The organism is Metabacillus litoralis (assembly GCF_020524045.1).
In the GTDB taxonomy this organism is placed as follows: domain Bacteria; phylum Bacillota; class Bacilli; order Bacillales; family Bacillaceae; genus Metabacillus; species Metabacillus litoralis_C.
This window is the reverse complement of the sequence record NZ_JAIVKL010000015.1, coordinates 57,672-115,342: the sequence shown is the minus strand read 5'-3', so window position 1 is coordinate 115,342 and position 57,671 is coordinate 57,672. Positions and strand designations below refer to the sequence as shown.

Sequence of the window (57,671 nt, the reverse complement as noted above, 5' to 3'; positions counted from 1 at the left end):
TTGCTATTTTAATTCTAGAAGCTGACAAGCAGTAAAACAATTAAGGGCGTCTCTTTTTATTCCCACAACCACAACCACTTTTTTTGACCTTTTTCGGTCTTGATACAGCAATTGATTGATTAGATTCATTCGATTTTACGGAAGGATTCAAGCGTGCCTTTTTCATTTAATATCCCACCTTCCTATTCTTATATATTTCATTCAAGTTCATAAAAAATAAAGTGACGAACATGTCCTTTAATGAGTATTCTTTAAATGTGCAGGTAACATTTTTTTTCAGCTTCTATATCCCATTTTATGTATCAGGGAATAATTGTTTCTAAGTGAATTGCCTATTCTATTATTTTTCTTGTCATTGATTCAATCACTCCAGCTAATCCTGCAATAGCAAGAATGATAATAAAGATTTCTGCACCAAATGGCCATAACATCCAAAGTCCAAATAAAAAAGCTGAACACCATACACCTGTACACCAATAGCAGCTTAATAGTTCACCAACCCAAGCTCTTAATCCGGAACCTTTTATTTCTAAGTACGTTTCAAGCTCTCCTTCCTCATTCATTTCTTCAATTTCATTATGAAAAGGTTTACGGATAAACGCCGTTATTTGATCCAATACAATAAGTCTGGTTAAACGAAATGCTGCAAAACCAAAAAGGATAAATTGTAACCAAGTTACCATACCATTTTATTCCACCCTTCTGTTACCAACACTCTATATACATTATGAAAAAGAAATTCAGTTAAGAATATCGAACGACCTCCTTTATTTAAACTTTTCCATGTTTGTCCATCAGCATTTATACGAAAAATGGGTGTAATCCTGTATGTTTGACTCATACAAAAGTTAGGGGATTTGCATTAACTACTGTAAAGGCTAAGCACGAACTTAAAACATAACATTATTCACTTACGCTTCAATAAAGTGAGAATGTTGCTGTCACCGTGCTTTCCTTTTATCTCTAATCAATGAAAGGAGTGAATGTTGATGTCAAAAAGATGGTCAGCTTTAGAAGATTGTAAAAAGGATCACAATCCAACACAAGATGATGTTCAAATAAACGAAACAGTTCAAGCTTCTGAGGAGTATATTTTCATTAAAGATTCATGCAATATCGATGTTACTTCAACTGATACTCAAGTTGCTGTTTCATTGCAAGCTGCTGTTCAAGTTGCTATTGCATTAGTTATTAATTTAACAATTGCAGATAGTAACCGCGCTGAGCAAGTTACTCAACAGCTTCTACAGAGTTCAGTAATTAAACAAGTAAACAAACAAAAACTTATTATCGAAAACTCCCGTGACGTTAAAATAACGACGACAGATACTGATGTAGCGATTTCTCTTCAAGTGTTAATTCAGATTTTATTAGCACTACTTGTTCAAATTGACATTTTATAATCGATCACATGACTAGCTGCATAGAATATCTATCGCAACTGGGAAGTTTTTAGGAAACTTTCTAAACGTTTACGGTTCATAAAGAAAAGTGAGGTGAACAAAATGTCTAATGAAAAATTAAATCTTCAAGAAATCTCTTCAACAATGATGCAACTTTTTGTCCAAGATATTTTCAGCAAAAATAATATTACAGATGAAACGAAAAAGAAATTGTCTGATGAGCAAAAAGCTCAACTTCGTAAAGTAGTAGCAGATCTTCAAGCACAAGTAGATGAGTTTGTTAAAGGATCTAAAGAAAAGCAAACAGAAGAGACTGTTGTCAAAGAAGCTCCTAAAAATACAACATTACGTGACATGATTAAAAAGAAAAAAGAAGACAAATAAACCAAAAATGGTCAAAATCACCAAGATAGATGGCTTATACAAAAATGAAATTTGATCATTTAATAAAAGTAAACCGAAAGGAGGAATTAAACAATGGAAGCAAGACCATATGAATGGGTAGCCTTAGATCGTAACTCTTGTCATCCAACTGATTGTTATTCTAAAGATGAGGTGGCAGCTGTTGGAAATAACAACGTAAACTTCTTCAATGATGATGCAACAGTAAGTCAATCAGCTGACCAAATTAGTGAAACTGATCAAATTTCTTCAGAAACAATTATTGTTAGAGACTCTTGTGATATCAATGTTAATTCAACTGACACTCAAGTAGCTGTTTCCCTTCAAGTTGCCCTTCAAGTTGCTATTGCATTAGTTATCAATTTAACAATCGCTGACAGCAACAGAGCTGAGCAAGTCACTCAACAATTATTACAGCAAACTGACACAACTCAATTAAACAAGCAAAAATTAATAATTGAAAACTCTCGTGACGTAAACGTGACAACAACAGACACAGACGTTGCAATTTCTCTACAAGTTTTACTACAAATTTTAATTGCTTTAGTAGTAAACATCGACATCTTTTAATTAACATGAAGAAGCAGGGTGATCCCCTGCTTTTTTTATTTGGCTCTTGTTAATCTTTGCTATCGATTGCCTTTACAGTCATTCGCTTTCCAGAGAAAAAAGCACCTTTTACCTTGTGAGCTTCCTCGTAAGCTGCGCCAGTCGGATCTCTCTTCGATACTCTTCTCTAAGCAGGAGTTTCATCTTATTCAATTCCAAACAACAAAACACAGGTGCACAGCCTTACAAGGTGGCAAATTGGAAGGTAACCAATTTCATCATTAATTAATAATTTATACTTTCCATAGTACTTTCTTTGCCTTTACTTCAAGCTAAGTTCATTAACATTTAATAAAATAGGGTACTCGTGTCCTTCATTCGCTTTATGACGGACTTTTACTCAGCCTTTCCCCTTGCTTATGTCCTTCATCCGCTTTTTGACGGACTTTTACTCGGCCTTTTCCCTCGCTTATGTCCTTCATCAGCTCTATGACGGACTTTTACTCAGCCTTTCCCCTCGCTTATGTCCTTCATCAGCTCTATGACGGACTTTTACTCAGCCTTTCCCCTCGCTTATGTCCTTCATCCGCTCTATGACAGACTTTTACTCAGCCTTTCCCCTCGCTTATGTCCTTCATCAGCTCTATAACGACCTTTTCCGAGAAAGCGACTACCTGGGAAAAAAGAACAACGATTAACAGCGCTTATAAACAAGCTATTATATTACCTTTACCTAATTCTTTCCCAACGATTCTATAAGAATCTAGACGATAACCCACACACACTAGTCATTTTCCACATAGTCTGTTAAGGACTAAAGTCAAATATTTATTAATTAAGGAGATGGCTAATAATGGGTTGCAAAGATAGAAAAGACTTCGATAACAATTGTGTATGTGAAGCTGTAGAACAAATTTTAGCGGAACAAGAAGCGGTAGAAGATATCTCTTGTCCGACTAGCTGCTTCAGTAATTTATTGAATCCTGTAGCAGGAACAAAAGATACAATCCCTTTCATTTTGTTTGACAAAAAAGGTGGATTATTCAAAGCATTCGGTAATGTTGGTGGATTCTTAGATGATATGACTTGCTTCCAATCAATCTTCTTCCGTGTTGAAGCAGTAAAAGATTGCTGTGCAACACTATCAATTCTACGTCCAGTAGATGTTGATGGAAATACAGAAAGCGTATGTAGTCCTTGTGACGAAGGATTCTTCGGTCTTGAAAAAACTGACTTCTGTATCGAAGTTGACCTAGATTGCTTCTGTGCTATTCAATGTTTATCACCAGAATTAGTTGACCGTATTGCTGACAAAAAGCATCACCACCGTTAATAAACCAACCAATATATTAGACTGCTGAGCTTTCAGCAGTCTTTTCTTTTTTGTTTTGTTAGAGAATCAATGACTTTATATTAATTGAGGAGGAGGATTTGAACGCCTACAAGAACATAGAGCCTAAAGGTACTGAGACAATGTATGAAAACACTAGAAACATGATACCTAACAAGACTCAAACGATAGGAAATGATTAGAAGATCGTGATCAAGCTGGAAATACAAAACATAACCAAAACACTTTAACGAAAATACATAATACACAACATCTATGTAAAATAGGCAAAATACCTAACACCTTTTTATTAGACATTTCTTATACTACTAATAAGACATCATTAGGAGGGGAGCATTATGAAAGATAGATATTTAAATTGTGTTTGTAGTGCAGTCGATGATATTCTCGATCAACAAGAAGCTGTTCATGAAAAATGCCCTACTAGCTGCTACAGTAACCTTCTTAATCCAGTAAAATCTTTAGGAGACACAATTCCGTTTATCTTGTTAACTGATAAAGGAGATCCTTTTCACGCTTTTGGAAATGTAGGATCACACGATTGCTTTAAAACAAATTTCTTTAGAGTTGAGAACATTCATGATTGTTGTGCAACATTGCGTTTATTACTACCAATAGATTGTCACGGTCATCTTGCAGAGAAAATATGTGATGTGAAAAAATTAGTAAAAACAAATAATTGTATTGAAGTGGATCTTACATGCTTCTGTGCAATTCAATGTTTATCACCAACGTTAGTAAAAGGTCATTGAGAAAATCACAAGCGCCTTGTCTAGCCTCGACAAGCTTTCGACGATTAGGAAGAGATGGTGCTCTTTCCCTTCGTTCGAATGGAATTATAACCTATGAACAATTGTATTTTGAGATCGTTAGTTCTTACATCTCTCTACATTCTTAAGGCCATGGTGCTACTAAAGCTAAACACAGAAACTAATATAAAGCTTGTACTTTTTTACTTTCTATGTAAAGTTAGGCATAAACAGTGCCTAACTTCTTATACTCGCTATGTTTCAATTTAATTCCTAAGGACGATTACTGATACAAAAAAATTTTATACATTTGTGATTCTTTTTAAAATCAATGATGTATTTTTGTAAGTAATTTTATACAATTGGTCATTCTTAAAAACCTAATAAATTTATTGACTGAATGTTTTCAAGAGGTAAATCTATAGGCTTTGCATGTGTCAACGAGCGAATTGTCACTATTTTATCTTCTTCTGTCATAATAACTCCTCGATATGTTTCTTCGGTTGTTTCAATTTGGCAAAGAGTTCTTGGCATATTCTTAGGGAGATTTTTAAAGAATTCAATTTTTTCAGCGATATTCATTTGGGTAATTGGTTTTCTTTGTTTACGATATTGTTTAACCGTTTGCTCTTGATCTTGTTCTTGATTTGAATCTTGCTCATGATCATCTTTATCTGCTTGTAAAGAATGAGAATCTTGTAAAACATTCTCCTCAAGGCGATTATTTACCTCCATTTGTGTTTCTTTGCTTGTTTCTTCTTCTGTATCCTCTTCTTTGACTAATGTTTTGACTTGTATATTCCCTTTAAGTTGATTATCTTCTACTACTACATCTTTAGGTTTAGCTTTTTTAACAACAAAAGATTGCATATTCACATTAATATCTTGATTATCCGGTTGGACTATATACATAAGTGGCTTCATGTTATAATGCTTATTCTTCTGATTTTTAGTCATTTCTCTACCTCCAATTCAAAGATGTTCGCACACAACATGTTATGCAATGGAACTAGGTAATGTGCCTATTTTTATAACATTCTTTCGTTTATGCTTGATTTATTTAGACGTTTAAAAAGCTTATAACTCATTTGAAATGTTTCAAATGTAAACCATGGTATCGGAAAAAAGCTAGAAACTCGCTTGAATAAGATGTATATCAGGATCCTCATCCTTATTTAAGAAGCTTAAAATAACAATGAAATAACTAATAAAAACCAAAACTTTACATTCAATTTACGCTAACTTAATAAATAATTGTTATTGTCGAATTACGCAGAATTATTAAGGAGACATTTATGAACAATGTATGTAAAGAACACATTCATCGGGAGGCTCATCTAAAGAAAGAATTTTTGAGCATTCTTCATGATCGACACCTCTCCATTTATTTTCAACCTATTGTTCAGTTTCATAGCAAAAACACTATTTTCGGTTTTGAAGCTTTATCTAGAGGACCTGTAGATAGCTTTTTTCATAGTCCTATTAATTTGTTTCCTTATGCTGAAAAAGAAGGTTTATTATACTCTCTTGAAAAGTTAGCTAGGGAACGTGCTTTTGAGGAAAGTAAAGGAATTCTAAAGGACAAGAAATTGTTTATAAATTTAAACTCACAAGTGGTTTATGACAATAAATTCAACCCTGGTCATACTATATCTTTGCTTCATCAATATGGATTGGATCCAAAAAATGTTGTATTTGAAATAACTGAAAGAAATGCAATAAACGACTTTGCTGCCTTTAGAAACGTTCTACACCACTACCGTGAACAAGGATTTCAAATTGCTATCGATGATGCTGGAGCTGGATATTCCTCTTTACAATCAATTTCAGAACTCATGCCAGATTATATTAAAGTTGATCGTTCTCTAATATGTGGAATAGATAAAAGTCCAGTAAAATCAAATATATTAGAAGCTTTTGTATCATTTGCAAAGAAAATGAATAGTGAGATTATTGCTGAAGGTATAGAAACAGAGGCTGAATTAAAAAAAGTTATGGAACTAGGTATTGAGTTTGGACAGGGCTTTTTTATTGCTCGACCAAATAATCCAACACCACCGATTAATGAAATTGCAAAACAATGTATGAAATTAGTGAACTTTAGGCAAAAAAACCAATCAATCGCTGTAGATATTTCTGACGAAATTGTTCTTATGCAAAATGGCATAGTAATAAGTAGACAACCAGCAAGAACGTTATTGAATCAAGACAAATCATCTTTTCAAACAACAATTTCAAAGCGTAATTAACAGAAAATTAATGTATGTATGATGATGTTCATTGTAGCTTAATGTGAAAGACTCACATAGAAGCATTTCTTAGCCTCAAGGAATTGTTGAAATACTATTCAACGAATTAAACAAAAAAAGACGTTCAGCCACCTTTTTTCAAGAACAGGTGGTTTAAACGTCTTTTTTATATTTATTTAAACAAATTGAACAGTCACTACTTAAAGTTGATTGTTATGCAAAACTCCTGAGATAAGCGTGTAACAGTCTTAAAACGAAAATTCACCATTTAAACAGTTTACGCTAAAATGTGGTAACCAGAATCAACGTGTAAATTTTCACCTGTCATTCCTCTTGAAAGATCACTGAATAAGAATAAAGCAGTATCTCCAACTTCCTCTGGTGTTGTTGTACGACGAAGTGGTGAGCGCTCTTCAATTTCCTTTAAGATTGAATTGAAATCACTAATACCCTTTGCTGAAAGCGTACGAATTGGACCAGCAGAAATAGAATTAACTCTGATTCCGTCTTTTCCAAGGTCACTTGCTAAATATCTTACACTTGCATCTAGTGAAGCTTTTGCCACACCCATAACATTGTAGTTAGGTAAAACACGCTCTCCACCAAGGTATGTTAAAGTAACGATGCTTCCACCCTCTGTCATTAATGATCTTGCTTCTTTAGCAACAGCAGTTAAGGAATATGAGCTAATGTTATGTGCTAATAAGAAGCCATCGCGTGTTGTATTTAAATACTCACCTTGAAGCTCCTCTTTATGAGCAAATGCGATACAATGTGCAACACCATGTACTACACCTACTTCTTCTTTGATCTTAGTAAAACAAGTTTTCACTTCTTCATCATTTGTTACATCACATGGTAATACAAGTGAATCATTTCTCTCTAAAGAATCAGCTAAGTCTCTAACAGATTTTTCTAAGCGTTCTCCAGCATATGTAAAAATTAGTTTTGCACCAGCATTATGTAAAGAACGTGCAATTCCCCATGCAATACTACGTTTATTTGCTACTCCCATGACAACGATATTACGTCCAGCAAGTGATAAATTCATGTTTATCCTCCTAAAATTATTACATGTTATTAGTACCTGGTTATAATTATATCACTAAAAGTTAAAAATCTCTATAGAGGAATCAACAACCAAGTTTATATCGGAAAGATTTAAATAGAGGGTATAAATAAATTTAAACATTAGTATTTAAGCTAATAATAAACCCGAATTATTAGGTGATATGTTAATTAAAAATTCACCTAATAGTTCGGGTTTTTATTTGCCGTCTTCAATAGTTTTTTGATTTTGATATTTTTAAGAACTATAGTGGAATGGAGCGGAAGATACTCGGGCACCTACTTAGAATTGAGGAAAGGCTGAGACCCCGCAGGCGCTTGCGTCGAGGAGGCTCAGCTTCCTCCCCGTGGAACGCGAGTGTCTGCAGCGCAATGGAACGAACTTTTTTTCTTCAAGCTTAACTGAATTTAGATTTATTCGTCTTTTTTTATGACTACTTTAATTATGTCCTAGCCTCTTTTTTTGAACATCTCTATACGCGTTCATTGAACTACCCCCACCTAAATTTCTAACGAAATTTTGAGGAAGGGGATTCCTAAAAAGTAAATATTAAAATACTTAATAGACCATTGTCCGTTCAACTAGGTAATGGTTTTTCTACTTTCTTTTTTAGACAACCCTTTTTCAACTAAGTCTGTAAGAGCACCTGGTCGAAAAATATTACTCATAGAGTAATCCTTGCTTGTGAAAGAAAGTTCTATCTGATAGAAACTATGTACAAAGACTTCAGATAGGCAGGTCGATATCCACTTCCACTGCACCCAATGATGTAGACCTACTATCTTCTCCGGTAGTAGTAAATGCAACACTGGTGGAAGTTTTTCTTTAAAGCCCATTGCACGACGTGCAATGACATAAGAAGCAGCTTGATGTATCGAAATACCAAAGCGCTTCATGTATTTGATTTTACCTATTTGTGATGTGTATGCAGGATTTACCTCAAAAACGGACACACCCATTTTATCAGCTCGATTTATTATAGCTGATAATAGCTTGTCATAAGCAAACATGGACATTTTCTTATTCGCCTTTTTATTGCCATATGGATTTGAAACTTTTGATTTAGTGGTATCTAGTTTTTCAAGGGCAATTGGTTTATTTAATCGCACTGCTAAGTCAACCAAACGAATGGCTTCTGCTTCGATGATTTTAGTTATTTGACCTGATTTTTTATCTTCGATATCAAACAAGAAAACACCAGATTTAATAAGTTGACCTTTTTCGTTAATATTGCTCCATGCAATATGGTCAACGTTCAAGTCCACTCCTACTAGACCTTCAGATTTACTGTGGTTTTTCTCATTGTTTTCTGGAATACTCAAAATGCATTTGATTATGTAATATTCACCGTGGTCTTCAATGGACCACGCAACTGCATTACCATGTTCCTTTTTCATTTTTGTTGACATGTTGAATTGTGTTTCTAATGCATGTTCAACCTTCTCTTGACCGTAAGGAAATGATAATGATGGTATTTTAACAGCCACACCATTTGGTGTGGTAAAATGCAAACTTTTAGAATCTGGAGTATAGGTGAAAACAAAATTACCAGACTTAGCGTCCTTTCGACCACTTATGGTCATTTTGTTATAGCGACCTTGTTTCCATTCTTTTTGCCATAAGTTGTGGTCATTTTTATAATCGGCAATGGTGCTTTGTGCTTTGAATAGCTTCTTGCTTCCAAACACGACACTCTTATTGTTCTTTTTTATTGATATGAGTTGTTTATTTAATCTATCTAAACGAAATTCTAATCGTCCAAGTCTATTTTTAAATGATGTAATTTGGACATCAAGATATTCATGTTCAAATTGATAGGCATGAAAGTAGACATCTGTTTTTGTTTTGAATTCCACAACAAAAAAGTTCCCTTTTTGTTGTTCGCGGGAAGTTTTATTGAATGTCGGTGTGCCTTTTACAAAAGAAGATTTTATTTTAGTTAATGTTGTAAATCTATTTTTAATAGATTTAATCTTCTTCTTAACAGATTTTATTTGTTCTTCTTTGTTCGATATATATAGTTTCTGTAATTCTTTTTGAGATTTAATTAAAGAATTTGCTTCTTGAACAGCAGAATTTGCATAATAATCATTTAATTCAAAACGTTTCTTCACTGTTAAGTGAAGAGATTCATTTCGTTTACACTTTCCAGAACGCTTTTCAAGAATTTGCGTTTGAAATGCAAAATGTTTCGAACGATTAAATAGGTGAAGGGCATGAGTTATAGCGTCAACATATTCTTTGTTTATAGATTTTTTATAGACTCTTTTAGAGAAATATGCTTTCTTCACCTTCATGCACCCCCAGAACGTATATTCGATAGGGTAATTATACCAACTACGTGTTTCTGTGGCTACTCAAATCACTTGGTTTTTTTGAAAAAAGAAAAAAATGACGGCGATTCATCTCCCACCTAAATGCTTACGCATTTTGAGGAAGGAGTCTTCTCGCCTAAAACGATAAAGTTATAATCTAAAAGGGCTTCAATTTCCTTCCAGTTTTCTGGAGGAGTAGCTTAATCACTAACCACCTATAGGGTTACCGTTAGAAACGCGTCTTGTTAAAAGCCCAATGATTTGTTGGACCATGTCCACTACCAAAGCCTAATTCGTCTTCAATTGCCGCCTGAATAAATGCCTTTGCTGTAGTGACCGCTTCTGATACTGATTTGCCTTTACTTATTTCAGCTGTAATAGCAGCAGCATAGGTACAACCTGTTCCATGTGTGTGCTTTGTCCCTTTTCTAGGTCCAGTGAATTCTTCAAAATACTGCCCATCAAAAAGTAAATCAACAACAGTTTCTCTAGAAGAATCATGGCCACCTTTAATGATGACATTTTTAGCACCAAGTGTATGCAGCTTTTTGGCAGCAGCTTTCCTTTGATCTAATGTCACGATCTCCATACTTGTTAAAACCTCTGCCTCAGGTATATTCGGAGTAATCACCTTAGCTAATGGCAATAATGAGGTAATTAACGCTTCTACCGCTTCTTCTAGTAGCAGAGACTGACCACCTTTAGCAACCATAACTGGATCAACGATAAGGTTTTCCCAGTTATAATCTCTTACCTTTTGAGAAACTAGTGTAATCATCTCTGCATTAAAAAGCATCCCTGTTTTAATAGCATCTGGATTTAGGTCACTTGCAATTGACTCAATTTGAGTTTTTAATCCTTCCACAGATACAGGATACACCCCTTGAACTCCCAATGTATTTTGTGCTGTTACAGCAGTAATCGCTGTCATACCAAATACACCAAGTTCTTGGAATGTTTTTAAATCGGCTTGGATACCGGCTCCCCCACCTGAATCCGAACCCGCAATTGTTAGCGCACGAGATACAGTCATCTACATTCCCCCCTTTCCTTACCCAACATAGCGATGATAAATTTTCTTTGCTTCCGCTATATCCTTTGTTCCATGAATTAACGCACGACCATCCTTAAATAACACAATTCGATGCTCACCAAACGTAAACGACATCAAAAAGGGATTTTCTAAAAATGCATCTGCCAGTGGTTTAACTCTTTCAGAAATTTTTTCAAAAGATATATTATTGTCCTCACTTGGTCTAATTTGAACTGTATCTCTACCACATAATACAGCTGCTTTTGTGCCTTTTTCAGCTGTTAAATAAGGATAAACAGGATCATCTCCACAAGTTGGACATGCCTCATTTTTCAAACGTGTCATATTAATCGAAGAATATTGATTTTTCCATAAATCAAATGAAACAAGCTTGCTTCTTCTATTTTCTTTATCACCCACAAGGAGCTTTAGTACTTCTGTTGTTTGATGTGAGGCTACCATACTTACTATTGGCGAAATAACGCCAACTGTATCACACGTCATTCCATCAAATGGTATGTGCTTTAGTAAGCAATGTAGACATGGTGTTTCATTTGGAATCACAGTGAAGGAAAGACCATAGCTACCCACACAACCACCATAAATCCAAGGAATTTTGTTTTTTATTGAAATATCATTGATTAATAATCGTGTTTCAAAATTATCTGTTGCATCGACAATAACATCAACATCATGAACAAATTCTTCGATGTTTGCAGAAGTTACATCTTCAACAAATGCCTGGACATCTACCTCAGAATTAATCTTTTGTAAATGAAGTTTAGCGGCAATCGCTTTTGGCATTCGATTTTGCGCATCTTCTTCTATATATAATTGTTGTCTTTGTAGATTGCTCCATTCGACATAATCTCGATCAACAAGTGTTAACTTACCGATACCTGCTCTTGCAATCATCTCAGCATTTGCTGTTCCTAACGCCCCAGCACCAACAACTAATACATGTCTAGCTTTTATATTATTTTGCCCATTTTCCCCAATTGGTGAAAAAAGCATTTGTCTTGAATAGCGTTCCATTAAGTTGTAATCATTCCCTCTGTAGGACTGCTAGCAATTGCATAATCCTTTTTAGCTATTCTACCAGCTTCATAACCCATTCTTCCAGCTTCAATCGCTGTTTTCATCGCAATTGCCATTTTAACTGGATCATTTGCAGCTGAAACTGCTGTATTTAACAACACTCCATCTGCACCAAGCTCCATTGCAAGAGCAGCATCAGATGGTGAGCCAATTCCTGCATCAATAATAACCGGTACCTTTGATTGTTCTATAATAAATGACAAATTTAAGGGATTTAAAATTCCTTGTCCTGAACCAATTGGTGAAGCACCTGGCATAATTGCATGCACCCCTAATTCTTCTAGTTTCCTAGCAAGCACAACATCATCAGATGTATATGGCAAAACAATAAAGCCTTCTTCTAATAACATTTCACTTGCTTTTAGTGTTTCCACTGGATCAGGTAAGAGTGACCGGTCACAGCCAATTACCTCTACCTTAATCATGTCACATAACCCAGATGCTTTTGCCAGCTTAGCAATTCTCACTGCTTCCTCGGCTGTTTTAGCACCAGCCGTATTTGGTAAAAGTGTATATTTTGACAAGTCTAATTGTTCTAGGAAATTTGGTTGTGATTCTTCGAATATATTCATTCTTCTTACAGCAAATGTTAGAATCTCAGATTCCGATTTTGCCACAGCTTCCTTTTGAATTTCAAATGATGGATATTTTCCTGTACCTAATAGTAATCTTGATTGGAATGTTTTGTCTGCGATTTTTAACATGTTTCATCCTCCTCCTACAAAATGAACTAGCTCAATTTCATCACCATTTTTGATGGTTGTTTCTTTATATTTATCTTTTAAAATAATGTCTCGATTATGTTCAACAATAACAAGTCGATCTTCTAGCTTGTAATAAGCTAATAGCTGTTGAATTGTGTTTACATCGTTTAATTCTACTAATTCTACTAATTCTCCATTTAATTTTATGCTCATGTTATCACCTCGCTGCTTTTGCTAGATTACGTGTGATGGAAAAAGCTTTTACATAATCTTCATTTAGTTTTCTTTTTAAGATTAAATCTCTAACCATCGTCCCAGTTTTTGGTGCTAGTAAAATACCATTTCGATAATGTCCAGTTGCAAAATAAATATTTTCTCCACTTGGATGCTGACCAATATAAGGCTTACCATCACCTGTTTGCGGTCGAAGTCCTGCCCATGTTTCAAGAAGCTTTGCAGATTTAATCGCAGGTAAAATCGGTGTTATTTTTCCGATTAACGATTGAATACCACCAAGTGTTGGTGTTGTACTCCAATCATCATCGACCATTGTAGCGCCAACCACTAATCGACCATCACCTTTAGGAACAATATAGCAGTGATCGTAAAAAATTGTTTTTTCTAGACTTATATTTTCGCTAGATACTGCGAGACACTCACCTTTAACAGGTTTTATTTTCATATCTAATTCGAGTTGTTTAAAGAAATAATCACTCCATACACCATTTGCAATGACGATATGACTACAGCTATATTGATTTTGATTAGTTGAGAGAATATAGTCTTCTACACCTAGTTTTTTAATAGAATGAACTGGAGAGTTTTCAACTATAACAGCTCCTAGTAAGCTAGCAGATTTTGAAAAAGCTGCACATACATGCTTTGGGGAAACATGACCATCTTCTGGTATAAAGAGAGCTCCCACAATTTCCTGAGAAAGATTAGGCTCCACAGCTAATACCTGCTGTTTTGAATGCCATTCTAGTGAATTGTGTTCTTTACAAGCTGTTTTCAACTTCTTCGCTTCTATCTCTGTAAAAGCAAGCTTATACATTCCTTTATCAACATGCTGGATATTCATTTGTGATAAGTCAGTAAGCTCATGATTTAAGGTTTTATATTGGTGCTGACTTTCTTTAGCAAATTGAAAAAAAGCATCATTGTTTTCAAGCTCAGAACTCGCCCCTAACATCCCAGCAGCAGCACTTGTTGCACCAGCCCCAACTTTATTACTTTCTAACACAACAACTGAGATATTTTCCTTTGCTAACTGATAGGCAATAGATTGCCCGATAATTCCGCCGCCGATGATTCCAACATCATATTTTTCATTCAACATCATCACCCCTCTCCAACGATTTTTTCAATTCAGTAATTGCTAAAATGGGATCTTTGTTTTTCATTACATAAGACATAATCGCAACTCCCTTTAGCTTTATATGTTTCAGCTCTTTTACAGTTAAAGGTTCAATTCCTCCAATGGCAACTACTGGTATTTGTATATGCTCAGTTATTTCACGTAACTGCTCTATACCTCTTGGGGCTAGGTTTTCTTTTGAATTCGTTTCAAAAATATGACCAAATATCACATAATCTGCTCCAGATTTCTCACTACTTACGGCCTCCTCTAAGGAGTGAACAGAGCTACCTACTTTTAATGTAGAATTGAATTTTTTTACATCGTCTATTGAAAAGCTGTGGCCTGGTAAATGAACATTGGGAATATTATTTAGTAAAGCAACATCAAGTCGATCGTTTATTACTAATTTTTCTTTTGGAACACCTTGTTTTATTAAATTTGAAACAATTATCATTTGTTCTGTAACGGTTTTCGTTTTTTCTCGAATATGAATATAATCCACTTCTTCATGAAGAAGCAGAAGGCGGTTTGTTAATTCAGCTATGGATTGATTACCATCTGTTATTACATGTATTTCCATGATGCTCACCTATTTTCAGATATTAAAAAAGAATAAATGCAAAAAACCACTTTCTTTGTAAGAAAGTGGTTTACATACATAAGGAATATGCCGTAATCCACTTCCCTACGCTGGTATAATCCAGATCAGGTTATGAGGGTCTTAAAGAAACACTTTAATCTCAACCCTTTAATTAGGGCACCCCTAGCGGTTATCTTTATAATAGTTAATTCTATCATACCAAATGATTTATATCTTTCAAGGAAAAAACACCATTGTAGTTAATAAATTGGTTCTTTACTAATAAAATATACACAAATATTATCCTAAAATCATAGTTTACATGTAAATGAGTAAGTATAAAAGCACCTGTGTGTATTTAGGACGTTTGTTTTATGAAGGCTGTTTTCGCAAACTTTGTTGCTTTAAATACCCTAAGCAATCAGCACTGTATTAAGTATAGTAGCATCTTTTCTTCATAAAAAAGTACCCTTATAGCGGGAAAACACTGTTTTTCACTCCGAATTTTGGTTACATAACAACAATCGTTGAGAAAAGAGCCTTTATGAACCAGAAGAAGTACTGCTGGAACCAAAACCTGAACTAGTTTTTGTACTACTAGATGAAGATGATGTAGTTACATTTTTGTTCGCCTTAGGTGCTGTCTTGACTTCTGGAGCAGACGTAGTAGGTTTAGTTAATGATACTTTACCTGTTGGCTTTGTTTTTGATGTAGCTGCTAATAGGAATATCCACCAAGGAAACGAATTTTCATTAGCATAATAGTTTGATGTTAAAGTAGATTCCCCATTTTCATAAATGTCATCTAAAAAAGTAATCAACTCATCTTCTTGGTAATCCAAATCGTTTTCTTCCATATAATCTTCCATAGCTTCTAAGTCCATATCCGGATACTGAGATTGTAAATTGTCTAATTCAATTTCATCAACTGCTGCTACCACTTCTTCTTCTTCTTCCTCATAGGTATACGTTGATGTTTGTATGTTATCATCAGAAAAATTCGATTCTTCTTGAACCGCTAGTTCTTCCTTTGAGCTGCAAGCACTCAATGCAACAGCTGCAGACAAAATGCCGCCCATTAATTTTTTTGTTTTTGACATCATTGTTCCCCTTTTTATATTCATTATACTGATCTATGTTACACTTTGTCGTTAATTTCCATTACTGGCAATCGCTTTTCTATGAAAAAACCTTTCAATCCCGGCGGAGAATAGGGAAAGAATCCAGATACAATTCCTTTTATTAAGTGATAATTTTAATATGAGGACACCTCTTGGAGAGAATTTCTATGAACTCCTCTCTATCCAAGGGAGAGATAAGTATAGAATTGTATTGATGGTATACTATTTCAAGTCTTCTTAGTGATAATGCAGGACTTGATAGTGGATTCATTGTTTTTTTTACTGACTTTATTGTATCTAATTCTATATGTTTTTTAAATGGACCAAACCTGATGATTAATTTGTTTTCGGTTATTACGTAATAGGTTGTTAACCACATCCACAATATAAAAATTGGTAAAATAATAGAAAGAGATAATATAATGATAGATTCCATAACAGTAGTTGTTTTTTCAATTAGTGAATAACTACCAATTCCTAAGGAAAAAACCATAGCTCCCCAAACGATAACAGATAACCACCAATCTTTCCGTGACTTATATTTCAAAAAGATCACCTCCAAGAAACTCAAAGCTTCTATCTATCTTTCTTACGAATAACTTTATAAAAAGTTTCATGTACATTAACTATAATTCCCATTAATAATGTACGATCTTTCTTCAATACCCCTTACATGAAAAAAAACACTAAAAAATGCAGCACATTTATTGTAGATCAAATTCTTTATTACTTCCTTGAAATTACCGACCAAGCTACTATTGCCCTCTAAATAGCTAACAATAAAAAATTCAACAACATATCCTGGATAAATCCCAAAATAGCAAAATACTACTTGCGATAACCTTGATTACAAGCTAAAAAACTCACTAAGCTAATAACTGAGCTAAGTTAAAATAAGATATTTAAAGGTATTTAGATATCCATTAAATTTACCATATATATTTAAGTATCAGGTGTTATTCGCTGAGGCATAATCAAATAACCATTAGCCTTCCTTGCTTTAAGAATTTTAATCAAATGCTCCTTCATAGAGGTATGACATGTTACCTGCATATAGACCTCATTCTTACGACTTGCAAATAACTTTATTTTCTTTTTTTGAAAAGCTAATTCAATTATTAATCCCAAGAAGAAACCTCCAACCAAGCCAAGTAACCCCCAAATCACTGGTCCCCAGTACCATACGAATCCATAGATTGTACCCAGAACCATAAAAATCGTTCCGCTCACCATAGCTCCATCTAAAACACTTCTACCATCAGCCTGATGAAGAGAATCAATGATAAATGTTTGGGAGTCAAGATTTTCTAAAGGCAATGCAACAATATTCTTCTGTGGCACTCCTATTGTCTCAATATCATGAATAGCCATCTCTACAAAGGGCGAGTGTTCAAAAGTGGCAATGATTTGTACTATATCATTCTCTAGCGTATTTTGTCTTTGTTGTGTCAATTTTTCATCCCTCACTCTAAGGTAGCGTGTTTGCTCAATATCGAATACTACATTCGTTTCATTTACCGCTGCATAGGCTTGATAGATTGCAAAAGTGAACATAGACGGCAAGAAAAGAAACCACTGCCAATCCACCATTGAAGAGGCCAGGTTAAAATCTCCAATCACCGAATAAAACCAAGAACCAATCATATTAGCCTTATAGGTAACAAATATCCACCATGCCAAAATAAAAGTACCTGCAACAGTATGACCACTATATAATTGTCCTAATCCAGGTGATAAAATTGACCAAACAGATGCTAACCAGGGCTTTTTCTTGTCAATAATAACAATGTCGAAAGAGCTAACATCTGAAGGTCCGACAGGTGCATCTTCCACTTCGGATAAAATGTGACTTTTGCTAATTTCAACAGCAGAGCGGTAACTGTCCCAGATACTAAATATATATGCACTCATATAAAGAAGAACCCACTCCTCATTAATGACAGTCTTTGCCTCCTCAAACCTACCAAGCATGGACAAGGCAATTCCCAAGTTTAGATTGGACTGAGTGTTTACCACAAGCTCCCATATAATCAGAATAAAACCAGGAAGATACCTACCTAAAAATATGTGTCCAAACCCCGGGAAAGTTAACGACCACCAAGCTGCAACCCACGGAATCCGGGGATAAACGGAGTTCGCACCAAATACAGATAATGCACCTTTGGCATATCTTGCTTTAATCGCACTTGACTGGAACTTCTGATGAGGCATAGGTTATTCTCCCTCCGACTTGGTCTGTCTTTATAGATTTTCCTCAAATTACCTTTTTATTCATTCTCACCCCAAATGAAAATAAAATAGTAAAATAGCACCCTAATTAGCACGTCGACAATTTTTATTGTCTAGATACTATTTGGGTGCTATTTTGAGGTGATTTTCTTGAAAATTTAGATACCTAATTAAAAAAATTGGATTATCATTTTCATGCTATTTCATCTGTTATTTTTGTGTTTTTTCCAAAACCACATTCACAATGAATGTTAGCTCCTTCTTGTTTAGAGGTTTATGCTTCTTTTCTTCTAATATATAGAGAGAAACATGAACCGATAACTAGTAGAACTATACCAATAACTAACCAAGTTAATGTGTTGGTTGCTGTATTAGGTAGAGTATTTGCTCCTTCTTCTAATTGTGGTGCATCTGTATTTAAACTTCCATCTTTCGTCATTTCAAATACCGTGAATGTGCTAAAGTGACTAGTTTTAGTAGTTACATAGCCATTATTATATTTCCCGCCTACTAATTCCCATTCTTTATCGTCTGGATTCCAATAGAAAATTTTAACATTTGATGAATTTTTAACTTTACTAGTATCTACTTTAAAGCTTAAAGTAACTTTTGAATCAGAATCAAATTTGTCAATTTCCTTATCCCCTTGGATAATAGTTAAGTTATAAACACCACTCAATGCACCTTCTACAACCATTTTTTCTACTTTAACTTCAACAGCTTCGTCTCCATTAGTTAGCACTGAAGAAGGAATTGTAATGTTTAAATCTTTGACTTTAATTTTTATTTCAGCATTTTTCTCTTTAAGGATTTTCACTTGATCTTTAGTAATTAAAACGTTTACTGAAGATTTGTGATCTCTTAAATCAATCACAAGCTGACCATTTTTCTTAACAGCGTTTACTTCTTTGTCTTCTACTGAAGCCTTGTTATCTTTAACAACTGGTTTCGTTACAACATCTTTTTTATCATCATTCGGTTTCGTTGTTTCTGGTGTTTCTGGTGTTTCTGGTGTTTCTGGTGTTTCTGGTGTTTCTGGTGTTTCTGGTGTTTCTGGCGTTTCTGGCGTTTCTGGTGTTTTATATTCTACTAGAGTCAACTCACCAAACACAGATGTGTCCTGATATCCAACACCAGTCGTATCGTTCCATGCAGCAGAGCTTTGACGAGCACCATCTTGACCATCATTGATTTGTATATCAAAACCGATTTTCGTGTTATTTGTTGGATTAATTGTGTTTAATGGTATTTTCACTTCAACTGTATAGTTTGTTCCAGAAACCTTTGTTTTCGATTCAAAACCATTCATAATGCTTGTAGGATTGAATGAGGTTTCGTTATCAAAATTCACTCTATATTGTCCGTCTCCATTTTCATAGGACGGTGTTTTGGCATTATTTTCGTCAACGAAAATTTCAACAGAATCCTGCTCATAAGCATTTGGGCTTGATTTGTCCAGCTGCGAGTCGCTAACCTGAATCAATACATATAGGTTTTCATTATCCCATAGTGTTTTTGCTACACCGTTTGCTCCCTGCCAAGCCATCAAATATCGATTAACCGGTAGTGCAGGTACATCACTCCAAACATCATCGATATTCCCATCGATTTCAGGTGTGCCGAACAATGCAGTTCCCTGATTAACTACTTTCTCTTCAGGATCATATTCTGCTAAGAATTTATCAGGATCTATTACTGCATAATAAGCTAGTTTTGCTTGCAAGTCTTTATCAAATAGTAATGGACTTTGGGCAGATCTCCAACTTGTTGTATCATTCAATCCCCAAAATGTGACGCGTGCGATGTCCTCTGCGTGTTCTTTATAAATCTTGAATAATTGAGCATATAAATAAGCTTGCTCATTTGCTTGTTTCTCAGTTAACTCATTTTCACTTCCTGCGGTAACATCAAGTTCTGTCACACTTACTTCATTCGTTACAGAACTAAATTTCTCCAACGATCTCTTTACGTTTTCAGGATTTGTACTTAGATTGTAATGCGCCTGCATACCAATACCATCAATTAGAAGTTCACCATCATTTTCAGCTGAGTACTTCTCATTGATTTCTTTGACCATTTGATAAATTGCCTCAGCTTTATTCTGATTATCATCGTTATAGTCATTATAATAAAGCTTAACATCTTTTCCACCAAGAGCTTCTTTTGCAGCTAAGAAAGATTCCTCTATATAGTCCGGTCCAATAGCTTTGTACCAACCAGATTGACGTAAAGACGCTCTCCAATCTGAAGGGTTTTGAGGATTATCATTCATTGCCTCATTAACAACATCCCAAGATATTACTTTATCACCAAAGTGTTCAACTACTGTTTTAACATGATTTCTCAAATTATTTAGAGCTTCTTCTCTGCTTAAAGGCTCACCATTTATATCAGTATGAAGTGATTCCTCTGACTGCTGATGCCACACTAGCACGTGTCCTACCATCTTCAGTCCTTCTCCTAATGTTTGATCAACTAGCGCATCCTCTGCAGCAAAATCAAATTGCTTATTATCGTTATATGCATACACTGGTTTCATTGCGTTTTCAGCTGTTACAACATTATGATGCTTATTAAGGAGCTTAAGTCTATTACCTTCCAAATCTTTCGTAGATATTGCGTTACCAATTAAGAAATCATCTTTATAGACTTCCTTTATCGGTGTTAAATCCTCAACTTCAACCGGTCCCGAATCAGTTGACTCAAAGCTGATATCATCTATATAGAAAGTGGCATCACTATTATTCGAGCTTTCTATATAGATAGCTAAAAATTCGTCTCCTAAACTGCTGTATCTATAAGTTCCCTCAAACAAAACCCATCCATCTTCTTTGGTAATTGTTTTTCCTTGAAGATTATTATAACTTGCTCCGTCACCCTCTCCAACTTGAGTGGATAGCTGTAGCTGTGAGCTTCCCGGTGAAATCAACTTAACCCAGGCAGAAATTTTATATTCGGTCCCTTTGTCAACATACTTCTCTACGCGTAGTGCTGGTCCATTCCATGCTTGCTCTCTACCTTCTACTTTTAAAGCATATGAACCGTTATCTGTATGATTCGCTTCATCTGTTACAGTCAAGGTTTCTGTTTCTCCTCTACGTTCGAAGCCTCCTGTTCCTTGATCTTCAAAATCAATCATTGTGAAGTCTAAAGCGGGTGGTCTTGAGTCCACTGGATCTGGTGTAGGCTCATCATCCTCACCAGGAGTTACTTTTTCAGTAATTAAAATATCCCCGATATAGAATGGAACCTCTTTACCAACATCATTCGATTGAATACGAAGCGCAGAATCTACACTCGTATTAACAGTGTACTCTCCCGTTAAAGTAAAAGGTTCTCCGGACACATAATCTGCTGCTACATACAAGCCATTATAACTATCTATGTTTTGAAGTAAAGCTTGTCCACCTTCTGGTACAGCCACATTACTAGCCACATAACCTGTGACTTTAATTGAATACGTCTTTCCATTTTTCAATCCTACATCGCTGAAATTGATATTAACTCCATCCCAATTGTTCAATCTATCTCTTACAAAGAGTGCTTTTCCGTCTTCATTTCCTTCAAAAACGGTATTAGAAACCCCTTCCAATTTTGCGTTACCAGCTTGCTTTGCAACACCTACACCGTTTGCAAAAGATTCATGATAGACATTTTCAGTGCCTGTCTGGTCTCCTGATTCTCCTTCCGGAGATGGAGTGGGTCCTCCCAACCATCCTGCAATTTCCTCTAGTGTCGTATCCATTAATACATAATGACGACCCATAGAATAATTGTCATCACTAGGATTACCAACTTTAAAAGCATACTTAATTTCATTTTCTTGATTTACTTCTTTAGTTACATCATTGTAACTACCATATGGATACGCCATAAGAATTGGATCTTTACCTGTTATATTTTTAAGATATCCATTTGCTTGTGAAATTTGTTCTTCAGCATGTTCTTTTGAAATGTCACTATTGCTACCTACACCATTTCCCCAAATAGTTTCATCATGAGTTTTGGAATGATTTTGTAAACTGATATTTTGTTCATTTGTCAAACTTTGCAATTGGTCTTTAGACATACTATAATTTTGGCCTATCCAATCGCTAACAACAAATAAAACTGCGTTCATATTATATTGTTTCAACACTGGAAGAGCATTTTCAATAAAATCTGGAGTCGCATCGTCAAAGGTTAATAAGATCGCTTTTTTAGGAGCCACTTCATTTCCTTCCATGATGCTCACATATTGATCTGCAGTCAAAGTTGTATATCCATTCGCTGAAAGATATTGCATCGTCTTCTCAAATTTCTCAACGCTAGTATCAGTCCATTGGTTTGAAGGATTATCAACAATTCTATGATACAGAATAACTGGAATATCTTCGTTCGTTGCTGCTTTTGCAACCGGAGTGATCAAGGCTGATGGAACAACCATCATAACAACAAGAAATCCTAAAAAGAATTTTTTTAAATTTCTACTCATTTGCTATATTCCCCCATAAAATTCACTATATTAATAGAGCGCTTACATTAAATTAAACTAAAATAATTGTTCCCCTTGGCTAAATCTATTTTTCTAAAAATCTTAAACTGATATTTTCACTTTAAACACAGATCTAAAAATAAACATAAATCTTCACTATTTTTAACTTTATTAGTTATTGAACAACTCCTCACTTTCATATTTTTTTGTGGTAGCTTCGGTAAGTATAAATATCTTAAAAAAACCGCCCCTTTGTAAGCGTTAACAAATATGATCGCATTTTCTCTAGTTAGATAGTTTCTGTTAACATTAACCTAAGAAGTACTACCCTCTTATTTCTACTAGTAATCACCTCCTTTAATCTATATAAAGGCAATTCAACAATGCTCATGATGTAAATCAAAAAAATATGTAATGACTTTTTAGAATTGTTTATGTTTTCGAAATTTATTTTAACAAATAGAACTTAGTTTGTACAGTAAATAAACTAAGTTTTTAGGAGAACACAAAAACATCCTGCCTTTGATGCAGGATGTTTGATAATTGACGTCTTTATCTTTTAGAACTCGTGTATTATCGATCATGTTTGTTCAAAAATCAATTCCATTCAAACAAAGCAAAAGATAGAAATAATTAAATGAACTCTAGCTCTTGTCTTAACTCATTCACATACTCTCTTGAACCAGTAACAATCAAACGATCTCCAAGCTTCAAGTCTGTGTCTCCATGTGGTACAAGTGAATCTTTCCCTCTGAAGATTCGTACAAAGATAATATCTCCGGTAAACGGAAAATTACGTAATAGGATATTATCATATTTCGCATTATTTAAATTAATTTGGTAAAGTGTTGTTTCTTGATTTGTTAAAATTCTCATAACACTTGGTGCTTCAATTAGTGCACGTAGCATTGTTTTCGTTGAAAGCAGTGTGGAGAAAATATCGATACCTTTATCCTTAAGCTTTGCTCCCAAATCTGGAGAAGCTACACTTGCAATCACACGTTCAACTTCCTGCTCTTTAGCAAACAATGCAATTTCTGCATTTCTATCTTCATTTCCAGTCGCAACAACAATTAAATCCACATCAAATGCATTTTGTTCCTTTAACGTATCTAAATTAAAGTCTATAACTTCTCGGATATCAAAAAGCGATTGTGATATTTGCTTATCTATTTTATCTTGATGCACATGATAAACAGTTGTTTCATACAGCTCTGGATTTAACTCTCTTGTAACTGGTAGTGACATTTGATTTGCACCAATAAAGGATACTTTTATTTTCGTTTGCTGAGCTTCATTTTTAGGGAAAAGCTTTTTAAAGAAAATTGGTGTAACTATACTTGTAATAACAGCAACTAAAATAAGTGCCCCAGACATCTCGGAGGTGATAATATCCATTCGTTCACCAATTGTTGCAGCAGCGATCACAAGTGAAAGAGTAGACGTTAGTAGGAAACCAGAAGCTAATGTGGTTTTCAAATCATACCATCTTCTCAAATATAAAATCGGAATAACTTTTGAAATTAATAAAGCGATAAATAATAAAGGAATTAGTAAGAAAATATTCGGGTCTTTAAACAATGCCCAAATGTCTAACTCTACCCCCACCATGACAAAGAAGATCGGAATAAGAAAGCCATATCCGAAAGAATCTAGCTTTTGTACCATTTCTTTGTTAGGTGATAATAATGAAACAAGAACACCAGCTAAAAAAGCACCTAAAATGTTTTCAGCTCCTATTGTTTCTGAGATAGCTACTAATAAGATAATTAAAGTAAACACTGCTCTTGTACCAATTTGAATCGTTCCTTTTGACATTGTTTCAATGAACGAACGATTTTTAAAGGATTTACCTAAGAAATAGAGTGCTACACCTGCTCCAAACAAAACTAATAGAAGCCAAGTATTATTATCTCCTCCACCATAGATTGAAGCAAATACAGCAAGAAGGACCATCGTTGCTAAATCAGCTACTACAGCAACTAGTAGGATAATTTGACCAATATTGGACTTCATGATCTGAGCGTCTTTTAATGTTGGAACAACAACACCAAGTGAGATGGTTGAAATAATAAGAGTTGTTAAAAAGGCATTATCCATTAATCCTATCCAAACAAATCCATATGAAAGCAATAAAGATAATGCAAATATGCCACTAAATACTACGAGAGATACGACAAACGCATTAGGGGCATCTTTCCCTGATGGCAGCTTTTCTTTCTTTTTACCTCCTGCGAATGCAGTAAAATCAATTTCTAATCCACTTAAAAACATAAGAAAAATAAATCCGAGTAGTGATAATGTTTCAAGCCACATATCTTGATGAACAACGTCAAAACCACTTTTACCAATGATAAGACCCACAATTATTTCGGCCACAACCACAGGCATAAAATTCATTTTTAAACGATGTAGTAAAATCGGTGTTAAAAAGGCTGCTAAAATGACAATAACTAATGAAGTAACGGATGCTCCGTGCATCAGATCCCTCCTTTATCTATAATAATTAGTAATTTATTTTATTTACAAACTAACATAAAAATAAGTATGTTTAGCTCAATAGCTCAAGTACTTATTAATATTGGCTTTTATTTTCTAATTATATTAAGCATATACAAAAAGAGAGAAATTTTGTATTTATATGCTTTGAATTTGGTAAAAATTACGAAACGAGTGATAATATATCCCATAATGGCAAATCATTAAATTAAATATTGCATAAATAAAGTTGCCAATCCGAAATAAATTAAAATACTGAGAATATCATTGATTGTTGTGATAAAAGGTCCAGATGCAACAGCAGGGTCAACCTTTAAACGATGCATAATTAAAGGAATAAAGGCACCAGCTATCGTAGCAACAATTAATGTTGCAAGAATTGAAATTCCAACTAGAGTACCTAAATAAATATCTCCTTGCCATATAAACACAACTAAGGTTACGACAATTCCACATATAGTTCCAGTAATTACTCCTGTGCCAGCTTCACGAATAATTAATTTTCCTAAAGTTTGATCTTGCGTATCACCAACAGATATCCTTCTAACAGCAACAGCTAAAGCTTGAGTTCCTGTATTTCCAGCCATACCTGCTATTAAAGGAATGAATACAGCAAGCATAGCTACTTTGTCTAAAGTTTCTTCAAACCTTCCAATTAAACTTGCAGTAAACATCCCCAAAAACAAAAGAATGATCAACCATGGTAATCTTGACCTTGCTGCAGAAAATGGACCACGATCCTGTGAATCAACATCTGAAACAGCGGCTAGCTTTGAATAATCTTCACTTGCTTCTTCATCAATTACATCCACTATATCATCAACAGTAATAATTCCAAGTAAATGATCTCTAAAATCAACAACAGGAAGTGCTAAAAAATTATAGTCTTTCATTTTTCTTGCTACTTCTTCTTGGTCAACAGCTACGCTAACTGAATATACACGCTCGTTCATTATTTCAGAAATCATCGTATCAGGTTCGTTTATAATTAGATCTCTTAACGAAATAACTCCAACAAGTTTTTTATCTTCATCAATCACAAAAACATAATAAATGGTCTCTGCATTTGGAGCTTCATTTTTTAGTATTTGCATTGCAGAATGAACTGTTTGATTGGCATGTATCGCAATATATTCCGTTGTCATGATACTACCGGCTGTGTATTCTTCATAATGAAGCAGCTCTCGTATCTCTTCAGCTGCATCATCATCCATAATTGTTAAATAACTAGCAACTTGATCTTTATCAAGTTCATTTAACACATCAACCGCATCATCGGCATACATCTGAGCAAGCATTTGAGCCGCAAAGTTGGGATCCATCTCAGACAAATATGTTTCATATTGATCGTCTTCGTCTTCAATATTTTCAAAGACAGCAGCCATTTCTTCTGGAGATAAATAATGATATACTTTAATACGAGCCTCTTCTTCTAGTCTAACAAAGAACTTTGCTTGATCGTATGGGTGCTGTTCCAAAAAGGTCTCACGAAATTGTTCTAGATTATTGTTGATAATAGCAGTAAGTAATGTCCCTTCTTCAAGTTCAACCTTTTCTCTTTCTTCTGACATAATAGCTCCTCCTCTCAAGCGCCAATTATTTATTGAAAAGTTCAAATATATAAATATCATTCATTTTTTTCTTCAACATATTGTGCTGTTTATCACAAATACTATAATATTCTATTATTAAACAATGAAGCAATAAAATCCAACATGTTTGATGATAAATTCCAACTATATTCTTTGCAAATCGTTCACAATCAATTAAGATGGTTAATGATACAATGAGTAAGTACAAAATTTCAAGTTTCATGATTAGAAAGGGATCTCCTATGACAAACGAAAAATCCCCTCAGCAGCAAATAGATTATACGTTAATTTTTATCTTATTTTTACTGGCGATTGTCAGTACACTTGCTATCAATAGTGCAGAAGCAACTCTTCCAGAAGTGTTAAAGGAAATTAACTTTTCGATGAAGCAAATTCAATGGTACATTATTGGTTCAATGGCCATTGTCGTAACAATGCTCATTGACTATGATCGGTTCAAACAGTTAGCTTGGTATTTATACGGCTTTGGTTTGTTACTCTTGTTAGGACTCGAAGTGTTACCAGAAGGAATTGTTCAAACAATTAAAGGTGCAACAAGTTGGTATAGACTTGGACCGCTTGGAAATTTCCAACCTTCAGAATTAATGAAGATTATTATGATTATTGTATTGAGTAAAGTGATTGCAGATCACCGAGAAACATACCCTAATAATTCAGTTGCTGACGATTTTTTACTTATAGGTAAACTTGTTGCAGTCGCTTCACCACCTATCCTTTTATTAGTAAGGCAGCCTGATATGGGGATGACAATGGTGTTATGTGCAATAATTGCATCTCTTGTTTTAATATCAGGAATAAAATGGAGAATCATCTTACCAGTTGTATTCTCTGCACTATTTGCAATAACAGCATTTTTACTTTTGTTCTTTAAATATCCAGAATTACTAAAAATCAAAGCCTATCAACTTGATCGATTTTACGGATGGCTTAATCCTTACGAATATTCTGGTGAACAAGGATTTCAACTTGTCAAATCGTTAATGGCCATTGGATCCGGACAGTTAGACGGTAAAGGATACCAAAACCTAGAGGTATATTTACCTGAGGCACATACTGATTTTATATTTGCGATTATTTCTGAACAATTCGGTTTTATTGGTGGAAGTGTAGTTATCTCGCTTTTCTTCCTATTAATATACAGAATGATTCATATTGCTTTAGAAAGCAATGATCCATTTGGCAGCTATTTATGTACTGGTGTTATCGGAATGATTACATTTCAGGTATTCCAAAATGTTGGTATGACGATTGGACTTTTACCAATTACAGGGCTACCACTTCCGTTTGTAAGCTATGGTGGAAGCTCATTGGCCACTTATATGGTTGCAATTGCTTTCGTCCTAAATGTTCGTTCTCGTACAAGAAAATACATGTTTGACTAAATTCGTGGTACCCTATTTTAAATAGGGTACTTTTTTTTAGAATCCAGCTAAAAGCAATTGTGAATTTTCAGGCAAGAAACCCCTTTATCCAAATTTTTTTAATCCCAAGTTCTAGGTTTTTATTTATAAGAGGTGAAGAAAAATGAACATTGATGTGATTGGAGATATTCATGGTTGTTTTGAAGAATTTGAGAAGCTCACAAAACAATTAGGATATGATTGGTCAACTGGTATGCCACTACACCCAGATAACCGCATGCTTTCCTTTGTTGGTGATTTAACTGATCGTGGACCTTCTTCTATAAAAGTAATTGAAATTGTTTGTCTTCTTTTAAAAGAGAAAAAAGCATTTTATTCTCCAGGTAATCATTGTAATAAACTGTATCGTTACTTTCTTGGCAATAAAGTTCAGATTACACATGGACTTGAAACAACTGTTGCTGAGTTTAAAGATCTTCCAAATAAAAAACAAGAAAAAATCAAACATGATTTCATCTCTCTTTATGAAAAAGCTCCTTTATATCAAATTCTTGATGAGGGAAGATTGATTGTTGCACATGCGGGAATTCGTGAAGAATATATCGGAAAAAGCAGTAACTCCGTTAAAACATTTGTCCTGTATGGAGATATTACCGGAAAGAAAAATCCTGATGGCACACCTGAAAGACGTGATTGGGCACAGCAATATCACGGAAAAGCTCTAATCGTTTATGGTCACACCCCAGTCATAGAACCAAAGCGAACAAATCAAACGATTAATATCGATACTGGAGCAGTTTTTGGAAACCTGCTTACAGCTTATCGCTATCCTGAGGATGAAGTTATTTCTGTTAAATCCTCTTTACCATACGTTAATGAAAAGTTTAGAAAATAGTCTCTTTCAAATATGAAACCCACATGGAACTTGCTAATTGGGAAGCAAATGTAAGAAGAGCTTCTTGAAAAGATTTAGCTTTAATCCTTCTGAGTAAAATAACTGAGAAACCGAGAAAAAAAGGTGGAGATTCCCCCCCTGAGGCGATAACCACGAACGATACAACAAAAATCGGGCAGTTTTATAGTTTCTACCTCTAATAAACAGCTTGTCATGTGTGATTTCATCCTCTTTTTATAAGCTGCTCCATATCATCAGGCAGCTTTGATTTAAACGTTAAGTCTTTTTCTAAAAGAGGATGCCAAAAGGATAGTTGAGAACTATGTAGGGCCTGTCTCTTTATTTCATTATCTTCTCCACCATACAATGTATCTCCACATAATGGATGTCCTATCGATGATAAATGGACTCGTATTTGATGAGTTCTTCCAGTATCAAGAACTAACTTAATATAGGTCTTATCATTCAATGTTTTTATGAGTTTATAATGAGTGATTGCTTCTTGACCAAATTCAGAAACTTCTCTTTCAATAATGCTGTCCTTTTTCCTTCCGATTCGATTAGAAATGGTCCCCTTTGTTTCTGTTATTACACCATGAACAATTGATTCATATGTGCGTTGAATTTCTTTTTTCTTTTGTTGATCTGAAAACAAAGAATGGGCAAAACGATGCTTTGCAACAAGCATTAAACCAGATGTATCTTTATCTAATCGATTAACAATATGTATCGTTGAAGGTATGTTGTTTTTTTCATAATAGTGAATTAAGCCATTTGCCAGCGTTCCTTTAGGATGATTACGAGAAGGAATAGAGGGAACATATGGAGGTTTATCTATAACAAGACAGTGCTCATCTTCATAAACAATGGTAAAAGAAACTTGATGATCAGGTACTAATCCGACTCCCTTTGCTTCCTCAGGAAATAAAACAGTAAGCTTGTCACTTTCCTTTAACTTATACCTTACAGTGGCATGTTCGGAATTAACCAAAATGTCACCACCATTAAATTTAATATCTGTTAAAGCTCTTTTGGAGATTTTTTTATCTTTCAAAAATTCTAAAACAGTTATGTCTTCTTGCTTTTTTAAAATGGTCCATTCTAGCTGAAATGCTGTCATTATCATACCTACCTGTTTTAACATTTACTATTTCCTTATATTTGCTACCAAAAGAGATCTTTTGTATCAGTTTTTCCCGTTACAGGCTTTTTTTAAAGCAAAATGCCTGTAACGGAAACAACAACATAAGATACCCAAAGTCGAATCCTAGAAAAGTTCCTAACTAGCTTACATATCTCCAACAAAGGAGTCTCGTACTCTTTTCCAAAATGGGAAAGGCTTAAAGCGCGCAAATCGAACATTTTCATTTGCTACTCGACACTGAATCGATTTCACATCTTTATGTAAAAGTGTTAAATGGTCAATTGTAATTTGGAAATCTACATCATTTACTGGTTTTAGCATACAGGTATGATGTTCAGGTAAAATGAGCGGCGAACCAATGGTACGAAAAACTCGATTATTAATCGAGGCCATTTCAGCTAATTGAATCGCACGTAAAGAAGGATGTAATATTGCACCACCTAATGCTTTGTTGTACGCAGTACTTCCAGAAGGTGTTGACATACATAAGCCATCTCCACGGAATGTTTCAAACATTTGTCCTTTAATTTCAACATCCATCACAAGTGTACCTTCAATACTTTTGACTGTACATTCATTTAAAGCTAAATACCTTGCTTCTCTTCCACCATCATTATGTCGTATAATCACCTCTAAAATTGGATATTCGACAACTTGATAAGGTGTTTTCGCAATGGCAATAACAAGCTTTTCAATTTCATCCGGAACCCAATCCGCATAAAAACCTAGATGTCCAGTATGAACCCCTATAAAAGCAGTTTTATCTAACCTGCTTCTATATCGATGAAAGGCATATAAAAGGGTACCGTCACCACCGACAGAAATGACAATATCTGGACAATCCTCATCATAATCTAGTTGAAAATCCAACAAATAGGTTTTCATTTTTTGCATTATAGAATTTGAAATCGGATCACCCTTTGATGAAATAGCAAATTTCATACAATACTACCCCTTTATAAAAGATTTCTTTCATAGATTACCTATTAATGATTTCATTATATACTTATCACGGACGATTTTTATCTGTTTTTCTAGAAAAGATTACGTGTGCTTCTTGGATTTCGCCTCTAATTTGGGACATTTCCTCGTCCAAAGAATATGCCGCTTCAGCTGCTCTTTTTAAACGAACTTTAATGTTTTCTGGTATATTACCACTATATTTATAATTTAAAGAATGTTCAATAGTTGCCCAAAAATTCATTGATAAAGTTCTAATTTGAATTTCCACAAGCAGCTTTTGTTCACCTCTAACTGTTTGTACAGGATAATTTACAACAATATGGTATGATCTGTAGCCACTATCCTTTTTACTTGTAATATAGTCACGTTCCTCAATTACTTCTAAGTCATTTCTACTTCTTAACATGTCAACAACTACTTTAATATCATCAACAAATTGACACATCATTCGAATCCCTGCAATATCCTGCATTTCTTCTGCTAATTGATTCATGTTAATATCTTTGCGTTTAGCTTTATCTAAGATACTAGCGATTGGCTTAACCCGACCCGTAACAAACTCAATTGGAGAATGTGAGTTTTCTAACTCATATTGTGATCGTATTCCTCTTAATTTCACCTTTAATTCCTCAACAGCTTGATTATAAGGAGCTAAAAATGTTTTCCATTGTTCGCTTTGCATTTACATCCCCCTTAAAAACCGCTAAGTAGGCGAATTGACCAAGTCTGGAGGCAAGTAAAGAATAAATTTTCAATTATTTCTCTTCGTATCAATAAAAATTTAGCTAATTTTAATTTTTGAAAAACAAGCTGTATTTTAAGTGTTGATAGAGGCCACCTGTTATACTTGCTACATGCTTAGGTATATTACCTACTTACGCTTTATTAATGTTAGAGATTTGATAAATCTTACTAATAGTATAAAAAAATGATTTAACCGAAAGTTATGTTAATAAAAATGCCTCAACAACCTTACTTTCCATTTCTTCACCGTAGTTCGCATTTCCTTTAATATTTTCAAGAAGATAAGTTAATTCGTCGATCAAATCTACTAATTCTATGACGTCTTCTCCTATTTTCGCCATAATAGGAAAACTCTTTTCCTTTGCCATTCTTAATTCGGGCCATATCGAATGTGGTAAGCTTGCATAAACAAATGCGTCACTCGTGTCGAGTATATAAATGAAAGCCAAATGGTCAGAATCAACAAGCATTTGACCTTTCGCTTTTAATTCACCAAATTCACTAGGTGTTTCTTCGGATTCTAATACTAATGTTTCGTTTTTCATGTTTGCTTTTGTCAGTTCAATTCTTTTATTCATAGTAATCTCCTTCCATTACGGTCCATGATTATTTTACCATATTAAAAAGTTACTTGATAACATTGCGAGTTATTAAAATTCGAGAGATAATAGAAGTAACTATATAATAACGATGTGAGGTCTTAGGTATGTCACAAGAAATTGAAATAGAGTTTAAAAATTTACTAACTAAAGAAGAGTTTTTAAAATTAAAAGACTTTTTTGATATAAATGAAAATAACTTCTTCTACCAAGAAAATCATTACTTTGATACACCAGAATTTTCGTTAAAGGAATTAGGTTCTGCTCTTCGAATACGAAAGAAGCAAGATAGCTATTGTTTAACATTAAAAGAACCTGCTGAAATTGGTATATTAGAAACACATCAAATCATACCAGAAAAAGTAGCGAATCAGTTAATTAACTCTGGCCAATTAGTTGAGGGGCAAATCTCTGAGAGACTGATTGACCTTGGTGTTGATTATAATTCAATTATTTATTTCGGCACATTGTCTACCACAAGAGCAGAAAAAGAATACCAAAATGGTTTGCTAGTTTTAGATCATAGTCAGTATTTATCAACTGAAGATTATGAACTAGAATATGAGGTTCAAGATGAAGCGATAGGTAAAGTGGTATTTAAAAATCTTTTAGATGAACTCAATATACCGATTCGACACACTAAAAATAAAATTCGTCGATTTTATGAGCAAAAATATAAAGAGATGGGGTAACTACCTTGGATATCAAAATGAAATATTATAAAACGATGATGGAGCTTCAAGCATTACAAAATTTTAATAATCCATCTAACAACATGACTAATCCTAACTTTGAAACAAATTTTCAGGATTTATTAAAGTCATTTCTTGGACAAACAGGATCAAACCCTGTGACAGAAAGAGCAACTGTGTCTTTGGCATCGTTACCAAATATGATGATAAATTCATCTTCTCAAATGTCTATAAGCCCAAGTATCCCATCTTCTATCAATTCTGGGTCGGGTACAATAGATGAGATCATTTCGAAGGCTTCTGCTAAGTTTGGTGTCGATGAAAAGTTAATTCGGGCTGTTATTCAGCAAGAATCAGGGTTCAAAACAACTGCAAAAAGCCATGCAGGTGCAATGGGACTTATGCAATTGATGCCTGCTACTGCTCGTTCTCTCGGTGTTGATAATCCTTTTGATGCATCTCAAAATGTAGAAGGCGGAACAAAATATTTGAAACAAATGCTCTCAAGATATAATGGCGATGTTTCACTAGCACTAGCCGCTTATAACGCAGGACCTGGAAATGTAGATAAATATGGTGGAATTCCGCCGTTTAAAGAAACGCAAAACTACGTTCGAAAAATCACATCCACTTATCAAGTATAAAGAAGCCTTAAATAAATTCTCTTTATTACTTATACACTCACCTACTAATTAGCATTGAGGTGGGTGTTTTTTGTATACAAATTGTTAGACCAATCAAGGGGAATTCATCTTAAATCACAGCTCTAACATGGACAAAAATTATGTTCTCCGAGCGATTTGTTTGAGATATGTAATTTTGCTTGATAAAATATAACTACGTCTTGAAGAGGTATTATCAATATTAGTTCCAAAGCAACTAATTATATTTTAATTTTAATGATAAACAAATAGCACGCTAAAGGAGCTATCAACATGACAGATCAACAATTAACACCATATGAGGCGATTGGAGAGGAAACACTTTCGCAGCTTGTTGATTCCTTTTATGGAAATGTCCAAAATCACCCATTATTGGCACCCATTTTCCCTGATGACTTAACTGAAACAGCTCGAAAGCAAAAGCAATTTCTCACACAATATTTAGGTGGACCACAAATTTATACTGAAGAACATGGACACCCTATGTTAAGAGCTAGACATCTACCATTTGAAATAACACCATCTCGAGCAAATGCATGGATCTCATGTATGGAGAAAGCTATGCATGAGATTGGATTAGAAGAAGATGTGAAAGAGTTTTTATTGCATCGTCTGAACCTTACAGCTCATCATATGGTAAATACTGCAGATAAAGAAGACGGCATTGTTCAGAAAGAGGTTAGTAAAGATGAAGGACAATCATGAGAAAAAAGATGTCTCCCTCTTTTTCTCTCAGTGTAGCGGGCATCCCGACAAGCCTTTAGAAATTTATATGTTTGTAGATCCTTTATGTCCAGAATGTTGGGCTTTAGAGCCAATTATTAAAAAGCTACAGATCGAGTACGGACGCCTATTCACTTTAAAATATATAATAAGTGGACGATTGGCTACATTGAATGTTTCAAAGAGAATGCGACCTGAAAAGCTTGCAGAAGCATGGGAGAAAACAGCGAGTCGAACTGGCATGTCATGTGACGGAAATGTTTGGCTTGATAATCCATTATCAAGTCCTTATATTGCTTCGTTAGCCATTAAATCTGCTGAGCTTCAAGGCCGTAAAGCAGGGCTTCGTTATTTACGAAAGCTACGTGAGCAATTATTTATCCAAAGTAAAAATGTTTCTGATGAAAAAATACTCGTTCAAATTGCAGATCATGTTGGTCTAGATGCAGATGAATTCCAAAAAGATTTACATTCCCAAAGCACTGCAAAAGCATTACAATGTGATTTAAAAATCACTTCAGAAATGGATGTACATGAAATACCAACCCTCGCATTCTTTAGTGAAGATGTTGATGAAGAAGGTCTGAAAATTACTGGAATTTATTCTTATGATATGTATGTGCAAGTTCTCAAAGAGATGATAGGTGAGGTTATTAAACCTTCACACAAACCACCACTAGAAGTCTTTTTAGAATATTATCAGTTTGTTGCATCAGCAGAAATTGCGGCAGTATATGATATGACATTGGTAGAAGTAGAGAAAGAATTAAAAAAACTTGTTCTTTCTCAAAAGGTGGAAAAAGTACAAGCAAAATACGGAACATTTTGGAAATATATTCACACGAACTAATAACTTTATAAAAAATTAAAAAGGATCAGGCTCCTGGTTTAGAATAACTTCTAGCCGGCCTGATCCTTATTTTTGAATGTATCTTATTCTATAAAAAAATCATCTTATAAACGCTTTCTTTTCAGCAGAAATGGCGTCTTCTAGCCATGATGGATGCATGTTGAGAAGTTCTTTTGGTAAGGCTGTTTTCGCAAACTTTGTTGCTTTTAAATACCTGAAGCAATCAGCACTGTATCAAGTCTAGTGGCATCTTTTCTTCAAAAAATTATACCCTTATAGTGAAAAAACACTGTTTTCACTATAAATTTTAGTTATATAGCAACAATCTTTCAGAAAAGAGCCTTTGGTAAAGCATTTACCGGGAAAAATGCCACATCTAATGACTCTATAGGATCCATATTAAGACTTCCACCATTAATTTTCCCTAGAAAATACGTTGTGATAAAATGAACAACTCTTCCATCAGGATAGGTAAATACCTGTGAAGCAGGATCTGAATAAACCCCGATTAATTTTTCAATGCTGATATGATAACCTGTTTCTTCTAGTACTTCACGTTTCGCTGCTTGTTCAACAGTCTCTCCTGGTTCTACATGACCTGAAGGAATTCCCCATAATCCAACATCAGCTCTTTTTTGCAGCAAAACACTTCCATTATCATCAAAGATAATAATAGCTACACCAGGATGAATTGATTTATATTCCAATGCCATTTCCACCCTTCCTTATTCAAACAGTATTATTCTGTTAACAATTTAAATGATAACAAATAATAGGATAATAGAGGAAGGAAGTTCTTACATATAATAGTAGTTTTCCATCTATCATTAGTTTCGCTCTCGTGAACTAGTAAAAAGAGCAAATAAAAAACCCTATACCAAAGTATAGGGTCTTTTTTTATGTCTTAACGACAACAAAGGGGATGGGAGAAATTTTCACGGTCAAACAAAGGGGTAAATGTTTGTTTGTGATTAATTTCACATCTATAATATATCAAAATATGTCGACAAATGACAAGTGCGAGACAATCATTTCACAAAAATGTCACATAACAGTAAAAAGTTGAAGTAATTGATTTACTTTAAAACGAGTTGTTTAAGGGATTTTCTTTTGAACACTTAGTCATGTTTTCCCCTGGAGAGATGGTCTTTATGACCATTTACTTCTGCTATTGAGAGACTACAACCTTATGACGACCTTTTGCTTCTTCTTTTTTCCAGCTAATGTCCGTCATACACCTTATGACGACCTTTTGCTTCTTCCTTTTCCCAGCTAATGTCCGTCATACACCTTATGACGACCTTTTGCTTCTTCTTTTTTCCAGCTAATGTCCGTCATACACCTTATGACGACCTTTTGCTTCTTCCTTTTTCCTGCTAATGTCCGTCATACACCTTATGACGACCTTTTGCTTCTTCTTTTTCCCTGCTAATGTCCGTCATACACTCTATGACGACCTTTTGCTTCTTCTTTTTCCCCGCCAATGTCCGTCATACACCTTATGACGACCTTTTGCTTCTTCCTTTTCCCTGCTAATGTCCGTCATACACCTTATGACGACCTTTTGCTTCTTCTTTTTCCCTGCTATTGTCCGTCATCCACTCTATGACGACCTTTTGCTTCTTCCTTTTTCCAGCTAATGTCCGTCATACACCTTATGACGACCTTTTGCTTCTTCTTTTTCCCTGCTATTGTCCGTCATACACCTTATGACGACCTTTTGCTTCGTCTTTCCAAGGCTAGAGGACCTTATCAACTACATGAACAACCTTTAACTACTTTTTCTTTCCCACACTAAATACATAAAAGTCCTTGCTTGTCTAAAAAATTACCTCAAACAAGGATAATAACATCATTTGCTTCATATAGAATATAAATAAGCACTGTAATAGGAGGATTATTATGAAGGTGTTCGGAATAATTTTAGGGGCAATTGTATTTGTTGGGTTGTTGTTTTTAAATGTATTAGGACTTATGAATCTTGTGCCTATGTATATTACTTCGCCTTTATTGTTTATTGCGATATTCATTATCCTTTATATAGTAAACCATCGAAAAACATTTAAGGGCTTTTAGCACACATCATCTAGAAGATACATAAAAGGGAATGCGATGGTAACGCCGCATTCCCTTTAACATTATGCATTTATTTTAGATAACAACTCTTCCATTTCATTTAACTTTTCTTCAAAGACTTTACAAGCTTCTTCGATTGGCGTTGAAGATGTCATATCAACTCCAGCCTTCTTTAACACTTCGATTGGGTAGTCAGAGCTTCCTGCTTTTAAGAATTCTAGATAACGATCAACAGCTGGTTGACCTTCTTCTAATATTTGATTACTTAGTGCTGTTGCTGCACTATATCCTGTTGCATATTGATAGACATAATAGTTGTAATAGAAGTGAGGAATTCTTGCCCATTCTAAACCAATTTCTTCATCAACAACAATGTCTTCACCAAAATATTTCTTGTTTAAGTCATAATACGTTTTCGTTAATAACTCAGGTGTCAGAGGTTCACCATCTTGTGCTTTTTGATGAATGATGTGCTCAAATTCAGCAAACATTGTTTGGCGGAATACTGTTCCTCTGAAGCCTTCAAGAAAATGATTTAATAGATATAGGCGTTTTTTCTCATCTTCAATTGTATTTAACAAATAGTGATTCAATAGAGCTTCATTACAAGTTGATGCCACTTCTGCCACAAATATTGAATAATTACCATACGGATATGGTTGTTCTTTACGTGTATAGTAGCTATGCACAGAATGACCGAATTCATGTGCTAATGTAAATAGGTTATTCACATTGTCCTGCCAGTTCATAAGGATATAAGGATTTGTACCATAAGTGCCTGATGAGTATGCTCCGCTTCGTTTTCCTTTATTCTCATGAACATCTACCCAACGGTTTTCAAAGCCTTCTTTTAAAATGGAAATATAGTCATCACCTAAAGGTTCGAGACCTTTTAAGATATAGTCTTTTGCTTCATCATAGGTTACTTCCATCTTCACATCTTTAATTAGTGGAGTGTACAGATCATACATATGAACTTCATCAAGCTTTAACACTTCTTTACGCAATTTCACATAACGTTGTAATAAATCAAGATTATCATGAACTGTACTAATTAGATTATCATAAACAGCTTCAGGGATATTATCACTACTTAGTGCTGCTTGTCTTGCAGAGTCATAATTACGGACCTTTGCACTGAAATTGTCTTTTTTTACTGTTCCACTTAACGTGCTTGCAAATGTGTTTTTAAAGCTACCATATTTGTCGTATACAGCTTTAAATGCTTCTTCACGTACTCTGCGGTCTTCACTTTCTAAAAAGCGAACATAACGGCCATGTGTGATTTCTACTTCTTCACCATTTTCGTCTTTTATCGTCGGGAATGTTAAGTCTGCATTATTTAACATACCAAATGTGTTACTTGATGAACCTAGTACTTCAGAAGCTTCAGCTAGAAGCTCTTCTTTTTCAGCAGATAATACATGTGGTCTTTGACGGTTGATTTCATCAATTGCATGTTCATAAAGCTTTAATCCATCGTTTTCTTCTACAAATTTTTTAATCTTTGTTTCATCACTTGCTAAGATCTCTGGAACAATATAAGAACTTAAGCTCGCAGCTTGTGTATATAAATTTCTTGCGCGATCATTTAGTGCCTGGTATGTAGAATTTGTTGTGTCTTGATCATATCTCATATGTGCGTACGTATATAATTTCCCTAAACGCTCCATTACTTCATCTTGATAAGTAAGTGCTTCTAATAGTGTGTTTGAACTTTCACCAAGCTTTCCTTTAAACTCAGCTAGTTTAGGTAAAGATGCTTTTACTTCTTCATATTCCTTCTCCCATGCCTCATCTGTTGAAAAAATATCTTCTAATCTCCAAGTATCCTCGGTTTTAATTTCATTTCTAGAAGGTAATTTCTTTACAGCCGTTTGCTCTGACATTACGTTTCCCCCTTTTGGAATATTTGCATACGCGGAGCTTGAAATCATTGAGTGTATCAATGTAAATAATGTGATAAGTAGTAAAATTTTTTTGAGCTTCATATCCTTCCCCCTTAATCTCTTTCTCCGCATGTACATTAAAGATCTTTCTCGATAAAATCGAATGGATTAATGGAAGGATACGCATTTTTTTCACTACTATCTCTATCTTCACCCTGCATAGCTTCTTTTGTCAAATAGTAAGCAGTAGCACCTACACCTAACATGGATGCTGTCAAAAGAAGTGTATTTCGTTTGCGCTTCTTATTAAACATTTGATCACCTCTTGTTGTTAATATCTCCCTATTAATTTGTTCAAAAAAAGATTTGTTATTCATTTGTCTATAACAACTTATACTTAGACAATAATTCTTGATCACTTTTTAAAAGATCTTCGGTTTTCACTTTCCAATCCAACTGTTTCTCCTTCATAAACATATTTTTGTCAGTTTCTTTAATAACAGACAGATGACATAACTTTAATAAATAACTTTTGAGAACATAAGAATAATGGAGGTTTTTATGAAGCAAACGTCTGATACTTATTAGACCAGCTTTTATTTTATTTTCGATAAAATAATACACATCACGAAAACTAAAAATTGTTCTTAATTTCAGTTGATCAATAAAAAACAAAATCCACCCTTGCCAAATAAAAACAGGAGATTCGATTAAATAGTTTGTCGACAATGGAAGGAACGCAAGCGATGGCAAGGAAGAAAGAGGCAAACGCTTTGTTTTATATAAGAAAATATTTAATGCATGTGTTTGCTTTGTTTTAAATTGGGATGAATGAAGACGGTACCCCTTAATTTTATTTAACCAAGTTTGGATGAGTTGTTCAGTAGGATGGAATTCACGAAACAGCTGAGATAAAGTTGTTGAATGCAGTGAAGTGTGTGTTGCCTGCGCTATTATTGATCTTTGGGAGAAAGGAATGATGTTTTGTAATTTAATAAACATCTTTTGATCTGGACAATAGGCAATAATAATAGGAGGTTTATTTTGCTTATAGGTATGTATAAGTAACCATTGAAAGCCAGTTAACTGAAACGTCAAAGAACCAGTTCTTTTAATTGAATTTGCTCCTAGTATCCATAAATCTTCAATTTCTTCTTTTTGAAATTCTGTCGATCTTTTTCTAATAAGCTTATGATCAATTTTTGCACATTGAAATTCAATCGCTACTTGCTTTTCTTGAAAATTAACCAAAAGATCTGGTCTTTGTTTTATGCTACTAATAAATGGTTCAAGTGAAACTGAAGGTATCGTCTTTTGTTTCTGTAACCAATGATATAGATCTAGTTTCCCTTTCCGGTGATATTCACTTTCAGCCCCACTTTCTAATCCAGAACATCCCGTTAATTTCTTATGAGCAAAATGTGGTGTTATCACTGTCCCAATTTTTAAATCTAGTTCACTGGAACATGAAGTGCAAATAAATTGAGATTTCGTTTTAAGTTTTTTTAATGTAGTCGATGACCATCTTCTCTCAGCAAGATTCACTTTGTTTCCTTGTTGATCATATGCAATAAACACTTAATATCCTCCCTTCATTTATACTCTCTATTATCTTTTTTTCAGCGTATTAAGCAAAGCTATAAAAATGAAAGATGACCTGTCAAAATTGAATTTTAGCCTATATATGAGTTCCTTTATGTAAATTGTTTCAATTCTATAATCCTTGGTACAAAAAAGAGGCTGGTACATAAGTATTAAAGCAAATTATAAAACCCGAATTATTAGGTGATATATCAATTAATCGTTTCGCCTAATCGTTCGGGTTTTTATTTGTTGTCTTCAATTAGATTTTTTGATTTTGCATACTATTTTTAAGAACTAGTGGAATGTAGCGGAAGACATTTGACTCCTGCGGGTGCAGAGGAAAAGCTGAGACCCCACAGGCGCGCAGCTTACGAGGAGACTTAGCTTCCTCCCCGGCGAATCTTATGTCTGCAGCGCAATGGAACGAACTTGTTTCTTTCAACTTAAAACTATGTCCCTGCCTCTAATTGATAACATTTTTATCACACTAAAGTAAAGGCGACATTAATCTTGCGGTTGATTCAAAAAGTTTTTTAACAATCGAACGTTTAACAAACTCATCCATGACAATTTCCTTGGATTCTTCAATATCTTTTATATATTCATTTACTAAAGTTTGAGTACTCCCTGTTCTATATAAAAAGGCATTTACCTCAAAATTCAAGTGAAAGCTTCTCATATCCATATTAGCTGTACCAATAGAAGCCAACTCATAATCTACAATCACAATTTTACTATGCAAAAAACCCTTTTCATACTCATATACCTTTGCCCCTGCATCAAGCAGCTCTGGAAAGTACGACCTTGAAGCATAATAAACTATTTTTTTATCAGGTCGTTTAGGAACTAATAATCTAACATCGATCCCACTTAGTGCAGCAACCTTTAGAGCTGTTAAAATATCCTCATCAGGCACAAAATAAGGTGAGGCAATCCAAATAGATTTCTTAGCTGATACAATCATTGAAAAAAATAGATTTTTTATTACATCCCACTTATTATCAGGACCTCCAGCAATAAGCTGAACACCACCTGTTTCTTCTATTACACCTGAAGATGAAGATAAGTAAGTATCTGATAAAAGTTTTTTATCGGTCATATAATACCAATCTTGCAAGAAAATCATCTGAAGTGTTCTTACTGCTTCACCTTTAATTAGTAAATGTGTGTCTCGCCAGTAGCCAAAATATTGATCTTTACCAAGATATTCATCGCCTACATTTAATCCACCAACAAAGCCAACAGAACCATCAATGACGATTATTTTTCTGTGATTACGAAAATTAATTTTGTTATTAAGAAATGGTATTTTCACAGGTAAAAAGGACACCATTTCTATTCCTGCTTTTTTCATTTCTTTAATATAGTCTTTAGAAAGTTTCCAACAGCCGACAGCATCATATAAAAATCTAATTTCAATGCCTTCACGTGCCTTATCAATCAATAGGTGTTTTAATTTCTGACCTACTTCATCATTTCGTACGATATAATATTCAAGATGAATATGATGTTTGGCTTTTTTTAATTCCTGAAATATATGTTCAAACGTTTCATTTCCGTCAGTAAGGGCTTTCGTTTTTGTAGCGAAAGAAATTGGACTATGTCCTAAACGATGTGCTAGCTTAAATAATAATTGTTGGTGATTTCCCATATGATTAATTTTATCTTGATATGAACTATGATTACCTTCAATTTCTAAAAAAGCCTTTTCATCAGTTAAAGCCTTCTTTTCAAATAATCTTCTCTTTTTGATGTTTCTTCCAAAAAATAAATAAAAGAAAAAACCTACTAATGGAAAACCACCTAATACAACAAGCCATGTTATTGTATGTGAGGGATGTCGGTTTTCTAGGAAGATCACGATACAAATAAAGATAATAGACAATGTAAAAAGCACACTGAACGTACCAACAATCCAATCTCCCCATAAGTTTTTTGTTATAAGAATAATGGAAGCAATTACAGTTACAAATAATAGTAAACGGAATGTATACCTCATACCTTTTCACCTTACTTTATTTTCAGCTCTGTTAAACTTAATTTCCGTTACAGGCATTCGTTTTATAAAAGCGGTTCAGTAATAATCTCCAAGTGTGCAGCTACAGAATTCTCCCTTCTTCACAGCGTAAGCAAGGGGGCCATTCATCTCATATAGCCACACACCTCAGCATAGCTTTTTTAGTTTTACTTCCCTTTTTTTCCAGTTAAAACTTAAGAGATCAAAGCATGGTTACAATGAGATTATGATTATCATATTGTAAATAACATTTCCCATGTTCAAAAAAAAAATACCGATCCATGTTTGAAATCGGCTAAGAAACTAAAAATATTGTTTTATGAAATTTGCTTCGTAAACTTTGTTGCTTTTAATCATATGAAGAAACAGCACATAATAAAATCTAGTGGCATCTTTTCTTCTAAGAATCGTACCTTTATATGATAAAACATTGTTACTAACAGGAAATTAGTTCATTAGCAACAATCCTTCAGAAAAAAGCCTTTATGAAAAATGCTTTCTAATTGTATTTAAAGCATGATCTTTTGCAATTAAGTTTCCATATTCCTCAAGACGATGAATTGTTACTCGTGATTCCTGTCCATACTCAAGAATAATACTTAACGTATTTTCGATTTCCTCATCACTAACCTCATCATCAAACTCTACATATACATAGTAATTTTGATCAAGTGAATATAGGTGATTCGTCATGCCTGCTAGTAACGAATACTTAGATAAAGAAATAACATTCTCAAAATCATTGAATTTAATTACAAATTGGAGCTGCTGCTCGATATCTTCTATCTGTTCGTCCTTTGAATCGCTTGATTTATTAAAATGATGGTCTAATAATGATTCAATATTTTCATCGACTGGTAGCTCTTTCAACTTTTCATCTGAAATAGGAAGCTCGAGCTTTTGTCCATCCTTTGAGACCTGTGCTTTTGTTACAATGACTTCAAGACCTTTATCTAGTGCTTGAACTTGAATCCAAAGTGGACCTTCTACCATGAACTCTTCCTCTTCATGAACTTCGTCCATCATTTCCCAGAATAATTCTTCACTTCGATCTCGGTTATACCAGATCTCTTCACGATCAAACCCACGCTCTTCTATATCCATATACGAAATATAAAATTTTACAGTATTATCGTTAATACGTTCGATTTCCATTTCTCAACCTTCCCTTCTGTATAAGATGTTGAAGGGCCAACCCCCCTCTAAAAGGTAGTTGTACTTTACTACACTTTACCCAAACTTGCAAAGATTTAATCAAGGATAAAGGTAGTATCAGCATCCCTAAAAAGTAGATCATCTGCTGAGTTTACTATAAAACCTTCAATTATGAAGTAATCTTGTACTCCTATTTTATGATAAAAAGTACGTAAATGAAATAAAAAAACTCTGAAATTATAAAAACAGTTGTTTTACCTATATGATTTTCCATCATAATATATAATTCTGCTCATATAATTGTACAAGCAGTGAAAAAGCTGAAAGAGGGTATAACTTTATGGAACAAGATTTTTTACTTTCACTTTTAATCATTATCGGAATTGATCTCGTACTTGGAGCAGATAATGCCGTCGTTATCGCTATGGCATGTCGTAATCTACCTGTTATTCAGCGAAACAAAGCCATTATTTTTGGTACTTTGCTTGCAATAGTTATTAGGATTCTAATAACATTAGTTGCCGTTTATTTATTGAATGTTCCTTTTTTACAGGTAATCGGAGGAGTATTCCTGCTATATATTGCTTTTCATTTAATTGTTGGTAAAGATGATGACTCCAGTAAAATAAAAAGTCATGCTTCATTATGGAAAGCAGTTCAGACAATCGTCATTGCTGATTTACTAATGGGATTTGACAACGTTGTTGCTGTAGCTGGAGCTGCACAGGGGCATATGCTACTTGTTGCAATAGGTTTATTCATCTCAATACCAATTATTATTTGGGGAAGTAAAATGATTCTTGTGTTATTAACAAAGTATCCAATTTTGATATATGTTGGAGGAGGTTTACTTGCATTCACCGCTGGTAAGATGATCGTCGAAGACCATAAACTTCAATCATTATTTGTATCACATCAAACATTAGCCTACAGTTTACCATTTGTCACGACAACATTTATTCTCTTAGCTGGTATCCTTTACCACCAACTATTTAATCTGCGAACAAATAAAAACTAAATTAAATATGAAAAAGGCAGACTCTTTTAGAATTTGCCTTTTCTATTTTATTTAATTAACCAAACGTTGAGCTTCTCTTAATTGATAAGTACGAACACGACGTGGTAGGAAACGACGAATTTCATCTTCGTTATAACCTACTTGAAGTCTTTTTTCATCGATAATAATAGGACGACGAAGTAGACCAGGGTTTTCTTGAATTAAGTTATATAAATCTTGTAAAGGTAATGTTTCTAAGTTTATATTTAACTTTTGGAAAATTTTCGAACGCGTTGAGATGATTTCATCAGTGCCATCTTCAGTCATTCTCAAAATTTCCTTTATCTCTTGAATTGTTAAAGGCTCAGAGAAGATATTACGTTCAGTATATGGGATGTCGTGTTCTTCTAACCAAGCTTTAGCTTTTCTACATGAAGTACAACTTGGTGACGTATATAGTGTTACCATTATCCTTCACTCCTCTAATTATAGAATGAGTTTTCATAAAGAAAAGTATATAAAATTGAAATTACTTTAAATAAGAAATCTCTAAATTGATTATACTATAAAAAAGTAAGTATGCATATAGATTTTATGTTAAAAGTATGACAAAACGATTACAATCCTAATTAATCTAAGTAAATTCCAACAATGACTATGCAGTCAATTTTTAGTCGAATTAGTCGAAAACAATAATAAAAAGGTATTATCTTGTCTTATCATTGTCAATTACAACCAACTATTCTCAATTAACTTAAATCTTTAAAAAGATCACTTTTGTTATCTCTATCATCAATTGTTAATACTTCATCAACTGATTGATATGAATCTCCATAAAGCTCTTTATCCTTAAATGTGTGGATGATCTCATATGTTTTTTTCATCGCATCATAAACCTGTTCTTCTGATTCGTCACTCGGTGCCCAATAAAGAATCTCCATTTTATTCACTTCATTTGTTGCAAGTGATCGACGTTCATATCCAATCGATGTAGCGTGCTTAAATCCTTCTCTTTGGTAAAATTTCAATCTTTTCTCTGAGTCTGTATCTTCATAATTAAAAGGTTCTACTTCTAAAATGATCGGTTTTTTCTTTTTCTTAAGCTTTTCAATTAATTTGTTTCCTAAACCTTCTCCTCTTGCATCTTTTGAAACAAAAATATAATCAATAAAAATAAAGTCATCAAGCTCGGCATACATTAATACATGATTTTTACCTTCATCTTTATGGTAAATGTCGCTTTTTTCTTTTAGTAAGGCTTCTATATGCTCTTTTGATTTCATTTCTTCTATGGGAAAATACTTACTTAGTTTTTCATACCAATTCATTGATCTGCTCCCTCTTATTGATTTCTTATACTATGTTCTCCCACAATTATGTATACCCTTCTTTTTTTGCTGTTAAACTTGGTAAATTTTTATTTCTTTATTTAACTGACAAAATTCTTAAGAATTAAAGTTATAGAAAGAAGGCACTGTTAAACTTTGTTACTGATTTCCGGTACAGAGATTCTCTTTGCCGGGAAAAATGTAGTTCGTTTTCCCTATCGGAGCCTCTGATGATGTACAATTTTGATCGTTTATGAATGGACAAAAATTACTCAATATCTTCTCTATCTAAATAATATTAATTTCAAAAGAACGCAGAACAATATTAAAGATTGTTACGTGATGTAGAACACGATCTAATATTTCCCATAGTGCTTTAATCTCGATAATAACCAGTCTTCTAGCTTTACCTTTTATATGTTCAATAAATTTCTTAACATTTATAGGGATTCAATATGTGAGGAACTTTTACTCGTGTTTTCATCCGCTTTGTTCTTCATCAGCTCTATGACGACCTTTTTCTCTTGCTTTCCTACCGCTTATGTCCGTCATCTGCTCTATGACGACCTTTTTCTCTTGCTTTCCTACCGCTTATGACTTTAATCTGCTCTATGACGACCTTTTTCTCTTGCTTTCCTACCGCTTATGTCTTTCATCTGCTCTATGACGACCTTTTTCTCTTGCTTTCCTACCGCTCATGTCCGTCATCGGCTCTATGACGACCTTTCTTTTTCTCTTGCTCTCCTCTCGCTCATGTCCTTCATCGCCTACATGCCGACCTTTACTCAGGAGGATTGCCCCGCTTTTAACTGCTCTAACCCAAAATCACAAAGTCCTAAAAATTAACCTTAAGCTCTAACATAACCCAAAAACAAAAAACGCTTGAAGTTGTATTCAAACGTTTTCTGTATATCTTCACTTTTAGATGTCTATAGTTAAACCTAATTAACAGGCGTGTAATCTACTCCAGTGGAATACGTATTTCCGGCATTCCATAATAAGAACTCATTTATTCCATGTTCATTTAAAGCTTTAATTTGTTCTTCTACTTCTTTCTTACCATAGACCTGATAATTTCCTTTACCTAAATAAGAAGCAGTAAAATCCTGTATCCATGGTCTGGATGTTGGTTTATTTTCAGTTTCTTTAAGTTTTTGATTTTCTAATTTTGCATATTCACTAATAAGCTTATATGGCTCTAGATCAGGTTTAGCGATGCCAAAGTATGAAGTCCAATGACTTGGATAAATCATAGACGAAATAACATCAACATGCTCAGAGATTTTCGAGAAATTTTGCCCTATGCCTGGTGCCTCTTTTAATGTAGCTGTATATCCAAATATATCTACGGAAACTTCTACTCCATATGGCTCTAGCTTATCTTTTGCATATGCAACAAAATCTGTCACAGCAGTTACACGTTTTTGTACATTGTCTTGCTTATCATCTCCGTATTTACCTTTATTATATGTAAGAGTATCATCTCGACGTTCAAAGCCTTCTGGAAACCGAACATAATCAAATTGAATTTCCTCAAACCCAAGTTTTGCTGCTTCTATCGCCAAGTTGACATTATAATCCCATACTTCTTTCATGAAAGGATTAACGAATGATTCTCCCCTACCGTTTTTCCATACTTTATTGCCTTCTTTAAATGACCATTCTGGTTTTTTATTTGCTAAAACAGTATCTTTAAATACAACAATTCTTGCTATAGGATAAATTTCTTTCTTTTCCATTTCCTTTAATATTTCTTTTGGATCTTTTATGTAGTTTTTACTAATATCAAAATATGGTGATGTTTTCTCTGGCATATAAGTTAAATTCCCAAAATCATCTTTCACATCAATGACCATTGCATTTAGTTCTGTGTTTTTAATCATATTTGTGAGCTTTTTGAATCTCTCTCCACCAGCAGAATGACCAGTAACATAAATTCCTCTTACCGCATCAGGGTATGTAAATGAATATCCTGAATCATAAACAAATCTAGGCATGGATTTCGGTATGTTTTTTGTTTGTAAACCTACGTTATGCATGACATGATTTTTACTATTCATGGATGACCCATTCGTGTCAGCTTCTACATTGGTAGAAATAAAAATTGAAGTAATCAGAAACATGATAACTATTATGTAACTTCGGCTTCGGATGTTTTTACTCTTCATTTGATCTCCCCCATTATTATTTCTATCTTAAGTATAAAGAAATAACCCTTGTGTTAATAGACAAAAATCAGTTTTTTCGCTTTATACAATTTAATATAGTATATGCAACATTCCCTTTGAAGATTAGGACAAAACATTTTATTTATTGGACATGTATAGCATATTTGCAGAATGTAATTTATATAACATCATCAAAAAAGTAAATGCAGCCTCTATATGGCACTTTGATACGCTAGACTCCAAAGTAACATCCACCCGAATTTTTTATCTATCCCATTCCTACCAATTAAATTAAAGATACCTTTTTTACTACAAACTCTTGTCTTTCTAACTTAACTAAGAGTAGCACCGCCAAACATTGTTGTTTCTATATCCTACAGTCATTTACTTTCCTGCGAAAAAAAACCAGTTAAAGTAATTATCCTTATGTTAGGTCTAGATCAAGTTGCGATTTGCACGTTGGGAAAAAAACCTTTTTTTCTTGGCTAGTTTAAAGCTTAATGTTGAATTTCAGTACAAACTTGGGTAACAGAAAAAAGACCAAATCATTTTGCGATTTGGTCGGCTTTATTTATTCACAATTACCTTCAGATAAGGCAATTACTTTGAATATTGTTTTTGGTATTGTTTAAACTCGGCTTCTGAACACATAACAAAATGTCCTGGCTTTACTTCTCTGAAGTCAACTTCATCATTTGGTTGATAATTGTGCTGACTTGGATCATACGTTTTTCTCACACGACTACGCTCATAATCTGGATCAGGAAGTGGGATAGCTGATAGTAATGACTGTGTGTATGGATGTATTGGGTTGTTATATAGTTCATTAGCATCTGCTAGCTCAACTAACTTTCCAAAATACATAACACCTATTCGATCACTAATATATTTTACCATCGAAAGATCATGGGCAATAAATAAATAAGTTAACCCTTTTTCACTTTGAAGTTTTTTCATTAAGTTAACAACTTGTGCTTGAATAGAAACATCAAGAGCAGAGATTGGCTCATCTGCAATAATGAACTCAGGTTCTACAGCAAGAGCTCGTGCAATCCCTATACGTTGACGTTGTCCACCACTAAATTCATGCGGATAACGATTTGCATGCTCACGGTTAAGCCCAACTGTTTCTAATAACTCATACACTTTTTCTAAACGTTCTTTTTTCGTTTTTGCTAATCCATGTATATCAATTCCTTCTGCAATAACATCAGAGATTTTCATACGTGGATTTAATGAAGCATATGGATCTTGGAAGATCATTTGCATTTTACGATTAAATGCTTTTAAATCAGATTTAGATTTTTTACCATGTACATTAACACCATCATAAATAACATCGCCACCTGTTGCATCATATAATCTGATTATTGTACGTCCAGTAGTAGATTTTCCACAACCTGACTCACCAACAAGTCCTAATGTCTCACCTTTATAAATATCAAATGAAATGTTATCAACTGCTCTTACTTCATTAGGTTTTCCAATATTAAAATGCTGCTTTAAATTTTTAATTTCTAGCAATTTTTCTTTTGACATTTTATTTTCCCTCCTTGTTTCCAGGGAATTGACGTCTACGACGTTTTACAGCTTCTGGTGGTTCTACATGTGGAGCATCAGGATGTAGTAACCAAGTAGCTGCGTAATGTGTTTCAGATACTTTATACATAGGTGGTTGTTTCTCATGATCAATTTTCATAGCAAATTCATTACGAGCAGCAAAAGCATCACCAGGTGGTGGGTTCAATAAATCAGGTGGTGTTCCTGGGATTGCATATAATTCTACATCGTCAGATTCTAGATCAGGCATAGAACTAATTAAGCCCCATGTATATGGGTGTTGTGGATTGTAAAATACATCATCAACAGTTCCAATTTCAACAATTTTCCCACCATACATAACAGCTACACGATCTGCTACGTTTGCCACAACTCCAAGATCATGAGTAATGAAAATAATTGATGTATCAATTTTCTTTTGTAAATCCTTCATTAACTCAAGTATTTGTGCTTGAATCGTAACATCCAAAGCAGTTGTTGGTTCATCTGCAATTAAAACCTTTGGGTTACATGCAAGTGCAATCGCAATAACAACCCTTTGTCTCATACCACCGGAAAACTGGTGAGGATATTGGTTAAAACGTGCTTCAGGCTGTGGTATACCAACTAGACGTAATAAGTCAATCGCACGATCTTTTGCTGCCGATTTACTTAAATTTTGATGTTTGATAATTGGTTCCATAATTTGCTTACCAATTTTCATTGTCGGGTTTAGAGATGTCATTGGATCCTGGAAAATCATTGAAATGTCTTTTCCTCGAATTTTCTGCATCGCCTTGTTATTTAGTTTTGCAAGATTCTTATCATCAAATAAAATCTCTCCAGCCTTTATCTCTGAATTAGATTCAGGTAAAAGGCGCATAATTGATTTAGTTGTTACAGATTTACCAGATCCAGACTCACCTACAATTGCAAGTGTTTCCCCTTTATATAAGTCGAAGTTTACGCCACGGATAGCCTGTACTTCTCCCCCAAAAGTATGAAACGAAATGTGTAAATCCTTCACTTCTAATATTTTTTCCATGATCTATTCACCTACCTTTTTAATCGCGCATTTTCGGATCAAGTGCATCACGAAGTCCATCAGCTATCATATTAAAACAAATCATTATTGTACTGATTATAATTGCTGGGAAAATCATTTGATAAGGATACAATCTTAATGTTTTAAAACCATCATCAATTAATGTACCTAAAGATGCTAAAGGATCTTTTAAACCTAAACCAATAAAGCTTAAAAACGCTTCGAAGAAAATAGCACTAGGTATAGTAAACATCGTATTAATTATGATGACACCTACTAAGTTAGGTAATAAGTGTTTTATTATAATTTTTTTATCATTAGCTCCAAGAGTTCTTGATGCTAAAACGAATTCTTGATTTTTATATTTTAGTACTTGACCACGTACAACACGTGCCATACCGACCCATCCGGTAATTGTTAAGGCTATTGTAATCGATATAATACCAGGCTCTAATATGATAATCATTAAGATAACGACTACCAAGTTTGGAATACCAACTAAGATCTCAATTACACGTTGCATAACTGTATCTACACGACCACCATAATAACCTGAAATCGCGCCATATGCTACACCGATAATCATATCTATAACTGCTGCTAAAAGAGCAATATATAATGAAACTTGAGTACCTTTCCAAACACGAGTAAAGATATCACGACCTAAACTATCAGTACCAAACCAATAATAAGAATCGGTTGCATTTTTTAATTCATAAGCATTATAAACTTCGCCATTCTTCTTCGTTAATGTTCCATCAAATGGAAGCCAAGAAATATCTTCTAGAGCTTCTACCCTTGGTGGTAGATTTGAATGCTTAGCATTTTGCTTCTTATAGTCATAATCGTTTAGAAAAGGTCCAACTAATGCAAGAATTGTTAATAGGAATAATACAACAATACTAACAATTGCTGCCTTGTTTTTCTTCACACGTAACCATGCATCTTGCCAGTAGTTTAAACTTGGCTTAGAAATTTTTTCACTTACTGAATTATCTATTTCAGCGGGTTGAAACAAGTCTTTTGAGATTTTCTCTTCTTGCTGTGACATTATTTTTTACCTCCCGCTAAACGAATTCTCGGATCAATTAATCCATATAACAAGTCTACAACTAAAACAACAAAGATAAATAAAGCTGCAAACAGAATGGTTGTACCCATGATAACTGGGTAATCATTAACATTGATTGATTTTACAAACTGTTCACCTAAACCAGGGATCCCAAAGATTTTTTCAATAACTAATGATCCTGTCATTAAGCTAACTGTTAGTGGACCTAATACAGTGATAACTGGAATTAATGCATTACGTAATGCATGTTTAAAAGCTACCTCGAATCCACTAGCACCTTTTGCTCTTGCTAATGTAATATAATCAGAACCTAAAACTTCAATCATTTCTGTTCTCATAAATCGAGCTGCAATTGAAATCGGGAACATCGCTAATGCAATAGTAGGTAGGATCGTATATTCTGGTCCTCTCCAGAAGGCAACAGGTAACCAACCTAACTTAACTCCAATATAATATTGAAGAAGTCCTGCAAAAACGAATGATGGAATTGATTTACCTATTACAGCAATAAATGTGGTTGAATAATCCACCCAAGTATTTTGCCTTAGTGCTCCAATTACACCTAAAATTATTCCAAGTATTGTTCCAAAGAACATGGCTTGGAAACCAAGTACTGCTGAGGGACCAATACGATCCATAAGTATATCTGTTACACTTGCGTTGTTAAACTGAAAGGATACCCCTAAGTCACCTTTGGCTAAATTAACCATATAGGTTAGATATTGAATTGGCACAGGCTCATCCAAACCATACTTGTCTTTCATGATGGTTACCTGCTCTGGTGACAGTTTACTTATGTTTGTGAAAGGCGTACCAGGGATTAATTTCATGAGGAAAAAAGTAAACGTGGCTATTAATATTAAAGTAAGTAGCATATAAATGATACGCTGTGAAATATACTTAACCATTTGAAAAGCACCTCCTAAAAACTAAATTTTCTCCATTGTTCGACAATTCTGTTACAAGGGAAAAAGAGAGTATATCTCCTATACTCTCTTCAACCGGTTAAATTATACCGACTTTTGGCCAATCCGTAAACTATAAAGATTATCCAATACCTTATTAAAAATAGAAGATAAACGGAAATCTGCATAAACTGGACAATTCATCGTTATGAATCATAACGATAAATTGTCCGATTATGTTGGGATTAATTATTTAATTGTTACCCATTTATAGCTGTACTCAGGACCAATGAAGTGATATGTGAAACCTTCTACTTTATCAGCAACCAATACGTTAGATGAACGTTGGTAAACTGGTGCTAAAGCAGCATCTTCTTCAAGTAGAATTTTTTCTGCTTGTTGTAATGCTTCGAAACGCTTAGCGTTATCATCAGCAAATGTGTATTGAGCATCTTCTAACAATTTGTCATATTGCTCATTAGAGTAAGCCATTTTGTTGTTTCCGCCATCTGTGATCCAAAGATCAGAGAATGAGATTGGATCTTGGTAATCAGGACCCCAACCAGCGAATTGTAAATCATAATCCATTTTAACGTCACGATCTAAACGTACGCTGAATGGTACAGATTGAACATCAACTGTTAAACCTTTAAGATTTGTTTCTAATTGGTTTTTAATGTAAGAATCTGTTTTCTTAGAAGTTTCAGTGTCACCACCAAGGTAAACTAATTCAACAGAATCTGTACCTAATTCTTTAAGTCCAGCTTCCCAGAATTTTTTAGCTTCTTCTAAGTTATACTCTAACATATCTCCATTAGCTTCACGGAAATCTTTACCGCTTGGATCAGTTACGAAGTTTTTCGGTACTGAATAGTTAGCAGGAACAGATCCATTATTTAAGATGCTGTCAGTTAAATCTTGTTTATTAAATGCAGTCGCAATCGCACGACGAATATTTTCGTTAGCTAATGCTTCATTTTGTTGATTCATTTTAATCCAGAAAATTGTAGGCTCTAACCATTTAACCATGTTAGGGTCACCTTCATATTGTGGAACGATATCAGATGCAAGCTTACCAGTGATATCAGCTTCACCAGTTTCGTATGCATTTGCTGATGCTTGTGGATCTTTAAGTACGTTAAATTGAATGTTTTCTAAAGCTACAGCTTCAGCATCCCAATACTCAGTGTTTTTCTCCATTGTCCATTCAGTTGCAGTGTTACCTTCCCAAGCTGTAAGAACAAATGGTCCATTGTATACTAAGTTATCTGCAGATGAAGCATATTTGTCGCCTTTTTCCTCAACAAACTTTTTGTTTTGAGGGTAGAAAGTTCCAAATGCCATTAATGATTCAAAATATGGAATTGGTTTTTCTAAAGTAATTTCTAAAGTCTTTTCATCTTTAGCAACAACACCTAAAGTGTTAAGATCATATTCTTTCTTATCAGCAGCTAATTTTGTGATTTCTTTTGCTCCCTTAATTTTCCCTTCCATCATGTAAGGACCATAAGGAGAAGCAGTTGCTGGGTCAATCGCACGTTGCCATGCAAATACGAAGTCTTCTGCTGTAACAGGGTCTCCGTTAGACCATTTAGCATCTTTTAATTTCACAGTATATACTAATCCATCTTCGCTTACTTCAGGTTCTCCATCAGCCATACCAGGAACTGCTTCTTGGTTTTGATCTAAACGGTATAAACCTTCCATTACGTTAGCTAATGCTGTAAAACTTGCTGAATCTTGCGCCATAACGCTATCCATAGATGGAATTTCAGATGTTTCTAATACTTTTAATTCTTGTGGTACTGATTCTGCAGCAGTATCGCCACCTTCATCAGTTGTAGTTTCATCACCACCGCCATTACATGCTGCTAAGAACATGCTAAGCACTAATGATAAAGCTAAAAGTAGAAATAATTTCGACTTTTTCACAAGTAGACCTCCCTTTTTTTTATACATGTTGTTTTTCTTACAAGGCTTATTATACAAGTATTCAAACAATTGTGCATTTATTTTTTTAATAAAATTTACACAAATGCAATAATATTAAAGAAATCATCATGAAAAATAGTTCTAAAGTCCTATTAGTTTCGTTAGAATTTTCTCATAATTTTTGGTATTTTTTTAGTTATATGCTTTAACGCGTTGACTTGTAAAGGGTTACATAATCTCACAAGCTTTTTTTGAAAAACAACTTAAAATTAAAAGATTTTTCTAAATATTTAGCATTACTTTTAATGAAATCACACTATTAGAATAACTTTTTACCTATTTTTTACTCCTCCTTCCATCTGATATAATAGGACTTATGAACTTTTAGAAAGAAGTGATGGAACTTTTGCCTAATAAAAAATCGTTTACACTTTATATTGTGTCTATCTTATCCGTAATCTTACTTTCTTTCTTGATTTACCAGAAATTAACTCTGTTATCTTTTATTAATATTTCGTTTTATTTCGGAATAACCTTACTATTTGTAGCTGCTTTTACCATCACGTTAAAAGGTGGATTTTTTGATGGTATCACATACGGATTTCGTAGATTGTTCGTTTCTAAAGGAAGAGAGTTATCAAAAGAAGAAGTAGATGAAATGATTCCTGTGTCAGAGTTATTAGATTTTGACCATTCCCCATTTCTAATTTCAGGATTGATGGTAACGGGTACAATGATTCTTGCTCTTCTTATTTATTATCTATAACAGTTTGCAAATCATCTCATTCTTTTTTATAATAAGAAAAAAATAGACGGCTATGAAAAAGAGTAGTACATATGATGGAACATTTTAAGAGAGCCTGTGTTTGGTGGAAACAGGTAATGTCCTATATGGAATGGACTTTTGAGCTTCTGCACAGAAGGAAGTATGTGTAGACGTGTTCTTGCGTTAAAGGATGAAGTTGATTTCTACGATGATAGAAATAAGTAGGGTGGCACCGCGGTCCATCGTCCCTATATTTAGGGGCGAGTGGGCTTTTTTTTATGGAAATATATCAACATTTAATAAGGCTGTTTTCGTAAACTTTGTTGCTTTTTCATCCTTGTTGGAAACAGCAGTATATATAAAGTCTATTGGCAATGCGATGAAAACACTGTTTCTAACAGAGAATTAGGGCAATTAGCAACAATCTTTCAGAAAAGAGCATTAATAAAAAACATTAATTGGAGGAAATGATGATGAAGACGATTTTTTCAGGTATACAGCCTAGTGGATCAGTCACGTTAGGAAATTATATAGGAGCTTTAAAACAATTTGTTGATCTACAAAATGAATACAATTGTTATTTTTGTATTGTCGATCAACACGCAATTACCGTTTCGCAAGATCGTTTGGCATTACGTCAAAATATAAGAAGCTTAGCTGCAATGTATCTAGCGGTTGGAATTGATCCTGATAAAGTAACACTTTTCATTCAATCAGAGGTTCCAGCACACGCACAAGCTGGATGGATGTTACAATGTGTTGCATATATTGGGGAATTAGAGAGAATGACACAATTTAAAGATAAATCACATGGTAAAGAAGCTGTTTCAGCAGGGCTACTTACTTATCCACCATTAATGGCTGGAGACATTCTTCTATATCACACAGATCTTGTACCCGTCGGTGAAGATCAAAAGCAGCATTTAGAATTAACAAGAGATTTAGCTGAACGTTTTAATAAGAAATACAATGATATCTTCACAATTCCTGAGGTGAGAATACCAAAAGTTGGTGCTAGAATTATGTCACTTGCAGAACCGACCAAAAAAATGAGTAAATCTGATGCAAATCAAAAAGCATTTATTACACTTTTAGATGATCCTAAGCAAATTGAGAAAAAGATTAAAAGTGCTGTCACTGACTCAGAAGGAATTGTTAAATATGATAAAGTAAACAAACCTGGAATTTCAAACTTGTTATCTATTTACTCCATTCTTACTGAAGAGTCCATTGAACAAATTGAATCAAGATATGAGGGAAAAGGGTATGGTGATTTCAAACAAGATGTTGCCGATGTACTTGTAGCAACTCTTTCACCTATTCAAGAAAAATATCACCATCTTATGGCTTCAGACGAATTAGATCAAATATTAGATCAAGGTGCAGAAAAAGCAAATGCTGTTGCACAAAAAATGCTCAAAAAAATGGAAAATGCCATGGGGCTTGGACGTAAACGATAAGAAAAGCGCAAGCGCCTTGGTCAGCTCCGACAAGCATAAGTCGATTAGGAATAGGAGGTGCTCTTTACCTTCAATTCCTAATTGGCTTATGACCAAGGAAAAAGGAAGTTATTTTTCCCTCGAGGGGCTAGGCGCTGGAGCTAGACATCAAAACTACGTAAAAACTTATACTTTCTTATCTTAAAATAAACAAAAATGGGTCAGTCTCCTAAGGAGAATCTGACCCATTTTTTTATTAGGCTGTTTTCGTAAACTTTGTTGCTTTTCAATGCCCGAAGTCATCAGCATTGTATTAAGTCTAGTGGCA

At 34.2% G+C, this 57,671-nt stretch carries 51 protein-coding genes, 1 riboswitch and 1 other annotated feature; of the genes, 16 read left to right on the top strand and 35 right to left on the bottom strand.

All coding sequences use genetic code 11. The annotated features are described in order from the left end of the window. Positions 1-40 precede the first annotated feature (40 nt). Complete coding sequence (locus LC076_RS24255) at positions 41-166, bottom strand: hypothetical protein (protein WP_264191607.1); 126 nt, start codon at positions 164-166, stop codon at positions 41-43. A 166-nt stretch (positions 167-332) separates the two neighbouring features. Beyond that, positions 333-683 carry a DUF1360 domain-containing protein gene (locus LC076_RS18810; RefSeq protein WP_226670626.1) on the bottom strand — a complete coding sequence of 117 codons (351 nt, stop codon included), beginning with the start codon at positions 681-683 and terminating at the stop codon, positions 333-335. Positions 684-989: 306 nt separating this feature from the next. Between LC076_RS18810 and LC076_RS18805 the strand changes: the two genes are divergently transcribed. The 5 genes from LC076_RS18805 to LC076_RS18785 all read left to right on the top strand — a co-directional run bounded on the left by LC076_RS18805 (position 990) and on the right by LC076_RS18785 (position 4,457). Beyond that, positions 990-1,403 (top strand): spore coat protein, encoded by a 414-nt coding sequence (locus tag LC076_RS18805; protein ID WP_319005551.1) that lies wholly within the window; start codon positions 990-992, stop codon positions 1,401-1,403. A gap of 102 nt (positions 1,404-1,505) precedes the next feature. After that, the gene (locus tag LC076_RS18800) at positions 1,506-1,787 is read left to right on the top strand and encodes a hypothetical protein (protein WP_226670624.1); all 282 of its coding nucleotides are present in this window, start codon (positions 1,506-1,508) and stop codon (positions 1,785-1,787) included. Positions 1,788-1,880: 93 nt separating this feature from the next. Beyond that, positions 1,881-2,375 (top strand): spore coat protein, encoded by a 495-nt coding sequence (locus LC076_RS18795; protein ID WP_226670623.1) that lies wholly within the window; start codon positions 1,881-1,883, stop codon positions 2,373-2,375. A gap of 832 nt (positions 2,376-3,207) precedes the next feature. After that, a complete protein-coding gene (locus LC076_RS18790; protein WP_226670622.1) occupies positions 3,208-3,687 on the top strand; it encodes a CotY/CotZ family spore coat protein in 480 nt (159 codons plus the stop codon). 356 nt (positions 3,688-4,043) lie between these two features. Beyond that, positions 4,044-4,457, top strand: coding sequence for a CotY/CotZ family spore coat protein (locus LC076_RS18785; RefSeq protein WP_226670621.1), 414 nt, complete (start codon positions 4,044-4,046; stop codon positions 4,455-4,457). Positions 4,458-4,826: 369 nt separating this feature from the next. Here the strand turns inward: LC076_RS18785 and LC076_RS18780 are convergent, their stop codons facing one another. Beyond that, positions 4,827-5,411: a CotO family spore coat protein gene (locus tag LC076_RS18780; RefSeq protein WP_226670620.1), complete on the bottom strand. Its 585-nt coding sequence runs from the start codon at positions 5,409-5,411 to the stop codon at positions 4,827-4,829. Positions 5,412-5,749: 338 nt separating this feature from the next. Here LC076_RS18780 and LC076_RS18775 point away from each other — a divergent pair, with 338 nt between their 5' ends. Beyond that, positions 5,750-6,703 (top strand): EAL domain-containing protein, encoded by a 954-nt coding sequence (locus LC076_RS18775; protein WP_226670619.1) that lies wholly within the window; start codon positions 5,750-5,752, stop codon positions 6,701-6,703. Positions 6,704-6,980: 277 nt separating this feature from the next. On the opposite strand, the gene fabI is transcribed toward LC076_RS18775, so the two are convergent. The 14 genes from fabI to mgtE form a co-directional block, all read right to left on the bottom strand. Then, positions 6,981-7,754, bottom strand: coding sequence for an enoyl-ACP reductase FabI (fabI, locus tag LC076_RS18770; protein ID WP_226670618.1), 774 nt, complete (start codon positions 7,752-7,754; stop codon positions 6,981-6,983). A gap of 599 nt (positions 7,755-8,353) precedes the next feature. Beyond that, entirely contained in the window at positions 8,354-10,063 is a 1,710-nt protein-coding gene (locus tag LC076_RS24410) for an IS200/IS605 family accessory protein TnpB-related protein (protein WP_226670617.1), read from the bottom strand. Between the two features lie 253 nt (positions 10,064-10,316). Beyond that, positions 10,317-11,120, bottom strand: coding sequence for a bifunctional hydroxymethylpyrimidine kinase/phosphomethylpyrimidine kinase (gene thiD / locus LC076_RS18760; RefSeq protein WP_226670616.1), 804 nt, complete (start codon positions 11,118-11,120; stop codon positions 10,317-10,319). Between the two features lie 18 nt (positions 11,121-11,138). Beyond that, positions 11,139-12,155: a thiazole biosynthesis adenylyltransferase ThiF gene (locus tag LC076_RS18755; protein ID WP_226670615.1), complete on the bottom strand. Its 1,017-nt coding sequence runs from the start codon at positions 12,153-12,155 to the stop codon at positions 11,139-11,141. Further along, positions 12,155-12,922, bottom strand: a complete 768-nt coding sequence (locus tag LC076_RS18750; RefSeq protein ID WP_226670614.1) for a thiazole synthase — start codon at positions 12,920-12,922, stop codon at positions 12,155-12,157. Before LC076_RS18750 ends, LC076_RS18755 begins: the two co-directional genes overlap by 1 nt. Before the next feature lie 3 nt (positions 12,923-12,925). Further along, positions 12,926-13,135: a sulfur carrier protein ThiS gene (gene thiS / locus LC076_RS18745; RefSeq protein ID WP_226670613.1), complete on the bottom strand. Its 210-nt coding sequence runs from the start codon at positions 13,133-13,135 to the stop codon at positions 12,926-12,928. Positions 13,136-13,139: 4 nt separating this feature from the next. After that, positions 13,140-14,258, bottom strand: coding sequence for a glycine oxidase ThiO (thiO, locus tag LC076_RS18740; RefSeq protein ID WP_226670612.1), 1,119 nt, complete (start codon positions 14,256-14,258; stop codon positions 13,140-13,142). Continuing rightward, on the bottom strand, positions 14,251-14,862 hold the full coding sequence (locus LC076_RS18735; RefSeq protein WP_226670611.1) for a thiamine phosphate synthase: 612 nt from the start codon (positions 14,860-14,862) through the stop codon (positions 14,251-14,253). Before LC076_RS18735 ends, thiO begins: the two co-directional genes overlap by 8 nt. Positions 14,863-14,947: 85 nt before the next feature. Further along, positions 14,948-15,057, bottom strand: a riboswitch (TPP riboswitch). A gap of 347 nt (positions 15,058-15,404) precedes the next feature. Beyond that, entirely contained in the window at positions 15,405-15,962 is a 558-nt protein-coding gene (locus LC076_RS18730) for a hypothetical protein (protein WP_226670610.1), read from the bottom strand. A gap of 142 nt (positions 15,963-16,104) precedes the next feature. Beyond that, on the bottom strand, positions 16,105-16,530 hold the full coding sequence (locus LC076_RS18725) for a PH domain-containing protein (RefSeq protein ID WP_226670609.1): 426 nt from the start codon (positions 16,528-16,530) through the stop codon (positions 16,105-16,107). A gap of 395 nt (positions 16,531-16,925) precedes the next feature. After that, positions 16,926-18,194: a hypothetical protein gene (locus tag LC076_RS18720; protein WP_226670608.1), complete on the bottom strand. Its 1,269-nt coding sequence runs from the start codon at positions 18,192-18,194 to the stop codon at positions 16,926-16,928. Positions 18,195-18,486: 292 nt separating this feature from the next. Continuing rightward, entirely contained in the window at positions 18,487-22,686 is a 4,200-nt protein-coding gene (locus LC076_RS18715) for an endo-1,4-beta-xylanase (RefSeq protein WP_226670607.1), read from the bottom strand. Positions 22,687-23,319: 633 nt separating this feature from the next. After that, on the bottom strand, positions 23,320-25,167 hold the full coding sequence (locus LC076_RS18710) for a monovalent cation:proton antiporter family protein (protein ID WP_226670606.1): 1,848 nt from the start codon (positions 25,165-25,167) through the stop codon (positions 23,320-23,322). A 221-nt stretch (positions 25,168-25,388) separates the two neighbouring features. Continuing rightward, on the bottom strand, positions 25,389-26,756 hold the full coding sequence (mgtE, locus tag LC076_RS18705; RefSeq protein WP_226670605.1) for a magnesium transporter: 1,368 nt from the start codon (positions 26,754-26,756) through the stop codon (positions 25,389-25,391). 263 nt (positions 26,757-27,019) lie between these two features. Here mgtE and LC076_RS18700 point away from each other — a divergent pair, with 263 nt between their 5' ends. Further along, positions 27,020-28,180, top strand: coding sequence for an FtsW/RodA/SpoVE family cell cycle protein (locus tag LC076_RS18700; protein WP_226670604.1), 1,161 nt, complete (start codon positions 27,020-27,022; stop codon positions 28,178-28,180). A gap of 142 nt (positions 28,181-28,322) precedes the next feature. Next, a complete protein-coding gene (gene prpE / locus LC076_RS18695; RefSeq protein WP_226670603.1) occupies positions 28,323-29,054 on the top strand; it encodes a bis(5'-nucleosyl)-tetraphosphatase PrpE in 732 nt (243 codons plus the stop codon). A 223-nt stretch (positions 29,055-29,277) separates the two neighbouring features. On the opposite strand, the gene LC076_RS18690 is transcribed toward prpE, so the two are convergent. The 4 genes from LC076_RS18690 to LC076_RS18675 all read right to left on the bottom strand — a co-directional run bounded on the left by LC076_RS18690 (position 29,278) and on the right by LC076_RS18675 (position 32,483). Then, entirely contained in the window at positions 29,278-30,174 is an 897-nt protein-coding gene (locus LC076_RS18690) for an RluA family pseudouridine synthase (protein WP_226670639.1), read from the bottom strand. Positions 30,175-30,342: 168 nt separating this feature from the next. Next, positions 30,343-31,140 carry an NAD kinase gene (locus tag LC076_RS18685; RefSeq protein ID WP_226670602.1) on the bottom strand — a complete coding sequence of 266 codons (798 nt, stop codon included), beginning with the start codon at positions 31,138-31,140 and terminating at the stop codon, positions 30,343-30,345. 67 nt (positions 31,141-31,207) lie between these two features. Beyond that, positions 31,208-31,843, bottom strand: coding sequence for a GTP pyrophosphokinase family protein (locus LC076_RS18680; protein ID WP_226670601.1), 636 nt, complete (start codon positions 31,841-31,843; stop codon positions 31,208-31,210). Positions 31,844-32,105: 262 nt separating this feature from the next. After that, positions 32,106-32,483, bottom strand: coding sequence for a hypothetical protein (locus LC076_RS18675; RefSeq protein ID WP_226670600.1), 378 nt, complete (start codon positions 32,481-32,483; stop codon positions 32,106-32,108). A gap of 128 nt (positions 32,484-32,611) precedes the next feature. Between LC076_RS18675 and LC076_RS18670 the strand changes: the two genes are divergently transcribed. The 4 genes from LC076_RS18670 (at position 32,612) to LC076_RS18655 (ending at position 35,431) form a co-directional block, all read left to right on the top strand. Beyond that, positions 32,612-33,196, top strand: a complete 585-nt coding sequence (locus LC076_RS18670) for a CYTH domain-containing protein (RefSeq protein ID WP_226670599.1) — start codon at positions 32,612-32,614, stop codon at positions 33,194-33,196. Between the two features lie 11 nt (positions 33,197-33,207). After that, on the top strand, positions 33,208-33,840 hold the full coding sequence (locus LC076_RS18665) for a lytic transglycosylase domain-containing protein (protein WP_413466009.1): 633 nt from the start codon (positions 33,208-33,210) through the stop codon (positions 33,838-33,840). A 291-nt stretch (positions 33,841-34,131) separates the two neighbouring features. Next, positions 34,132-34,563 (top strand): thiol management oxidoreductase, encoded by a 432-nt coding sequence (locus LC076_RS18660; protein WP_226670598.1) that lies wholly within the window; start codon positions 34,132-34,134, stop codon positions 34,561-34,563. Continuing rightward, the gene (locus tag LC076_RS18655; protein WP_226670597.1) at positions 34,547-35,431 is read left to right on the top strand and encodes a ClpXP adapter SpxH family protein; all 885 of its coding nucleotides are present in this window, start codon (positions 34,547-34,549) and stop codon (positions 35,429-35,431) included. The genes LC076_RS18660 and LC076_RS18655 overlap by 17 nt, the downstream gene beginning before the upstream one ends. A 329-nt stretch (positions 35,432-35,760) precedes the next feature. Here LC076_RS18655 and LC076_RS18650 read toward each other — a convergent pair whose 3' ends face one another. Then, entirely contained in the window at positions 35,761-36,138 is a 378-nt protein-coding gene (locus LC076_RS18650) for an NUDIX domain-containing protein (RefSeq protein ID WP_413466007.1), read from the bottom strand. A gap of 1,195 nt (positions 36,139-37,333) precedes the next feature. Here LC076_RS18650 and LC076_RS18645 point away from each other — a divergent pair. Next, positions 37,334-37,507, top strand: a complete 174-nt coding sequence (locus tag LC076_RS18645) for a hypothetical protein (protein ID WP_226670595.1) — start codon at positions 37,334-37,336, stop codon at positions 37,505-37,507. A gap of 62 nt (positions 37,508-37,569) precedes the next feature. Here the strand turns inward: LC076_RS18645 and pepF are convergent, their stop codons facing one another. The 5 genes from pepF to mecA all read right to left on the bottom strand — a co-directional run bounded on the left by pepF (position 37,570) and on the right by mecA (position 44,152). Continuing rightward, positions 37,570-39,396, bottom strand: coding sequence for an oligoendopeptidase F (gene pepF / locus LC076_RS18640; protein WP_226670637.1), 1,827 nt, complete (start codon positions 39,394-39,396; stop codon positions 37,570-37,572). A gap of 137 nt (positions 39,397-39,533) precedes the next feature. Beyond that, complete coding sequence (locus LC076_RS18635) at positions 39,534-39,710, bottom strand: hypothetical protein (protein ID WP_226670594.1); 177 nt, start codon at positions 39,708-39,710, stop codon at positions 39,534-39,536. Positions 39,711-39,777: 67 nt separating this feature from the next. Beyond that, positions 39,778-40,974, bottom strand: a complete 1,197-nt coding sequence (locus LC076_RS18630) for a competence protein CoiA (protein ID WP_226670593.1) — start codon at positions 40,972-40,974, stop codon at positions 39,778-39,780. A 493-nt stretch (positions 40,975-41,467) separates the two neighbouring features. Continuing rightward, the gene (gene cls / locus LC076_RS18625) at positions 41,468-42,979 is read right to left on the bottom strand and encodes a cardiolipin synthase (RefSeq protein WP_226670592.1); all 1,512 of its coding nucleotides are present in this window, start codon (positions 42,977-42,979) and stop codon (positions 41,468-41,470) included. Positions 42,980-43,480: 501 nt separating this feature from the next. Continuing rightward, a complete protein-coding gene (gene mecA, locus LC076_RS18620; protein ID WP_226670591.1) occupies positions 43,481-44,152 on the bottom strand; it encodes an adaptor protein MecA in 672 nt (223 codons plus the stop codon). A gap of 340 nt (positions 44,153-44,492) precedes the next feature. Between mecA and LC076_RS18615 the strand changes: the two genes are divergently transcribed. Further along, positions 44,493-45,170: a TerC family protein gene (locus LC076_RS18615; RefSeq protein WP_226670590.1), complete on the top strand. Its 678-nt coding sequence runs from the start codon at positions 44,493-44,495 to the stop codon at positions 45,168-45,170. 51 nt (positions 45,171-45,221) lie between these two features. On the opposite strand, the gene spxA is transcribed toward LC076_RS18615, so the two are convergent. The 8 genes from spxA to LC076_RS18575 all read right to left on the bottom strand — a co-directional run bounded on the left by spxA (position 45,222) and on the right by LC076_RS18575 (position 55,138). Further along, positions 45,222-45,617, bottom strand: coding sequence for a transcriptional regulator SpxA (gene spxA, locus LC076_RS18610; RefSeq protein ID WP_226670589.1), 396 nt, complete (start codon positions 45,615-45,617; stop codon positions 45,222-45,224). Between the two features lie 281 nt (positions 45,618-45,898). Further along, the gene (locus tag LC076_RS18605) at positions 45,899-46,477 is read right to left on the bottom strand and encodes a GNAT family N-acetyltransferase (RefSeq protein ID WP_226670588.1); all 579 of its coding nucleotides are present in this window, start codon (positions 46,475-46,477) and stop codon (positions 45,899-45,901) included. Between the two features lie 941 nt (positions 46,478-47,418). Beyond that, positions 47,419-48,645, bottom strand: a complete 1,227-nt coding sequence (locus tag LC076_RS18600; protein WP_226670587.1) for a putative glycoside hydrolase — start codon at positions 48,643-48,645, stop codon at positions 47,419-47,421. 600 nt (positions 48,646-49,245) lie between these two features. Continuing rightward, positions 49,246-50,184, bottom strand: a complete 939-nt coding sequence (locus tag LC076_RS18595) for an ABC transporter ATP-binding protein (protein WP_226670586.1) — start codon at positions 50,182-50,184, stop codon at positions 49,246-49,248. 1 nt (position 50,185) lies between these two features. Next, positions 50,186-51,229 carry an ABC transporter ATP-binding protein gene (locus tag LC076_RS18590; protein ID WP_226670585.1) on the bottom strand — a complete coding sequence of 348 codons (1,044 nt, stop codon included), beginning with the start codon at positions 51,227-51,229 and terminating at the stop codon, positions 50,186-50,188. 19 nt (positions 51,230-51,248) lie between these two features. Beyond that, on the bottom strand, positions 51,249-52,280 hold the full coding sequence (gene opp3C / locus LC076_RS18585) for an oligopeptide ABC transporter permease (protein WP_226670584.1): 1,032 nt from the start codon (positions 52,278-52,280) through the stop codon (positions 51,249-51,251). Further along, positions 52,280-53,209, bottom strand: coding sequence for an oligopeptide ABC transporter permease (opp3b, locus tag LC076_RS18580; protein WP_226670583.1), 930 nt, complete (start codon positions 53,207-53,209; stop codon positions 52,280-52,282). The genes opp3C and opp3b overlap by 1 nt, the downstream gene beginning before the upstream one ends. 246 nt (positions 53,210-53,455) lie before the next feature. Continuing rightward, complete coding sequence (locus LC076_RS18575; RefSeq protein ID WP_226670582.1) at positions 53,456-55,138, bottom strand: peptide ABC transporter substrate-binding protein; 1,683 nt, start codon at positions 55,136-55,138, stop codon at positions 53,456-53,458. Positions 55,139-55,544: 406 nt separating this feature from the next. Between LC076_RS18575 and LC076_RS18570 the strand changes: the two genes are divergently transcribed. Both LC076_RS18570 and trpS read left to right on the top strand, forming a co-directional pair. Further along, positions 55,545-55,904: a DUF3899 domain-containing protein gene (locus LC076_RS18570; RefSeq protein ID WP_226670581.1), complete on the top strand. Its 360-nt coding sequence runs from the start codon at positions 55,545-55,547 to the stop codon at positions 55,902-55,904. A gap of 43 nt (positions 55,905-55,947) precedes the next feature. Further along, positions 55,948-56,157 (top strand) — a binding site (T-box leader). A 217-nt stretch (positions 56,158-56,374) separates the two neighbouring features. Then, positions 56,375-57,364, top strand: a complete 990-nt coding sequence (gene trpS / locus LC076_RS18565; RefSeq protein ID WP_226670580.1) for a tryptophan--tRNA ligase — start codon at positions 56,375-56,377, stop codon at positions 57,362-57,364. Positions 57,365-57,671: the final 307 nt, after the last annotated feature.

Bases quoted from the DNA above. Each gene is read 5' to 3' on its own strand.
- LC076_RS24255 (WP_264191607.1), bottom strand. From the start codon at position 166: ATGAAAAAGGCACGCTTGAATCCTTCCGTAAAATCGAATGAATCTAAT.
- LC076_RS18810 (WP_226670626.1), bottom strand. From the start codon at position 683: ATGGTAACTTGGTTACAATTTATCCTTTTTGGTTTTGCAGCATTTCGT.
- LC076_RS18805 (WP_319005551.1), top strand. From the start codon at position 990: ATGTCAAAAAGATGGTCAGCTTTAGAAGATTGTAAAAAGGATCACAAT.
- LC076_RS18800 (WP_226670624.1), top strand. From the start codon at position 1,506: ATGTCTAATGAAAAATTAAATCTTCAAGAAATCTCTTCAACAATGATG.
- LC076_RS18795 (WP_226670623.1), top strand. From the start codon at position 1,881: ATGGAAGCAAGACCATATGAATGGGTAGCCTTAGATCGTAACTCTTGT.
- LC076_RS18790 (WP_226670622.1), top strand. From the start codon at position 3,208: ATGGGTTGCAAAGATAGAAAAGACTTCGATAACAATTGTGTATGTGAA.
- LC076_RS18785 (WP_226670621.1), top strand. From the start codon at position 4,044: ATGAAAGATAGATATTTAAATTGTGTTTGTAGTGCAGTCGATGATATT.
- LC076_RS18780 (WP_226670620.1), bottom strand. From the start codon at position 5,411: ATGACTAAAAATCAGAAGAATAAGCATTATAACATGAAGCCACTTATG.
- LC076_RS18775 (WP_226670619.1), top strand. From the start codon at position 5,750: ATGAACAATGTATGTAAAGAACACATTCATCGGGAGGCTCATCTAAAG.
- fabI (WP_226670618.1), bottom strand. From the start codon at position 7,754: ATGAATTTATCACTTGCTGGACGTAATATCGTTGTCATGGGAGTAGCA.
- thiD (WP_226670616.1), bottom strand. From the start codon at position 11,120: ATGACTGTATCTCGTGCGCTAACAATTGCGGGTTCGGATTCAGGTGGG.
- LC076_RS18755 (WP_226670615.1), bottom strand. From the start codon at position 12,155: ATGGAACGCTATTCAAGACAAATGCTTTTTTCACCAATTGGGGAAAAT.
- LC076_RS18750 (WP_226670614.1), bottom strand. From the start codon at position 12,922: ATGTTAAAAATCGCAGACAAAACATTCCAATCAAGATTACTATTAGGT.
- thiS (WP_226670613.1), bottom strand. From the start codon at position 13,135: ATGAGCATAAAATTAAATGGAGAATTAGTAGAATTAGTAGAATTAAAC.
- LC076_RS18735 (WP_226670611.1), bottom strand. From the start codon at position 14,862: ATGGAAATACATGTAATAACAGATGGTAATCAATCCATAGCTGAATTA.
- LC076_RS18730 (WP_226670610.1), bottom strand. From the start codon at position 15,962: ATGTCAAAAACAAAAAAATTAATGGGCGGCATTTTGTCTGCAGCTGTT.
- LC076_RS18720 (WP_226670608.1), bottom strand. From the start codon at position 18,194: ATGCCTCATCAGAAGTTCCAGTCAAGTGCGATTAAAGCAAGATATGCC.
- LC076_RS18715 (WP_226670607.1), bottom strand. From the start codon at position 22,686: ATGAGTAGAAATTTAAAAAAATTCTTTTTAGGATTTCTTGTTGTTATG.
- LC076_RS18710 (WP_226670606.1), bottom strand. From the start codon at position 25,167: ATGCACGGAGCATCCGTTACTTCATTAGTTATTGTCATTTTAGCAGCC.
- mgtE (WP_226670605.1), bottom strand. From the start codon at position 26,756: ATGTCAGAAGAAAGAGAAAAGGTTGAACTTGAAGAAGGGACATTACTT.
- LC076_RS18700 (WP_226670604.1), top strand. From the start codon at position 27,020: ATGACAAACGAAAAATCCCCTCAGCAGCAAATAGATTATACGTTAATT.
- prpE (WP_226670603.1), top strand. From the start codon at position 28,323: ATGAACATTGATGTGATTGGAGATATTCATGGTTGTTTTGAAGAATTT.
- LC076_RS18690 (WP_226670639.1), bottom strand. From the start codon at position 30,174: ATGACAGCATTTCAGCTAGAATGGACCATTTTAAAAAAGCAAGAAGAC.
- LC076_RS18685 (WP_226670602.1), bottom strand. From the start codon at position 31,140: ATGAAATTTGCTATTTCATCAAAGGGTGATCCGATTTCAAATTCTATA.
- LC076_RS18680 (WP_226670601.1), bottom strand. From the start codon at position 31,843: ATGCAAAGCGAACAATGGAAAACATTTTTAGCTCCTTATAATCAAGCT.
- LC076_RS18675 (WP_226670600.1), bottom strand. From the start codon at position 32,483: ATGAATAAAAGAATTGAACTGACAAAAGCAAACATGAAAAACGAAACA.
- LC076_RS18670 (WP_226670599.1), top strand. From the start codon at position 32,612: ATGTCACAAGAAATTGAAATAGAGTTTAAAAATTTACTAACTAAAGAA.
- LC076_RS18660 (WP_226670598.1), top strand. From the start codon at position 34,132: ATGACAGATCAACAATTAACACCATATGAGGCGATTGGAGAGGAAACA.
- LC076_RS18655 (WP_226670597.1), top strand. From the start codon at position 34,547: ATGAAGGACAATCATGAGAAAAAAGATGTCTCCCTCTTTTTCTCTCAG.
- LC076_RS18645 (WP_226670595.1), top strand. From the start codon at position 37,334: ATGAAGGTGTTCGGAATAATTTTAGGGGCAATTGTATTTGTTGGGTTG.
- pepF (WP_226670637.1), bottom strand. From the start codon at position 39,396: ATGTCAGAGCAAACGGCTGTAAAGAAATTACCTTCTAGAAATGAAATT.
- LC076_RS18635 (WP_226670594.1), bottom strand. From the start codon at position 39,710: ATGTTTAATAAGAAGCGCAAACGAAATACACTTCTTTTGACAGCATCC.
- cls (WP_226670592.1), bottom strand. From the start codon at position 42,979: ATGAGGTATACATTCCGTTTACTATTATTTGTAACTGTAATTGCTTCC.
- mecA (WP_226670591.1), bottom strand. From the start codon at position 44,152: ATGGAAATCGAACGTATTAACGATAATACTGTAAAATTTTATATTTCG.
- LC076_RS18615 (WP_226670590.1), top strand. From the start codon at position 44,493: ATGGAACAAGATTTTTTACTTTCACTTTTAATCATTATCGGAATTGAT.
- spxA (WP_226670589.1), bottom strand. From the start codon at position 45,617: ATGGTAACACTATATACGTCACCAAGTTGTACTTCATGTAGAAAAGCT.
- LC076_RS18605 (WP_226670588.1), bottom strand. From the start codon at position 46,477: ATGAATTGGTATGAAAAACTAAGTAAGTATTTTCCCATAGAAGAAATG.
- LC076_RS18600 (WP_226670587.1), bottom strand. From the start codon at position 48,645: ATGAAGAGTAAAAACATCCGAAGCCGAAGTTACATAATAGTTATCATG.
- LC076_RS18595 (WP_226670586.1), bottom strand. From the start codon at position 50,184: ATGTCAAAAGAAAAATTGCTAGAAATTAAAAATTTAAAGCAGCATTTT.
- LC076_RS18590 (WP_226670585.1), bottom strand. From the start codon at position 51,229: ATGGAAAAAATATTAGAAGTGAAGGATTTACACATTTCGTTTCATACT.
- opp3C (WP_226670584.1), bottom strand. From the start codon at position 52,280: ATGTCACAGCAAGAAGAGAAAATCTCAAAAGACTTGTTTCAACCCGCT.
- opp3b (WP_226670583.1), bottom strand. From the start codon at position 53,209: ATGGTTAAGTATATTTCACAGCGTATCATTTATATGCTACTTACTTTA.
- trpS (WP_226670580.1), top strand. From the start codon at position 56,375: ATGATGAAGACGATTTTTTCAGGTATACAGCCTAGTGGATCAGTCACG.